The sequence below is a fragment of the Vibrio sp. KUL80 genome (assembly GCF_059725495.1).
In genome coordinates this window covers 576,716-634,386 of the sequence record NZ_AP045842.1, presented here as the reverse complement: position 1 = coordinate 634,386, position 57,671 = coordinate 576,716, and the positions used below count along the sequence as shown (strand labels likewise).

The 57,671-nt window shown below is 46.5% G+C and carries 52 protein-coding genes (2 of these 52 running past the window's edge); 25 read left to right on the top strand and 27 right to left on the bottom strand.

Annotated elements, in window-relative coordinates; translation table 11 throughout:
- Nucleotides 1-57: the 5' end (the start) of a cyclopropane fatty acyl phospholipid synthase gene (gene cfa, locus AC6I8U_RS19490; RefSeq protein WP_498019370.1), read on the bottom strand. 1,086 nt of this gene lie to the left of the window's left edge; 57 of the gene's 1,143 nt are visible here — the first part of the coding sequence; the start codon lies at nucleotides 55-57; the stop codon falls past the left edge of the window.
- Nucleotides 58-199: 142 nt separating this feature from the next.
- Here cfa and AC6I8U_RS19485 point away from each other — a divergent pair, with 142 nt between their 5' ends.
- Nucleotides 200-790 carry an alpha-ketoglutarate-dependent dioxygenase AlkB family protein gene (locus AC6I8U_RS19485; protein WP_498019369.1) on the top strand — a complete coding sequence of 197 codons (591 nt, stop codon included), beginning with the start codon at nucleotides 200-202 and terminating at the stop codon, nucleotides 788-790.
- A gap of 52 nt (nucleotides 791-842) precedes the next feature.
- Here AC6I8U_RS19485 and AC6I8U_RS19480 read toward each other — a convergent pair whose 3' ends face one another.
- Nucleotides 843-2,432 (bottom strand): diaminopimelate decarboxylase family protein, encoded by a 1,590-nt coding sequence (locus tag AC6I8U_RS19480; RefSeq protein ID WP_394149325.1) that lies wholly within the window; start codon nucleotides 2,430-2,432, stop codon nucleotides 843-845.
- A gap of 543 nt (nucleotides 2,433-2,975) precedes the next feature.
- Here AC6I8U_RS19480 and AC6I8U_RS19475 point away from each other — a divergent pair.
- The 6 genes from AC6I8U_RS19475 to AC6I8U_RS19450 all read left to right on the top strand — a co-directional run bounded on the left by AC6I8U_RS19475 (nucleotide 2,976) and on the right by AC6I8U_RS19450 (nucleotide 10,061).
- Nucleotides 2,976-4,352, top strand: coding sequence for an aldehyde dehydrogenase EutE (locus tag AC6I8U_RS19475; RefSeq protein WP_498019368.1), 1,377 nt, complete (start codon nucleotides 2,976-2,978; stop codon nucleotides 4,350-4,352).
- 164 nt (nucleotides 4,353-4,516) lie between these two features.
- Nucleotides 4,517-5,263, top strand: coding sequence for a sugar nucleotide-binding protein (locus tag AC6I8U_RS19470; RefSeq protein ID WP_498019367.1), 747 nt, complete (start codon nucleotides 4,517-4,519; stop codon nucleotides 5,261-5,263).
- 126 nt (nucleotides 5,264-5,389) lie between these two features.
- Entirely contained in the window at nucleotides 5,390-5,965 is a 576-nt protein-coding gene (locus tag AC6I8U_RS19465) for an HD domain-containing protein (protein ID WP_498019366.1), read from the top strand.
- A gap of 86 nt (nucleotides 5,966-6,051) precedes the next feature.
- Nucleotides 6,052-6,273 (top strand): hypothetical protein, encoded by a 222-nt coding sequence (locus tag AC6I8U_RS19460; RefSeq protein ID WP_498019365.1) that lies wholly within the window; start codon nucleotides 6,052-6,054, stop codon nucleotides 6,271-6,273.
- A 452-nt stretch (nucleotides 6,274-6,725) separates the two neighbouring features.
- Nucleotides 6,726-8,102, top strand: coding sequence for an aldehyde dehydrogenase EutE (locus AC6I8U_RS19455; protein ID WP_252015511.1), 1,377 nt, complete (start codon nucleotides 6,726-6,728; stop codon nucleotides 8,100-8,102).
- Nucleotides 8,103-8,492: 390 nt separating this feature from the next.
- On the top strand, nucleotides 8,493-10,061 hold the full coding sequence (locus tag AC6I8U_RS19450; RefSeq protein WP_234496279.1) for a polysaccharide lyase family 7 protein: 1,569 nt from the start codon (nucleotides 8,493-8,495) through the stop codon (nucleotides 10,059-10,061).
- An 85-nt stretch (nucleotides 10,062-10,146) separates the two neighbouring features.
- On the opposite strand, the gene ggt is transcribed toward AC6I8U_RS19450, so the two are convergent.
- Nucleotides 10,147-11,883 carry a gamma-glutamyltransferase gene (gene ggt, locus AC6I8U_RS19445; RefSeq protein ID WP_498019364.1) on the bottom strand — a complete coding sequence of 579 codons (1,737 nt, stop codon included), beginning with the start codon at nucleotides 11,881-11,883 and terminating at the stop codon, nucleotides 10,147-10,149.
- Nucleotides 11,884-12,031: 148 nt separating this feature from the next.
- Nucleotides 12,032-12,808: a sulfite exporter TauE/SafE family protein gene (locus AC6I8U_RS19440; protein ID WP_498019363.1), complete on the bottom strand. Its 777-nt coding sequence runs from the start codon at nucleotides 12,806-12,808 to the stop codon at nucleotides 12,032-12,034.
- Between the two features lie 238 nt (nucleotides 12,809-13,046).
- On the opposite strand from AC6I8U_RS19440, the gene AC6I8U_RS19435 reads away from it, so the two are divergent.
- Nucleotides 13,047-13,565: a DUF2058 domain-containing protein gene (locus AC6I8U_RS19435; protein WP_498019362.1), complete on the top strand. Its 519-nt coding sequence runs from the start codon at nucleotides 13,047-13,049 to the stop codon at nucleotides 13,563-13,565.
- Nucleotides 13,566-13,631: 66 nt separating this feature from the next.
- On the opposite strand, the gene AC6I8U_RS19430 is transcribed toward AC6I8U_RS19435, so the two are convergent.
- The 3 genes from AC6I8U_RS19430 to speA all read right to left on the bottom strand — a co-directional run bounded on the left by AC6I8U_RS19430 (nucleotide 13,632) and on the right by speA (nucleotide 16,836).
- A complete protein-coding gene (locus AC6I8U_RS19430) occupies nucleotides 13,632-13,865 on the bottom strand; it encodes a hypothetical protein (RefSeq protein WP_128650442.1) in 234 nt (77 codons plus the stop codon).
- A gap of 133 nt (nucleotides 13,866-13,998) precedes the next feature.
- On the bottom strand, nucleotides 13,999-14,925 hold the full coding sequence (gene speB / locus AC6I8U_RS19425) for an agmatinase (RefSeq protein ID WP_498019361.1): 927 nt from the start codon (nucleotides 14,923-14,925) through the stop codon (nucleotides 13,999-14,001).
- Nucleotides 14,926-16,836, bottom strand: a complete 1,911-nt coding sequence (gene speA / locus AC6I8U_RS19420) for an arginine decarboxylase (RefSeq protein ID WP_498019360.1) — start codon at nucleotides 16,834-16,836, stop codon at nucleotides 14,926-14,928. It abuts the gene before it with no gap.
- 568 nt (nucleotides 16,837-17,404) lie between these two features.
- On the opposite strand from speA, the gene AC6I8U_RS19415 reads away from it, so the two are divergent.
- A complete protein-coding gene (locus tag AC6I8U_RS19415) occupies nucleotides 17,405-18,115 on the top strand; it encodes a hypothetical protein (RefSeq protein ID WP_498019359.1) in 711 nt (236 codons plus the stop codon).
- Nucleotides 18,116-18,218: 103 nt separating this feature from the next.
- Here the strand turns inward: AC6I8U_RS19415 and AC6I8U_RS19410 are convergent, their stop codons facing one another.
- From AC6I8U_RS19410 to codB, 3 genes are all read right to left on the bottom strand, one after another.
- Entirely contained in the window at nucleotides 18,219-18,428 is a 210-nt protein-coding gene (locus tag AC6I8U_RS19410; RefSeq protein ID WP_006069145.1) for a cold-shock protein, read from the bottom strand.
- A 303-nt stretch (nucleotides 18,429-18,731) separates the two neighbouring features.
- Nucleotides 18,732-20,009, bottom strand: coding sequence for a cytosine deaminase (locus AC6I8U_RS19405; RefSeq protein ID WP_498019358.1), 1,278 nt, complete (start codon nucleotides 20,007-20,009; stop codon nucleotides 18,732-18,734).
- 19 nt (nucleotides 20,010-20,028) lie between these two features.
- Complete coding sequence (codB, locus tag AC6I8U_RS19400; RefSeq protein WP_394149310.1) at nucleotides 20,029-21,273, bottom strand: cytosine permease; 1,245 nt, start codon at nucleotides 21,271-21,273, stop codon at nucleotides 20,029-20,031.
- 425 nt (nucleotides 21,274-21,698) lie between these two features.
- On the opposite strand from codB, the gene AC6I8U_RS19395 reads away from it, so the two are divergent.
- A complete protein-coding gene (locus AC6I8U_RS19395) occupies nucleotides 21,699-22,433 on the top strand; it encodes an RNA methyltransferase (protein WP_498019357.1) in 735 nt (244 codons plus the stop codon).
- 60 nt (nucleotides 22,434-22,493) lie between these two features.
- On the opposite strand, the gene fdxA is transcribed toward AC6I8U_RS19395, so the two are convergent.
- The gene (gene fdxA / locus AC6I8U_RS19390) at nucleotides 22,494-22,817 is read right to left on the bottom strand and encodes a ferredoxin FdxA (protein WP_042469860.1); all 324 of its coding nucleotides are present in this window, start codon (nucleotides 22,815-22,817) and stop codon (nucleotides 22,494-22,496) included.
- 211 nt (nucleotides 22,818-23,028) lie between these two features.
- Between fdxA and AC6I8U_RS19385 the strand changes: the two genes are divergently transcribed.
- Nucleotides 23,029-24,645 carry an NAD(P)/FAD-dependent oxidoreductase gene (locus tag AC6I8U_RS19385; RefSeq protein ID WP_498019356.1) on the top strand — a complete coding sequence of 539 codons (1,617 nt, stop codon included), beginning with the start codon at nucleotides 23,029-23,031 and terminating at the stop codon, nucleotides 24,643-24,645.
- A 52-nt stretch (nucleotides 24,646-24,697) separates the two neighbouring features.
- Here the strand turns inward: AC6I8U_RS19385 and AC6I8U_RS19380 are convergent, their stop codons facing one another.
- The 7 genes from AC6I8U_RS19380 to hutC all read right to left on the bottom strand — a co-directional run bounded on the left by AC6I8U_RS19380 (nucleotide 24,698) and on the right by hutC (nucleotide 34,012).
- The gene (locus AC6I8U_RS19380) at nucleotides 24,698-25,528 is read right to left on the bottom strand and encodes a putative outer membrane beta-barrel protein (protein WP_498019355.1); all 831 of its coding nucleotides are present in this window, start codon (nucleotides 25,526-25,528) and stop codon (nucleotides 24,698-24,700) included.
- Nucleotides 25,529-25,685: 157 nt separating this feature from the next.
- Nucleotides 25,686-27,137, bottom strand: coding sequence for an N-acetylglucosamine-binding protein GbpA (gene gbpA, locus AC6I8U_RS19375; protein ID WP_498019354.1), 1,452 nt, complete (start codon nucleotides 27,135-27,137; stop codon nucleotides 25,686-25,688).
- Between the two features lie 389 nt (nucleotides 27,138-27,526).
- Nucleotides 27,527-29,059: a histidine ammonia-lyase gene (gene hutH, locus AC6I8U_RS19370; RefSeq protein WP_498019353.1), complete on the bottom strand. Its 1,533-nt coding sequence runs from the start codon at nucleotides 29,057-29,059 to the stop codon at nucleotides 27,527-27,529.
- Between the two features lie 10 nt (nucleotides 29,060-29,069).
- Nucleotides 29,070-30,761, bottom strand: a complete 1,692-nt coding sequence (gene hutU / locus AC6I8U_RS19365; RefSeq protein WP_498019352.1) for a urocanate hydratase — start codon at nucleotides 30,759-30,761, stop codon at nucleotides 29,070-29,072.
- A gap of 99 nt (nucleotides 30,762-30,860) precedes the next feature.
- Nucleotides 30,861-31,898 (bottom strand): formimidoylglutamase, encoded by a 1,038-nt coding sequence (gene hutG, locus AC6I8U_RS19360; protein WP_498019351.1) that lies wholly within the window; start codon nucleotides 31,896-31,898, stop codon nucleotides 30,861-30,863.
- On the bottom strand, nucleotides 31,882-33,114 hold the full coding sequence (hutI, locus tag AC6I8U_RS19355) for an imidazolonepropionase (RefSeq protein ID WP_498019350.1): 1,233 nt from the start codon (nucleotides 33,112-33,114) through the stop codon (nucleotides 31,882-31,884). The genes hutG and hutI overlap by 17 nt, the downstream gene beginning before the upstream one ends.
- A gap of 187 nt (nucleotides 33,115-33,301) precedes the next feature.
- Nucleotides 33,302-34,012 (bottom strand): histidine utilization transcriptional repressor HutC, encoded by a 711-nt coding sequence (gene hutC, locus AC6I8U_RS19350; RefSeq protein WP_446566891.1) that lies wholly within the window; start codon nucleotides 34,010-34,012, stop codon nucleotides 33,302-33,304.
- A gap of 249 nt (nucleotides 34,013-34,261) precedes the next feature.
- On the opposite strand from hutC, the gene AC6I8U_RS19345 reads away from it, so the two are divergent.
- Nucleotides 34,262-34,876, top strand: a complete 615-nt coding sequence (locus AC6I8U_RS19345) for a fumarylacetoacetate hydrolase family protein (protein WP_498019349.1) — start codon at nucleotides 34,262-34,264, stop codon at nucleotides 34,874-34,876.
- Nucleotides 34,877-34,945: 69 nt separating this feature from the next.
- Here the strand turns inward: AC6I8U_RS19345 and AC6I8U_RS19340 are convergent, their stop codons facing one another.
- Nucleotides 34,946-37,024, bottom strand: coding sequence for a DUF4962 domain-containing protein (locus AC6I8U_RS19340; protein ID WP_498019348.1), 2,079 nt, complete (start codon nucleotides 37,022-37,024; stop codon nucleotides 34,946-34,948).
- Between the two features lie 568 nt (nucleotides 37,025-37,592).
- Here AC6I8U_RS19340 and coxB point away from each other — a divergent pair.
- The 4 genes from coxB to AC6I8U_RS19320 are packed head-to-tail and all read left to right on the top strand — an operon-like array spanning nucleotide 37,593 to nucleotide 41,926.
- Nucleotides 37,593-38,762, top strand: a complete 1,170-nt coding sequence (gene coxB, locus AC6I8U_RS19335; protein ID WP_498019347.1) for a cytochrome c oxidase subunit II — start codon at nucleotides 37,593-37,595, stop codon at nucleotides 38,760-38,762.
- On the top strand, nucleotides 38,762-40,405 hold the full coding sequence (gene ctaD, locus AC6I8U_RS19330) for a cytochrome c oxidase subunit I (RefSeq protein WP_498019603.1): 1,644 nt from the start codon (nucleotides 38,762-38,764) through the stop codon (nucleotides 40,403-40,405). The genes coxB and ctaD overlap by 1 nt, the downstream gene beginning before the upstream one ends.
- A 14-nt stretch (nucleotides 40,406-40,419) precedes the next feature.
- Nucleotides 40,420-41,052: a cytochrome c oxidase assembly protein gene (locus tag AC6I8U_RS19325; RefSeq protein ID WP_498019346.1), complete on the top strand. Its 633-nt coding sequence runs from the start codon at nucleotides 40,420-40,422 to the stop codon at nucleotides 41,050-41,052.
- Entirely contained in the window at nucleotides 41,045-41,926 is an 882-nt protein-coding gene (locus AC6I8U_RS19320; RefSeq protein WP_234496300.1) for a cytochrome c oxidase subunit 3, read from the top strand. The genes AC6I8U_RS19325 and AC6I8U_RS19320 overlap by 8 nt, the downstream gene beginning before the upstream one ends.
- Before the next feature lie 63 nt (nucleotides 41,927-41,989).
- Here AC6I8U_RS19320 and AC6I8U_RS19315 read toward each other — a convergent pair whose 3' ends face one another.
- Nucleotides 41,990-42,214 (bottom strand): DUF2909 family protein, encoded by a 225-nt coding sequence (locus AC6I8U_RS19315; RefSeq protein WP_042469869.1) that lies wholly within the window; start codon nucleotides 42,212-42,214, stop codon nucleotides 41,990-41,992.
- Between AC6I8U_RS19315 and AC6I8U_RS19310 the strand changes: the two genes are divergently transcribed.
- The 4 genes from AC6I8U_RS19310 to cyoE are packed head-to-tail and all read left to right on the top strand — an operon-like array spanning nucleotide 42,159 to nucleotide 45,761.
- Nucleotides 42,159-43,049: an SURF1 family protein gene (locus tag AC6I8U_RS19310; protein WP_498019345.1), complete on the top strand. Its 891-nt coding sequence runs from the start codon at nucleotides 42,159-42,161 to the stop codon at nucleotides 43,047-43,049. The genes AC6I8U_RS19315 and AC6I8U_RS19310 overlap by 56 nt on opposite strands.
- Nucleotides 43,050-43,052: 3 nt before the next feature.
- Entirely contained in the window at nucleotides 43,053-43,637 is a 585-nt protein-coding gene (locus AC6I8U_RS19305; protein WP_498019344.1) for a redox-active disulfide-containing membrane protein, read from the top strand.
- A gap of 43 nt (nucleotides 43,638-43,680) precedes the next feature.
- Entirely contained in the window at nucleotides 43,681-44,847 is a 1,167-nt protein-coding gene (locus AC6I8U_RS19300) for a COX15/CtaA family protein (RefSeq protein ID WP_498019343.1), read from the top strand.
- The gene (gene cyoE / locus AC6I8U_RS19295) at nucleotides 44,844-45,761 is read left to right on the top strand and encodes a heme o synthase (RefSeq protein ID WP_234496304.1); all 918 of its coding nucleotides are present in this window, start codon (nucleotides 44,844-44,846) and stop codon (nucleotides 45,759-45,761) included. Before AC6I8U_RS19300 ends, cyoE begins: the two co-directional genes overlap by 4 nt.
- Before the next feature lie 35 nt (nucleotides 45,762-45,796).
- Here cyoE and AC6I8U_RS19290 read toward each other — a convergent pair whose 3' ends face one another.
- The 4 genes from AC6I8U_RS19290 to AC6I8U_RS19275 all read right to left on the bottom strand — a co-directional run bounded on the left by AC6I8U_RS19290 (nucleotide 45,797) and on the right by AC6I8U_RS19275 (nucleotide 49,132).
- Nucleotides 45,797-46,690 (bottom strand): amino acid ABC transporter permease, encoded by an 894-nt coding sequence (locus AC6I8U_RS19290; protein ID WP_498019602.1) that lies wholly within the window; start codon nucleotides 46,688-46,690, stop codon nucleotides 45,797-45,799.
- Nucleotides 46,691-46,719: 29 nt separating this feature from the next.
- The gene (locus tag AC6I8U_RS19285; protein WP_498019342.1) at nucleotides 46,720-47,544 is read right to left on the bottom strand and encodes a transporter substrate-binding domain-containing protein; all 825 of its coding nucleotides are present in this window, start codon (nucleotides 47,542-47,544) and stop codon (nucleotides 46,720-46,722) included.
- A 71-nt stretch (nucleotides 47,545-47,615) separates the two neighbouring features.
- The gene (locus AC6I8U_RS19280) at nucleotides 47,616-48,410 is read right to left on the bottom strand and encodes an amino acid ABC transporter permease (RefSeq protein ID WP_498019341.1); all 795 of its coding nucleotides are present in this window, start codon (nucleotides 48,408-48,410) and stop codon (nucleotides 47,616-47,618) included.
- Nucleotides 48,410-49,132, bottom strand: coding sequence for an amino acid ABC transporter ATP-binding protein (locus AC6I8U_RS19275; RefSeq protein ID WP_498019340.1), 723 nt, complete (start codon nucleotides 49,130-49,132; stop codon nucleotides 48,410-48,412). The genes AC6I8U_RS19280 and AC6I8U_RS19275 overlap by 1 nt, the downstream gene beginning before the upstream one ends.
- A gap of 314 nt (nucleotides 49,133-49,446) precedes the next feature.
- Between AC6I8U_RS19275 and hcp the strand changes: the two genes are divergently transcribed.
- Entirely contained in the window at nucleotides 49,447-51,108 is a 1,662-nt protein-coding gene (hcp, locus tag AC6I8U_RS19270) for a hydroxylamine reductase (RefSeq protein ID WP_498019339.1), read from the top strand.
- 56 nt (nucleotides 51,109-51,164) lie between these two features.
- Entirely contained in the window at nucleotides 51,165-52,184 is a 1,020-nt protein-coding gene (locus tag AC6I8U_RS19265; protein ID WP_498019338.1) for an FAD-binding oxidoreductase, read from the top strand.
- Between the two features lie 76 nt (nucleotides 52,185-52,260).
- On the opposite strand, the gene AC6I8U_RS19260 is transcribed toward AC6I8U_RS19265, so the two are convergent.
- Nucleotides 52,261-53,583: a ferredoxin reductase family protein gene (locus AC6I8U_RS19260; protein ID WP_498019337.1), complete on the bottom strand. Its 1,323-nt coding sequence runs from the start codon at nucleotides 53,581-53,583 to the stop codon at nucleotides 52,261-52,263.
- 168 nt (nucleotides 53,584-53,751) lie between these two features.
- Between AC6I8U_RS19260 and AC6I8U_RS19255 the strand changes: the two genes are divergently transcribed.
- On the top strand, nucleotides 53,752-54,597 hold the full coding sequence (locus AC6I8U_RS19255; protein WP_498019336.1) for a hypothetical protein: 846 nt from the start codon (nucleotides 53,752-53,754) through the stop codon (nucleotides 54,595-54,597).
- Nucleotides 54,598-55,082: 485 nt separating this feature from the next.
- Here the strand turns inward: AC6I8U_RS19255 and AC6I8U_RS19250 are convergent, their stop codons facing one another.
- Complete coding sequence (locus AC6I8U_RS19250; protein WP_042469888.1) at nucleotides 55,083-55,664, bottom strand: FMN-dependent NADH-azoreductase; 582 nt, start codon at nucleotides 55,662-55,664, stop codon at nucleotides 55,083-55,085.
- A gap of 205 nt (nucleotides 55,665-55,869) precedes the next feature.
- Here AC6I8U_RS19250 and AC6I8U_RS19245 point away from each other — a divergent pair, with 205 nt between their 5' ends.
- Nucleotides 55,870-56,106, top strand: coding sequence for a hypothetical protein (locus AC6I8U_RS19245; protein ID WP_128649424.1), 237 nt, complete (start codon nucleotides 55,870-55,872; stop codon nucleotides 56,104-56,106).
- Between the two features lie 54 nt (nucleotides 56,107-56,160).
- On the opposite strand, the gene AC6I8U_RS19240 is transcribed toward AC6I8U_RS19245, so the two are convergent.
- On the bottom strand, nucleotides 56,161-57,057 hold the full coding sequence (locus AC6I8U_RS19240; protein WP_498019335.1) for a LysR family transcriptional regulator: 897 nt from the start codon (nucleotides 57,055-57,057) through the stop codon (nucleotides 56,161-56,163).
- An 88-nt stretch (nucleotides 57,058-57,145) separates the two neighbouring features.
- On the opposite strand from AC6I8U_RS19240, the gene AC6I8U_RS19235 reads away from it, so the two are divergent.
- Nucleotides 57,146-57,671, top strand: partial view of a multidrug effflux MFS transporter gene (locus tag AC6I8U_RS19235; RefSeq protein ID WP_498019334.1) — the 5' portion only. 713 nt of this gene lie beyond the right edge of the window; only the first 526 of its 1,239 coding nucleotides appear in the window; the start codon lies at nucleotides 57,146-57,148; the stop codon falls past the right edge of the window.

Sequence of the window (57,671 nt, the reverse complement as noted above, 5' to 3'; positions counted from 1 at the left end):
GTTGATCTCGATACCAGAGCCGTATAAGAGATCGTTGAAGAGATTTGCCTGCTCCATTCTGTACCTTTGCTTACTCAGACATGATAGGTTTGTTTGAGTCGATACTAGAGAAATCTTATAGAGAGAGAAGGAAATTGAGATATTCAAGTTTGAATATCAAAGCGGGCCTGACAATGCCGAGCCATTTGGAGAACACGTATTGAAGCTTTTAGAAAATCGATGGAACAAGGTACCGGGCGGACGCCTATTATGGCTACCTAACTATTTCACATCGGATCAAGCTAGCGATTACCACCAACAGCTGCAAGAGCAACTGGCGTGGCGGCAAGACACTATAGTGATGTTTGGAAAAAAGGTTGCGATACCGCGTCTGCAGGCTTGGTACGGTGATGCAAGTTACACCTATTCGAACCTAAAACTGGAGCCTTTACCTTGGAATCCGTTACTTAACAGTTTGAAAGCCCATTGTGAGAAGGTTGCAGGCAGTCAGTTCAATTCCGTGCTCGCGAATTTGTATCGTGATGGACAAGACTCCAATGGTTGGCATAGTGATGATGAGAAGGAACTTGGCACTAATCCAGTCATTGCCTCGATGAGCTTTGGGGCCGAGCGGCGGTTTTTACTCAGACACAAAATGACCGGTGAGAAAGTGGAGTTTAATCTCACATCTGGTTCTCTGCTGATAATGGCTGGAGAAACTCAACATCATTGGCAACATACCATTCCCAAAACTAAGCGATTTGTCGAACCTAGAATTAACTTAACTTTTCGAAAAGTTTTGGTTCCCTAAAACTACAAAAGCTCCCGACAGGGAGCTTTTGACCAGCTAAATCAGAGTTTGATTATGCTTTTGCAGATGCTGCTTTTTTTGTGTTCTTAGCGTAGCTAGGCGTTCTTGCTACAGCACGCTTAGATGCTGGCTTCTTCGCTGCTGGCTTTTTCTTCTTTTGCTGAAGACGCTCAGGAAGAATCTGAGTTGCGAATACATCTTCTACAGTTTCAGCGCGCTTGATTAGTTCAGCTTCACCGTCTTTAACTAGTACAGTTGCAGGACGTGGTAGAGAGTTGAACTGGCTTGCTTGAGACTCTGCGTAGTGACCCACATCCATGATAGCTAGGATATCGTTAGGTACTAGCTCAGGCATGCGTGCACCGCTTTCCCAGATTGATGGGATACAGATTGGGCCTGCGATCTCTGTTGTCTTCTGCTGAAGAGGTTGTGTCATCTTAGTTGCTGGTAGAACTGGGTTCTTAGACTCTTGAGACTCAACCAGTACGGCTAGGTATGTTGACGCGTCAACCATTGTGTAGCTGTAGTCCATCTCTTGGTCTTCTTTCACTACGTACACAGAAGTCAGTAGCGTACCGATGTTACCTGCGATGTAACGACCCGGCTCTAGCCATAGTTGAGGGATCTCGAAGCCTTCTTTGTTGAACTCTTCAAGCATGCCGGCACAAACCACTTTTGCGTAGTCTTCAATCGTGTTCGGGTTCATTAGGTTTTCAACACTACGACCTTCTGGCTCACGCTCACGTGGCCAACCGCCGCCAAGGTCGATTTGGAATGGTTGAACGCCACACTCACGAGAGATTTCAATCACGTTGCGAGCGTATTCACGGTAAAGCGCATCCCAACCAGCTGGATCTTTAGAGAAACGGCCTAGGTGAGTGTGGAAACCGTAGAATTCGAATACGTCGATTTCTTTTACGCGGTTGATGATTTTCTTCGCTTCTTCTTTTAGAAGACCGAATTTGATCCACTTCATCGCGCCCTTGAAGTCAGGGAATGGGTATGCGTCTGGTGTAAAGTTATCAAAGAACTCTTCTGGGATAACTTTTAGACGTACTGCGATGCGTACTTTTTCTTTTGGTTTCACTTCGCGAGCGATGCGCTCAACGATTTCGATCTCTTCGTATGAATCTAGGTGGATTGCGTAGCCGTACTCAATCGCTTTGCGGATAGCTAGCTCAGGCTTAACTGTACCGTTAAGTGCGATCGTTTTCGGATCTGCGCCGCCGATGTGAGTCGCTTCAACTTCACCTGGACCGAAACAGTCACCACCCACGCCTTCTTCGTTACAAATAGCACGAACAGCAAAGTTAGTGTTTGATTTGATAGCGAACATAACGTTCACAGGTTTTGGCCAGTTTGAACCAAATGCTGCTTTAACGCGGCGTAGGTTGCCACGCAGTGTGTCTTCGCTAAGAACGAATAGCGGGCTACCGTATTGCTCAACTAGGTCAGAAGCTTTGCAGCCGCCGATATAAAGGTCGTCGCCTTTTGTGGTTAGCTCGTCAGTTGGCGTTAGGATGTTTTGTAGACGCTCAGCGTAGTTTTGGTTTGCTTTGTGCTCGGCAAGAAGTTGCTTTTGCTCTTCTAGTACAGAACTTAGTTGCTTTACTGAGTCTTCTAAACGCGCTTGATATTTCATATTCGTTCCTCACGAAATCGTTGAAAAGGTATGAACTGATTTGTTGCTAAGCAGTGTAATCGGTGGTTGAAAAAACAACACGTCACCCAGAGTCAAAAAAACTTACACCTAATGAATATGGCTGGAACTCAATTGATAGGTTTGGCGAATGCGTTATTAACATTCATTCGTTGCCATAGGTATGTTACTTCGGCGTAACTGGTATACCAAAGTATCAATTAAATCAAATGGTGGGGCGGAGTTACGTTCGATTTCGTTGCTTTTCGAGAGGGTTGTTGTTTTTTTGTTAAGGAAAATCTAGTTTCACCAAAGCGTCAAGTAACACCCCCTTATTAAGATCACATTTTTTGGCGTTTTGGTCAATAAAGTTGACTCTCAGTGACGTTACAAGTTGATGCTTAGTGATTAATTTGTAATCACTAACTCGAGGCAAGGCTAAGAGCGCCCGTTCTGTTATTAGCCAAATGTGAGGCCGAAGAGAGAGTAAACACAACAATAGATCTGTACCAACACAGTCATTTCAATCTTCATGAGGTAATTACTATGTCTTTTGATATCTACAAAGCTAAAGGTGTATTCGCGACAGTGGACGCTGCGATTGAGGCTACTCATAAAGCTCAAGTTGAGTTCTACGCTAACTCTACCAAAGAAGGCCGCGAAGCTATCCTTACTGCCATTCGAGAGGCAGTGCTTGCACGTGCAGAAGACTTTGCAAAGATGGTTCGTGAAGAGACGAAATTAGGCCGTGTTGAAGAAAAGATCGCTAAGCACCAATTAGCAGCGCTAAAAACCCCAGGTACCGAAGTGCTAGAGACAAAAGTATGGTCGGGTGACCACGGTATTTCTCTCGAAGAGCGGGCTCCATACGGTGTTATCGGTGCGGTAACGCCAGTGACCAACCCAACCGAAACCATTGTAAACAACGCTATTTCTATGTTGGCTTCGGGTAATGCGGTGACCTTTAACGTGCACCCATCATCTAAAGTAGTGTCTGCGGTTATGATTGACATGCTCAACAAAGCTATCGTTGAAGCGGGTGGTCCAGAAAACCTCATCACTATGGTTAAAGAGCCAACTCTTGAGACACTAAGTGAAATCGCTAAATCTCCATTGGTGAACATGCTTGTGGGCACGGGCGGTCCAGGTCTGGTAAAAGCCATTCTGCAATCAGGTAAGAAAGGTGTTGGAGCCGGCGCAGGTAACCCACCTGTTATTGTCGACGCAACGGCAAACCTCGATCTTGCTGCGGCAGGCGTTTATGGTGGCGCATCTTTCGATAACAACCTTCTGTGTATCGGTGAAAAAGAAGTGTTTGTTGAAGATTCTGTAGCGGATGAATTCCTAAAAAAACTTGAAAGTGCGGGCGCATACGTACTGACTGCGGAAGAAGCTGAAAAACTCACTGCTGAAATTCTCACAATGGATAACATTGACGGCGCGAAGCCGTGCACTGCACAAGAGATTGCTCGTGTATGGCACCCAGTGAAAGAGCACGTAGGTCAAGACGCAAGTGACATTCTAAAGTCTATCGGAGTTGAATCGGAGTCTCGCCTTGCAGTGATGGTGGTGGATAATGACCATCCGCTGGTACATGTAGAGCAGATGATGCCTGTTCTTCCGGTTGTTCGCTGCGCAAACATTGATGAAGCGATTGAGCGCGCTGTGGCCGCCGAGCGTGGTAATAAGCATTCTGCATGTATCTACTCTGGCAACATTGAGAATGTGACTAAGTTTGGTCGAGCTATCAATACCACTATCTTTGCTCACAATGGCCCAACTTTGTCTGGAGTAGGCTACAACGCTGAAGGTACCTCAACGTTCACCATCGCTGGTCCAACGGGTGAAGGTATTACAAACGCGTACTCATTCACTCGTGCACGTCGCTTTGCGATAGCTCAAGGTGGTTTGCGTATCGTCTAATGAGTTGAAACGAAAGTTTTATAAGGAAGGCTGAAGCGTATGCTTCAGCCTTTTTTTCTCTATACAAACTGTGCTCCTTATTAAACTTCCTTTCATATCTTATTGAGCCTTTTTTTGTATATGATTAACTGACTTTCATTGAAAACCAACCTCAGAGTCATTCAATGAAAACCGTTCTAATGACAGGTCTAACCGGCACACTCGGCCCTAAAGTTGCTGCTCAATTTTCCCTCCGTGGATGGAGAGTTCTAGAGTGGAACCACCACGTCGTGTCACCACAAGATGAGCAGCAAAGCACACAGTTTTGGCACAAACACTCGATCGATGCTGTCTGTCATATGGCTATGGGAGACGAAAACTGGGCTGCTTGGCTCGCTACGCGTTGTAAAGAGCAGGGGATACCTTTTCTTTTTGTAAGCACTGCTATGGTATTTGATTCTGAAATTGATGGACCTTACGGTATCTTTCAAGAACGCAATGCGAGAGAGGCGTACGGGCAGTACAAAATCCAGTGTGAAGATGCGATTTGGAATGTCAATCCAGATGCGATGATCGCTAGGATCGGATGGCAGATCCACGACGAAACCACGGGTAACAACATGTTGGCGCATTTAGAGCAGCAACATCTAGAACAAGGGGTTATCAACGCCAGCGAGGCTTGGTTTCCGGCCACATCACATATGGATGATACGGCCATTGCGTTTTTGCAGCTGATTGAAAGAAATGAACCGGGCTTGTACCACCTAGACAGTAACGCGACGGAGCGATGGAGTTTTTATCAACTGGTTTGTGCTTTGAAAGAGCATTACAACAAAGGTTGGAAAATTGTCCCTAACACTGATTATGAACACGATCAACGTTTGGTGGACGAACGTATTGCGCTTCCGGCGCTTAGTCATCGATTTGGCTAGCCAAGCCTAGTTTAATAGCTGGCCGTTGAAATACCGAGAAAGCTGAACCGCCAAAGATATTTGATTCTAGCGCGACTAACTGCTGAACTAAGCTCATTGTTCGCGCTAGTTTGAAAGATTAAAACAATGAATAACGATACTTCCGCAATCCTTACGTTCCTCAAAAATGCAGAGCAACTTAAAAATACCCTGCGTACTGCTCATACTTCTAACGGCAGGCAAGAAAGCACTGCAGAGCACACATGGCGTTTGTGCTTGATGGTGATGATGTTTGCCGAGCAGTATGACCAGATAGATACCTTAAAACTCCTAAAAATGTGCATTATTCATGACCTTGGAGAGGCGATTAGCGGTGATATAGCCGCAACAGATCAAGTAGAGGGCACCAATAAAGGGGAGCAAGAACGAAGGGATTTACTGACTCTACTAAACCCGCTCCCCGAACAACTGAGAGAAGAGATCGTAATGCTTTGGGATGACTATGAAAATGCTAGCTCTGAAGAGGCAAAGTTGGCTAAGGCATTTGATAAGATAGAAACGTTGCTACAGCACACTCAAGGGGAGAACCCTAAAGACTTTAACTACGGTTTCAATCTTACCTACGGTAAAAAATACACAGACAAAGATAGTCTTACCGCATCGATTCGCTCTGAAATTGATATAGACACGCTAGCGTTAGCCAAGCGAAACAACACGCTTTAGTTGCGCGATTTATGATCAAGAATAAGGATTATATCGATCAGGGTGGATTATATTCTTTCCAAGAAATTGCGTGAGATTAGATTCTTTTGAAAACCAATAATGCGTTGTACCAGCCTCACATTCAACAACACTTGAAGGATACGACCAAGTACATCAACGGATTTTTGAAATCTAATGGTGGTGGGTCGACAGCAACACTTGTCAGTGGTCATGAAATTAAAATCACAAATGAAGCGGGTGTGGTGGTGAAGACTTACAAAGGTGAGCAGATCGCTCATAAAAAACCAGGGGTCGACACTTACGTCTAGCTTACCCTTTTGCTTTCAGCTTACATTGATAAGCGTGATTTAACATTAAAATATGTGCCCTAAGTGCATGTTATAAGTCCATATCAAACAAAGATTTAATTCATAATTTTGCTCAATACATTGTGAGTTACCGTTACTTCATTGCTTAGTAAAAGTAACACGCCTTACCCCGCACGGCCGCCCGATTATCTGCCATGATGCTGCTAACTTACTGATCTTTCGTGCAGCTTCTTTCCTCCGATTTTTTCGCCCCAAACAGTCAAGTAACATACTTGTCAGAAATAGGTATCTTGGTCAATTAAATTGACGCTGAGTGACATAGTTTCGATGAATGCTTGGGGTAAATTGTCACCATCTTGAGGCTAGCGATAAAGCTCAGCCAACAAGCTCAAAAGAGCAAATAGAGGGCAAAGCCCAGCTCTTATAGCACCAAATCTCACGAGGTAATCATTATGTCTTTTGATATCAACAACGCTAAAGGTGTATTCGCGACAGTGGACGCTGCGATTGAAGCAACTCACAAAGCTCAAATCGAGTACTACGTTAACTGTACTAAAGAAGGTCGCGAAGCCATCATCACTGCAATTCGCGGTGCAGTATTAGCGCGTGCAGAAGACTTCGCAAAAATGGTTCGTGAAGAGACCAAACTGGGTCGTGTAGAAGACAAGGTTGCTAAGCACCAGCTAACTGCTGCTAAGACGCCTGGTACAGAGATCTTAGAAACTCAGGTTTGGTCTGGTGACAACGGTATTTCTCTCGGTGAGCGTGCACCTTACGGTGTTATTGGCGCAGTAACGCCAGTGACCAACCCAACTGAAACGATCGTTAACAATGCTATCTCTATGCTAGCAGGTGGTAATGCCGTAACGTTCAATGTTCACCCATCATCAAAAGTTGTGTCTGCCATGATGATCGACCTTCTGAACGACACTATCGTTGCTGCAGGTGGTCCAGAAAACCTAGTGACTATGGTGAAAGAGCCAACACTAGAAACCCTAAACGAGATTGCGAGCTCTCCACTCATCAACATGCTGGTAGGCACTGGCGGTCCTGGTCTGGTAAAAGCGATTCTTCAGTCTGGTAAGAAAGGTGTGGGCGCTGGCGCTGGTAACCCACCGGTTATCGTTGACGCATCAGCAAACCTAGACCTCGCAGCTGCTGGCGTATACGGCGGTGCCTCTTTCGATAACAACCTACTATGTATCGGTGAAAAAGAAGTCTTCGTTGAAGAGTCTGTAGCGGATGCATTCCTAGACAAACTAGAAGAAGTTGGTGCGTACGTGATGTCTGCGAAAGAAGCAGAGAAGCTGACTGACAAGATTCTAACTCTTGATGAGTTTGAAGGTGCGAAACCATGCACTGCACATGAAATTGCGCGTGTATGGCACCCTGTGAAGCAATATGTTGGTCAGGACGCAGGCGAAATCCTGAAGTCGATCGGCGTTAAGTCTGACACTCGTCTAGCGGTTATGTTGGTTGAGAACGATCACCCACTCGTGCACGTAGAGCAAATGATGCCGGTTTTACCAGTGGTTATCTGTAAAGACATCGATGAAGCGATTGAACGTGCGGTAGCCGCTGAGCGTGGCAATAAGCACTCTGCATGCATCTATTCAGGTAACATCGAGAACGTCACTAAGTTTGGTGGTCGCATTAACACGACTATCTTTGCTCACAATGGGCCAACACTTTCTGGTGTAGGTTACAACGCAGAAGGTACGTCAACGTTCACAATCGCTGGCCCAACGGGTGAAGGCATTACCAATGCACTATCGTTCACACGTGCACGTCGATTCGCCATCGCTCAAGGTGGTCTGCGCATCGTTTAATTGATAACGAAATCAAAATATCTCATCGACTCTTCCCAAGCGATGATATACCTAGCCGAGCGAAAGCTCGGCTTTTTTTATTCCGGTCAAGCTTTCTGACTTTGACTGCACTAAAAGGTTGTTTAAAGGGGGCTATCAAAGCGACCTTTTAAACGAGATAACCTGCCTGTCCACTAATTTATCAATAACAAATGTGACCGAGTTAAAGTATCAGAAACACAAAAAGTGTCGGCAGTCTCATTTATCAAATTAAAAATTTATTTGTATTATAAGATTATGTAAAGTTTTGTGTAACGGCCCACATTTGAAGGTTAAGTACCTAAAAATAGCTGTTTGCGAACTCATTTTCGCTTACATACGCTGTCTTTGTACGACAATAATGGATTTGATATGAAACAAACGATTCTAAAGAGCCTGGTTGCTTCTTCTGTATTACTAGCGGTTGGTTGCGCGAGCACAAGCACACCAACTTCTGATTTCCCGAACAACAAAGAAACTGGCGAGCCACTTTTGACGCCGGTTGCGATCACGGCAAGCAGTCACGATGGTAATGGACCTGATCGTCTATTTGACCAAGACCTTACTACGCGCTGGTCTTCTGCTGGTGACGGTGAGTGGGCGATGTTGGACTACGGTTCAGTGCAAGAGTTTGACGCTGTTCAAGCCGCGTTCAGTAAAGGTAACGAGCGTCAGTCTAAGTTTGATATCCAAGTTAGTGTCGATGGTGAAAACTGGACAACAGTGCTAGAAAACCAAATGAGCTCAGGTCAAGCGATTGGTCTAGAGCGCTTCCAGTTTGAACCTGCTGTTAAAGCACGCTACGTACGATACGTTGGCCATGGCAACACTAAGAACGGTTGGAACAGTGTCACTGAGCTTGCAGCTGTAAACTGTGGCATCAATGCTTGTCCAGCGAGCCACATCATTACTCCAGCAGTGGTTGCAGCAGAAGCAACAATGATTGCTGAGATGAAAGCGGCTGAAAAGGCACGCAAAGAAGCACGCAAAGATCTACGTAAAGGTAACTTTGGTGCACCTGCAGTATACCCATGTGAAACAACAGTAAAATGTGACACTCGCAGCGCGCTGCCGGTACCAACTAACCTACCAGAGAAGCCGCTTGCGGGTAACGCACCAAGCGAAAACTTTGATTTGACGCACTGGTACCTATCTCAACCATTCGACCATGACAAAAATGGCAAGCCGGATGACGTTTCTGAGTGGAACCTTGCGAACGGTTACCAACATCCAGAAATCTTCTACACAGCAGATGACGGCGGTCTAGTATTCAAGTCTTATGTGAAAGGTGTACGTACATCGAAGAATACTAAGTACGCGCGTACTGAGCTTCGTGAAATGATGCGCCGTGGTGACCAGTCGATTAGCACTAAAGGTGTTAACAAGAACAACTGGGTATTCTCAAGTGCTCCTCAAGCGGATCTAGAAGCGGCTGGCGGTATTGACGGTGTGATGGAAGCGACGTTGAAAATCGACCATGCAACCACAACAGGTAACGCGAACGAAGTTGGCCGCTTTATCATTGGTCAGATTCACGACCAAAACGACGAGCCAATTCGTTTGTACTACCGTAAACTGCCAAATCAAGCAACGGGCGCAGTATACTTTGCACACGAAAGCCAAGATGCAACAAAAGAAGACTTCTACCCTCTAGTGGGCGATATGACTGCTGAAGTCGGTGAAGACGGCATCGCACTTGGTGAAGTATTTAGCTACCGCATTGAAGTTAAAGGTAACACTATGACGGTTACACTAATGCGTGAAGGCAAAGACGACGTGGTACAAGTTGTTGACATGAGCGACAGTGGTTATGACGTTGGTGGCAAGTATATGTACTTCAAAGCTGGTGTATACAACCAAAACATTAGTGGTGATCTAGACGATTACTCTCAAGCGACGTTCTACCAGCTTGACGTGTCTCACGATCAATACCAAAAATAATGCCTTAATCTAAAAACAAAACCTCCGGCTTATTGAGCCGGAGGTTTTTTTGTTTCTAAGCGATACGGAATGCCTCAATCAGAGATTAATCGCCTAATGATGTAGAAGCCCTGCGGCGGTCAGTTGCTCCGTGCAGCTCGCCATCTTTAACTTCAATCGCATTCAGACCGCTGACTACCGGGATGACGTGCACCTTATAGCCCATTTCAGCGAAGCTTGGCACCATTGATTCTGCAAAGGTGCGCTTCTCTACGAGCAGCCCAGTTGGGTTGTACGGCTTAGTTCGGTCGATCTTAGTACCATATTGAATATTCGGAAGATCAATCGCATCCTGTGCTGATAGGTTCCAATCGACCACGCCCACGATGGTCTTCAGTACGTACCCAGGGATTTGTGAACTACCAGGGCTACCGACAACTAAACGAAGCTTGCCATCTTCATCGAACATCATCAAAGGAGTGATTGCTGAACGAGGGCGTTTACCTGCCTCAATAGCGTTTTGGACAGGCTTACCTTTGAGTGTTGGTATCGATGAGAAGTTTGCCATTTGCGCGTTGAGCAAGACGCCGTCGACCATGACGCCAGAGCCCATGCCGGTGCCAACAGTACTTGTCATCGCGATCGCGTTGCCCTCACTATCTACAATGGAGATATGGCCGGTATCTTGACTCTCAAAGCCTTCGTGTTGAGCCGGTGTTTTGATTCCAGGCAGACCTGGTTTGATGGTTTTGCTGTCTCCAGCACCTTGCTCTGGGATCATATCAAAACGGTCATCGAGGTAATCTTCGTCGAGCAGAGCCTCTACTGGCGTTTCAACATAACTCGGGTCACCTGCGTAAGCGATGCGATCGGCTTTGGCTAGACGCATGGCCTCCACCATTAAGCGCCACGGCTCTGCCGTCGTTTTTGGCATCGAGGCGATATCGTACTTCTCAAGCATATCGAGTGACTGAGAAACCAGAACGCCACCAGACGCCGGATAACCAAACGATACGATTTCGTTACCGCGATAGTCGGACTTAACGATGTCACGAGTTTTTACCCGATAGTTTGCAAAATCTTCAACCGATAGCTTAGGCTGTCCTTTGTCCAATTGTGCGTTTACGGTGTCGACAATACGTTTAGCCAGTGGACCCTGATACATATAGTTTGCACCTTGCTCCGCAATAGCTTTTAGTGTCGCTGCCATTTTCGGGTTGGTCATAAGGGTGCCAGTAGGGCGAATATCATCACCGTTCCAATAGAGTGATTTGATTTCAGGATCATGAACCAATCTTGATTGTTCACGGACAACGATATCGTAGGTGTAGCTATTCATTGAATAGCCATGCTCAGCGTAGTTGATGGCAGGCTGAACCAATTGTTTCCACGCTAAGTTACCGTGTTTTTGATGAGTGTGGTACAGAAGCTTCAATGTGCCAGGAATGGCAACCGAACGTGGGCCTAGAATGTCATTTCGGCTGATTGCTTTGCCGTTGTCATCCAAAAACATATCTGGCGTTGCACTAGACGGAGCTTCATCGCGCCCGTCATAGGCCGTAAACGAGTTAGCTTTGTTGTCGTAATAGAGCGCAAAGGTGCCGCCTCCGATGCCTGTCATGTCAGGTTCAACCACCGACATCACCATTTGCATCGCCACCATGGCATCCACCGCATTGCCACCTTGTTTCAAGATTGAATACCCTGTGCTGGTCACATAAGGGTTGGTGGCACTGACCATAAACGACTTTCCAGTGTCGTTTGGTTGTGTTGGAAAAGGATCAGGCTGTGCTGCCAATGACGTGGAAACCAGCGTCAGAAGCAACGCGATACGTGATGACATAGGGGACCTCTAAACGATTTGTCATAAGTACTCATAGATTAGGTGCTATCAGTAACATATCCAGCTGGCGGCAGTTTAACCGTTAGGTCATAGCTTTGTTATCAATAGGTCAGAGGGTGATAAAAAGAATAGAGGTTATATCCAAGGGTTATAAATAGGTGTCGTAGAAAAAGTAGCAAGTGATCGCAATCGAGCTAAAGGTAACGAAACGTCTAACCACAACCTGGGGTAGTTGTCGTGAAAGCCTTGCAGCCACGTAACCGCCAGTAAGAGTCCCAAGCATAACGGCAATGCCGGAATACCAGTCGATGAGTCCATTGAAAACAAATAGGACAATAGCAATGGCTGACGCACAGGTAGAAATAAGGAGTTTGAGGCCGTTCATTAAATTAATGTCTTTGTAGCCAGCAACCGCAAGGTAACTCAAACCGATGACGCCTAACCCGGCATTAAAAAAGCCGCCGAAAACGCCTACACAGAACAGAAACACGCCCAAACCAAAGGCGACAAGCCCACCTAAATGACGATTGCTACTGGCTTTCTGCAATCGCTTATTGATGCTATCACCAAAGATAAACAGCAAAGTTGCAAACAGCAGTAACCATGGAATCGCGGAAACAAACTGTTGCTCAGACACCAAAATCAATAGGTAACTGCCGCTGATGCCCCCGGCAATACTAAGAAGGACAATTTTAAGCAGGTTATTGCGATCTTTAAGTACTTCGAGCCTGAACGCGTAGGTACCACTCAGATAACCAGCACAAGCCGCAAAGGTATTGGTGGCATTGGCGACAATCGGGGGTATTCCGACGAAAAGCAGTGCAGGGAAGGTGATGAAGCTTCCTCCTCCTGCGACAGAGTTAAGTACACCACCAAACACGCCAGCGAGGAAGAGCAAAATTATCTGAGAGAGGTCAAGTAACATAGAGGTTATATGATGGTGAAAAGTCGTTAACAATCAACATATCCTAAACCGTACCGAGTCTCAAAAGGTTCAATCGGTTACGTGATCTATAGACAGAGATCTCGGCTGGCAAGTCTCCAAAAGACGCGCACGACGAATCGCGGGAGACGAGGTCATATTCCTTTGGATTGGACTTGCTCTTCAAGGGCTTTCTTGGGATCATGCATACAATTGTGAGAACAAACTAGGATTGCATTTCATGTCGAAACTAAGCCTTCAAGAGCAGATGCTAAAAGCAGGTCTGGTCAACGAGAAAAAATTGAAGAAAGCCAAGAAAGGCTCAAAGAAGTCACGTGTTCAAGCACGCGAAGCTAAAGCAGCTGTTGAAGAAAATAAAGCAGCGCAAAAAGAGCGTGATCAAGAGCTCAACAAGCAGCGTGATGAAGCTAAGCTAAGTAAAGAAATCAAAGCACAGGTGAAGCAACTTATCACCCTAAATACGATAGCGCTTGGTGATGGTGACATTAAATACAACTTTACCGACGGCACGCTAGTGAAATCCCTCTATGTCACACAAGAGATCCGCGATCAACTCAGCAAAGGCAACCTGTCTATTGTTCGTCTTGAAGAGAGCTATGCAGTGATTCCGACGGTTGTGGCGAAAAAGATTGCAGAGCGTGATCAAGAAACTGTCATTGAAAATGATGTTAAAGAAGAAGTGGTCGAAGAAGATGACCCATATGCACAATACGTGGTGCCTGATGATCTGATGTGGTAACTTCGGATACTTTAGAAAAGCCCAATATATTCAAGTATATTGGGCTTTTTTCTATCAATGACTGTGCTATTTCTTCTTACCATGCCCTTTACCAGGATTGTTTTTTCCGTGTGCACTACGGTTATCCTTGTTCTTATGATGTTTACCATCACATTCTTCCGACTCGATTCGTACTCGGTCTGACTCGTAGCTTACACAGTCTTCACTGAGCTCAAGATTATCAGTCTTGATAGAAATACTGGCATAGCTTGCTGATACCGGTAGCAATAGAGCTGCGACAATAAGAAGTAGGTTACGCATGGTTGTAGTGCCTCATAGGTGTTGGGATGAGGCATAGTTTAGAGAAATGGTAAAAGAGGATTTGTCATTTTACGCCACGACAAATCGTGATTATAAAAAAGCGAGGTATCAGTACCTCGCTTTATGTCGCTCGCTAGTTTTGGCTTTCTTTACTCGCCCAAACGTAAAGAAGTTCAAGGGCAATCGTCGCGCCTGCCAATGCAGTCAACTCACTTTGGTCATAGGGAGGCGATACCTCAACCACATCCATACCCACAACGTTGATACCAGCCAGACCGCGAATGATCTTCAATACTTTGTCTGAATTCAAACCACCACATACTGGTGTGCCAGTACCTGGTGCAAACGCTGGATCGAGACAGTCGATATCGAAAGTGATGTAAACTGGCTTATCACCAATAATATTGCGGATCTGCGCAACAATTTCTTCTGCACTCTGATCGTTAGCTTGCATGGCGTTAATCACATTAAAACCGTGGTCATCGTAATCATATTCAGTACGAATACCGATTTGCACGGAGTGCTTCGCTGAGATTAAGCCCTCTTTTGGCGCATGGTAGAACATGGTGCCATGGTCATAGTTGCTGCCGTTCGCATACGTGTCAGTGTGAGCATCAAAATGAATCAATGCCATTTCCCCATGATGCTTAGCATAAGCACGCAGGATTGGCAGGGTGATAAAGTGATCACCGCCCAACGCCAGCATGGTTTTACCGCTCTTTAAGATCTCACTGGTTGCCGCTTCTAAACGGTAGGTGAAATCTTCTGCATCACCGGTATCGAATACCAAATCACCTGAATCGATGACTTTGGTTTTATCAAATACGTTGAAGTCCCATGGGAACTTTTTGCCTTCCCAAGCTAGGTTCACCGAAGCGCGGCGAATGGCGTCTGGACCCATTCGAGCGCCAGGGCGACCCGAGGTCGCCATGTCTAGAGGTACACCAAAAACCACCACGTCTGCGTCGGCAGAAACTGGGTTTTTCACGTAAGGTCGACGCAAAAATGTCATTGCGTTCGAGTACAGTGAATAATCAGTTTTGGTAAACAAATCATTCATTTAAAAATCCTCTAAATAGGTGTAACCGGTTAGGCCGCACTCTAGTTCTTCTAAAATTAGCGCTTGTTCATCAACGTCGATGTGACGCTCTACAAGCTCTTTGTAGTTTTGCTTGATCGCTTCTACGTCAATATGAACGTAGCGCATCATGTCTTCGACGGTATCGCCTAGGTCGATCGCCGTAAATTCAAACTCGCCTTCATCGGTAACGTTCACAACCGCGCTGTGGGTGTCACCAAACAAGTTGTGCATATCGCCAAGAATTTCTTGATAAGCACCGACAAGGAAGAAGCCCATCAAATAGGGTTCATCTTTGTTCCATGCTGGTACCGGCAAGGTAGATTCAATACCTTGACCATCAACATATTGCTTCACAGTACCGTCCGAGTCGCACGTAATATCCAGCATGATAGCGCGCGTTTGTTCTTCACTGCCAAGACCCGATAGCGGTAAAACAGGGAAGACTTGTTCAATACCCCAAGCATCTGGCATCGACTGGAATAGTGAGAAGTTCACAAAGAACTTGTCTGCTAATCGTTCGTTAAGTTCATCAAGAATCGGTCTGTGGAAGCGATTCTTGTTGTCCATTTGACGATGCAATTCACCGTAAATACTTAGGCTGAGCTGTTCTACCCAAGCGCGCTGATGCAAATCAACCACACCGGATGCAAACAAGGTATGTGCTTCTGCTAGGTCGCTTTGTGTATCGTTGTAAATCTCGATAACAGCGCGGGCGTCAGTGCCACCTTTTAGGCTCTGCCAGTTCTGCCACATATTCTGAAGCAGAGGATGAGCCTCTTCTGCTGGCGCATCAACAGACTGAACATTATAGCTTTCTGTACCAATCACATTAGTGATCAATACCGCGTGGTGCGCAGTTAGCGAGCGACCAGACTCAGAAATAATAACTGGTGCGGTTTCTTCATACAGCGCACATACATCGCCAACCGTACTCACGATGTTACGAGCGTACTCAGCAAGTCCGTAGTTCATAGAACTGCTCGACTGACTGCGTGTTCCGTCATAATCGACCGCTAGACCACCGCCCACATCAAAATAGGCGATAGGTACAGACATCTTGCGAAGTTCGCAGTAGAAGCGAGCTGCCTCGTTAACCCCGTTTCGTACATCACGAATGTTGGCCATCTGCGATCCCAAATGGAAGTGAACAAGCTGTAGCATGTCCAACTGGTCTTGCGCTTTTAGACGCTCGACAACTTGCAGTACTTGTGAGGCAGACAAACCGAACTTAGATTTATCGCCACCACTTGATTGCCATTTACCCGCGCCTTGAGAGGCTATGCGAATACGCAGACCCACACGAGGTTTGACGTTAAGTGCTGCCGCCTCTTTGAGCACGATATCCAACTCAGACAGCTTTTCTAGAACGATAAAGACCTTGTGGCCAAGCTTTTCACCAATGAGAGCTAAGCGAACATACTCGCGGTCTTTGTAGCCGTTGCATACAATCACGGAGCTAGCACGCTGTGCCATTGCTAGAACTGCCATCAGTTCTGGCTTACTGCCTGCTTCTAGACCGAGCTGTTTGGTTTCGGCTTCCGCTTGGCTTTCGAGAATTTGTTCTACAACGTCTTTTTGCTGGTTTACTTTGATCGGGTAAACAAGCAGGTACTCGTTTTGATATCCGTAGTCTTGGATGGCTTGGTTAAATGCATCACAGATACCGTGCACGCGCTGGTGGATAATTTGCGGAAAACGCACCAGAGCAGGCAATGTAAGTCCTTTGTCTTCAAGTGCCTTCGCAATCTTGTTGAGAGGTACCTGGTGTTGACCATTTTTATGAGGGGAAACAATGACGTCGCCATCGTCATTGATTCCGAAGAAGTTTTGGCTCCAGTATTGGACGTTGTAATCCGCACGAACGCGGTCTAGCTTTGAAGTCGTTGTCACAGCGTGTCTCACTTATTGTGTGTTCAGGCTGTCGCTCATCTTTATGTTATTCGAATTGCTGCTCGATTTGATGATTGAGAAGAAGCATTTACCTGAAAAATCAAACCCCGTGATGATCTTCCATGATGCTCACGAAACGCGTCTTAAGTACTCAAATGTTGTGGAGCGTGTACTTAAGATTCGTGCGCATTAACGGATAAATCACCCCCTATGTCTAACAAAAATAATTAATCCTTTCGATTGCGATTGGTTGTAAGCAAGCTTTTTGAGCTTTCTGTCGTAGGTACTACCTCTTATACCGAGTCATCGAGCGGTTTGGCTCACATCGCCTTTGATTTTATTAAAGGTGTCGATCAGCATTTGTTCCAATTTAGAACGGAAATTTTTTCTATCATGATAGCGGTTGGTATAGAAATCGACTCTGCTTGGTATTTACAGGGTGAATATCAGCTATATCTTTGGCTCAGTTTTTTAAACATCAGTAATCCAGCATCATAGTGATACTTCTGGTGAGCACCTTTAAGCGCAAACTTCACGTTGTTCCTTACCCATACAGAGAATTTATTGCATGAGAAACATTAGTTTTCCATGGAAGCTTTCACGCAACGGACTGATCACTGTTTTTTCTTTGGATCTTCCACTTTCAGTTGCCGCTGAGGAGCAATCACTCGCTGATATTATTGATTTCAACGTCCAAGCCACTCAGTACCAAGATGAAACCATCGGGGTCTTTGGTGTCGATATTGCGGCCACTGACAGTCTCACAGTGAGTGCGGAAGTGGATACCGATCGCTATTTGCAGTTTGGGCTTAGCTACGATTGGTTGATAGAGCGAAACTACTTCAATGTGTACGGGCAGTATGGTTTTGATGAGTCGATTGATATTTATGATATTGGCTTTATGTACGGGTATTCGGTGTCGCCGAGCCTGTTTGTCTACTGGGATACTTACTACCAGTGGCGTGACACGACCAAAGCCTATGAACTGCCAGACCCAATCGATTATGCTAATCACAGACAAGAGTGGAAAAACACGGTAGGCGTTAGCTATAGCATTCACCCAATGGTTGATCTTGGCGCAAATTACAATGTCGATGTTCTGACTTCACAACATGGCTTTGAAAACGGTACCAGAAATAGTTTTGATCTATCCGCAACACTGAACACGCCCTATGTCCAACCCTACGTGAAATATACCAAGGGTCAGTACCGAGTTCGTCCAGGGAGGCCAATTGAAGATAGCAGCAATGTCGAGTTTGGCTTCTATCTCGACTTCTAACTTAAGTTATGGGGAAAAGGAAGCAGGTTTGGGAATGGAAATGCGATAGATACAAAAAAGGCTTCGAGTAATCGAAGCCTTTTGAATTTGCTAGCTAACGTTATTACTGAGGGATAACGTTTACAGCTTGAGGACCTTTTTGGCCTTGCTCAACACCAAAAGAAACCGCTTGGCCTTCTTTTAGAGTTTTGAAACCTTCGCCAGAGATAGCGCGGAAGTGAACGAATACGTCTGGACCGTTCTCTTGTGCGATGAAGCCGTAGCCTTTCTCTTCGTTAAACCATTTTACAGTGCCAGTATTTGTGTTAGACATGTTATGTCCCTTACTTTTCAGATTAAAATTTTTGCCTTGCGGCGATCTCGCTTTGTGGTTCTGTTTATTTAATCAAGCTGTAAATGGGAAAAACGAATGACAAATACCCGCTAGGGAAACATCTGACAATACTTCTCGTACTCTTTTTACTCTTACTTTAAATAACTCTCTGAACACCAGAGCATGCGCAGTGTACCACACCTATGGACGGTTTAAATGAATTTCTTGTTAAATCATGAAAAAAGAGCAAGCGATTTCGTCGCTTGCTCTTGAATTTGAGTGAGATATTCGCTTAAGGCACTACTAGCGTTTGAACGTAACCGCTTCTTCTGCACCTAAGTTAATAGATGTCTCGGCCGGTTTTGTGCGAGCGATCACATTACCTTGACGAATGGAGTAACCCACTGGGACTTGGCGACGTACCGCGTCAAAGCCGTTCTCAGCAGGTAGCAGTAGCAAGCTACCTGGCTTTCCTACCTCTAAACCATAAGTTTCTTGAATGTTTAGTGCGCGCGCTGAATTGTGGCTGATCATATCTAAAGATTGGTTGATTTGATCGTAACCCATTACCTGGCAAACGTGCAGTCCCATATGCAGAACTTGTAGCATGTTGGCGGTACCTAGCGGGTACCAAGGATCAAATACGTCATCGTGACCAAAGCAAACGTTGATGTTCGCTGCGAGCATTTCTTTCACGCGAGTGACGCCGCGGCGTTTTGGATAGTCATCGAAGCGGCCCTGCAAGTGGATGTTGACTAGCGGGTTGGCAACGAAGCTAATGCCAGACATTTTAAGTAGCCTAAATAGACGTGATGCGTAAGCACCGTTATAAGAGCCCATTGCGGTCGTGTGACTTGCCGTGACGCGATGTCCCATTTCAAACTTGTGCGCCAGTGCTGCAAGCGTTTCAACAAAACGAGATTGCTCGTCATCGATTTCGTCACAGTGAACGTCGATCAAGCAGTCGTATTTTTGTGCTAGCTCGAACACATAATGCAGCGACTCTACACCGTATTCGCGTGTGAACTCAAAGTGTGGGATAGCACCGATAACGTCAGCACCGAGCTGTACGGCTTGTTCTAATAGCTCTTTACCATTTGGGTATGAAAGGATGCCTTCTTGCGGGAACGCCACAATCTGAATATCCACCCATTGTTTCATCTCTTCACGAACTTCAACCATCGCTTTTAGCGCCGTCAAGGTTGGATCAGAGACATCAACGTGGGTGCGAACGTGTTGAATACCGTTCGCTATTTGCCATTTGAGTGTTTGTTTTGCGCGGCGCTTAACATCGTCGATTGAGAGCATCGCTTTACGCTCAGCCCAACGCTCAATGCCCTCAAATAGAGTGCCAGAGATGTTCCAACTTGGCTCGCCAGCAGTTTGAGTGGTGTCTAAGTGAATGTGAGGTTCACAAAATGGCGCTGTCGCCATTTGACCTGTAGCATCGATTACATCGTCAGCGCTGAACGACGAGGTTCCCGCTGGTTCGATCGCCTTGAATAAACCTTCTTCAATAAGGAGGTCAAACTGACCTGTTCGACCGTTTATGGTTGCATTCTGAATAAGCAAAGATGACATGGCATCAAATTCCTAATAATTACGCGTCAGCGTTTTCTAACTGAGCTGTTTTAGCGTTAAGAAGACGGTTAAGTACAAGATAGCTCAGAGCGCCACCAAGTACTGCATTTACAGGGACAACGCCTGGTAGGAAGTTACCTGCTGCTACACCAATAGCAACAGCAATGATACCTGCCCAGTTTACCGTTTGGAATTTTGCCGTATCAAAATTTGCGTAGCGTTTACGGTTGATAAGGAAGTCCGCAATGATTACGCCGCCGATTGGTGGGATAGCAAGTGATAAGAAAGTCAGCCAGCCAACAAAGTTGTTGTAAAGCCAAAGAGCACACAAGGTACCGACCACACCGTTAGCCATAGATAGGTATTTGCTTGGTAGACCCGTCACGTTAGAGAAACCAAGACCCGAAGCGTAAAGGGCGTTGTCGTTGGTCGTCCAGATGTTTAGACCCAGAACGATAATTGCAGGAAGTAGTAGACCCTGAGCAATCATCACCTCGGAAATGTCTGACTGACCTGTTACCGATGCACCCGCAGCGCCAAAGATAAACATCAAGGAGTTACCAATAAAGAACGCAACCATAGTAATGAACACCGCGCCCATCGGTTTTTTACCAAATCGAACGAAGTCGGCAGTCAGTGTACCTGCGCTGACAAATGAACCTACCACCATCGCAAGTGCTACTGAGAAGTCGAGAGGCTCTGCTGGTTGAATCTTTTGAAGCTCCGCAACGCCGCCAGCACTATCGACAGCGGTGAGTACTGAGTAACCACCCAGAATGGCAATCGCAGGAACTGCGATAGCAGAAAGAACCATCAGCGCTGAAATACCGAAATAAACCGTTGCAGTCATCAATAGACCACTTACTAAGATAAGGATGTTGGTGTCAATGCCAGTCGCTTTTTGAACTGGGATGGCAAACATTGCCACACCTACACCAAACCAACCTACTTGCGTACCGCCTAGCAATACAGAAGGGAGCCAAGAGCCTTTAGAACCAAAAGAGAATCGAGCAAGAAGGTGAGTAGAGAGACCAGTAGAAGCGCCAATGTAACCGAGGAAAGAAGTGTAGATACCGAGGATGAGGTTACCAATGAGAACAGCGAGGAAGAAATCATTAAATGAGAGACCAGTACCAAGGGAACCACCAGTCCACATACTTGCGGAGAAGAAAGTCAAACCAAGCATCACCATGGTTAATGAAGCGACTCCCTTTCTCGCCGATTTTGGAACCGGCCCTAAACTGTAGTTGTTATCCGCAGACATATGATACCTCACCATTCATTAAACCTATTTGTCGTACGTTTACCCGTATTTCAGGCAAACGGCGCGTATTATGGTGATGTAAATCACAGTGTCAAGCCGTCAATTTGGTAAAAAATCATGCTTTTTTAGTTCGTATGGTCATTTAGTCCTATTAATCATATGGTTATTAAAGGGTCATTAATATGAAATAAATATAATTAATTTATATCTGACCATAGCAACCGTTTGCTCGATAGGGCTAAGTGAACTTTTTAATTGCTTTAGCTAAAAAATAGTTTCATAGCCTTAAAATGGAAAGTTTACTTGTTCCTTCATTAAGCTGTTGGCTTTAGCGAGAAGAGGATCATGCGCCAAGAGTCGGAGGAGACTCGCATCAAGTAAGTAATTAAGTATATAATGCGCCCGCTTTCATCTGAGGTAAGACAATGATTTCAAAAAACCAACTAAAACTGCTAAGAGCCCTTGGGCAAAAGAAACAGCGCAAAGCGCACGGCCTATTTTTGGTTGAGGGCGAGAAGAACGTTCTTGAGCTTGTCGACACTTCCTTGGTTGTAAAGCAGGTCTTTGCTACCGATGATTTTCTGCAAAAACACGCCAGCGAGCTTAGTCAATATGATTGTATCGAGGCATCTTTAGAAGAGCTTACTAAAGCGAGCTCTCTAGTCAGTAACAACGCAGCCGTGGCGATTGTAGAGATCCCTAAAGTCAAAGCGCCTTCCGCGGAAGGTATGATGATCGCGCTTGATGGTGTTTCTGATCCGGGGAACTTGGGAACGATAATTCGTATTGCCGACTGGTATGGCATCAAACACATTGTAGCCAGCAGCGATTGCGCGGATCCGTATAACCCTAAAACCATTCGAGCGACCATGGGCAGCTTTGGTCGCGTTCAGGTTACTTTGCTGGATCTACCTCGTTATCTCAACGAGGCGAGTATTCCGGTGTACGGTGCGTTTCTTGAAGGTGAAAGTGTTCACTCAACCGATTTTTCGGAACAAGGTATATTGCTGATGGGCAGTGAGTCACACGGTGTTCGCCCAGAAGCGGAGCAATATGTCACTGACAAGATCACCATTCCGTCGTTCGGTGGTGCTGAGTCGCTTAATGTAGCGATGGCGACGGGGATTATTATGGATAACTATCGACGTCAGCATAGTTAAAGACTGACGCGCGTTTTGAGTAGACCCCTGCCTGCGCAGGGGTGACGACACTTTCTGAAACTACTTCTCTAGCATCCCAAGTTTGTTTGGTACGCCATTCCACTTTTCAGCGTCTTCCATTGCCGGTTTTACTTCGGTCTGCACTGGCCATAGTTCAGACAATTCTGCGTTGAGTTCGATGTAAACCACTTGGTCCTCTGGCAGTTCATCTTCTTGGAAGATAGCTTGCGCATCACACTCAGGAACACAAAGCCCACAGTCGATACATTCAATCGGGTTAATCACCATAAAGTTTGGGCCTTCGTGGAAGGCGTCAGCAGGGCATACCGCTACACAGTCGGTATATTTACATTGAATACAGTTATCGGTAACGACAAATGCCATGGTGGTTAACTCTTATTAGCCTAATTTGTGGAGGGGCGATAATACTGATCCCGACGCAAAATTCAACATCTTGCGATGACTTGGGCAGTCTCTCACCTGCAAAATTCAATTAAGTATGACAGACAATTCAAGTTAACGTAAAATGCGCGCCATTGTGAGCGAGTAAGCCCAGTGTTTACGAGCTAAGACACCAACGACGCGAGACCATTCCATGATACGTTTAACCGAAATCAAACTGCCTCTTGATCACGAGGAAGGTGAAATTTCCCAAGCTATTTTGAAAAAGCTTGGCATCTCTGAAGACCAATTGATCTCTTTCAACATGTTTAAGCGCGGTTACGATGCCCGTAAAAAGACACGCATCTTGCTTATCTACACGTTAGACGTGGTTGTAGAGAACGAAGCGGAACTACTCGAGAAGTTTACTGACGACCCACATGTAAAAGTGACTCCAGATATGGAGTACAAATTTGTGGCAAAAGCGCCAGCTAACCAAACTGAGCGCCCAGTAGTTATCGGTTTTGGCCCTTGTGGTTTGTTCGCGGGTTTGGTTCTTGCGCAGATGGGCTTTAAGCCAATTATTGTGGAGCGTGGTAAAGAAGTTCGCGAACGCACCAAAGATACTTTTGGTTTCTGGCGCAAGCGCACGCTAAACCCTGAATCTAACGTTCAATTTGGTGAAGGTGGTGCTGGTACATTCTCAGACGGTAAGCTGTATAGCCAAGTCAAAGATCCGAAGCACTACGGCCGCAAGGTAATTGAAGAGTTTGTTGCTGCTGGGGCTCCAGAGGAGATTATGTATGTGTCTAAGCCTCACATTGGTACCTTCAAGCTGGTTACCATGATTGAGAAGATGCGTGCCAAAATCCTAGAGCTTGGTGGTGAAATCCGCTTTAGCACTCGCGTTGACGATATTCATATGGATAACGACCAAATTACAGGTCTAACGTTGTCTAACGGCGAAGAAATCAAAACGCGCTATGTCGTTCTCGCGGTTGGTCACAGTGCTCGCGATACCTTTGAGATGCTCCATGAGCGCGGTGTTTACATGGAAGCAAAACCTTTCTCGGTAGGTTTCCGTGTTGAGCACAAGCAATCTGTTATCGATGAAGCGCGCTTTGGCCCAAATGCCGGTAATCCAATTCTAGGTGCTGCTGACTACAAACTGGTTCACCACTGTAAGAACGGTCGCACGGTTTACAGCTTCTGTATGTGTCCAGGTGGTACTGTCGTAGCCGCAACCTCTGAGGAAGGTCGAGTTGTAACCAACGGCATGAGTCAATATTCGCGTGCCGAGCGTAACGCGAACAGCGCTATCGTTGTTGGCATTTCACCTGAGCATGACTACCCAGGAGATCCACTTGCGGGCATCCGTTTCCAACGTGAGCTAGAGAGTAATGCTTATGTACTAGGCGGTGAGAACTATGACGCGCCAGCTCAAAAAATTGGTGATTTCCTAAAAGGTAACGATCCAAGTGCACTGGGTGATGTTGAGCCGTCATTCACACCGGGTATCAAGCTGACCGATCTTTCTAAAGCACTACCTGATTTTGCTATTGAAGCGATCCGTGAGGCAATTCCTGCTTTTGATAAGAAGATCAAAGGCTTTGCGGGTGCAGACGGCCTATTGACGGGCGTAGAGACACGTACATCTTCTCCAGTTTGTATTAAACGTGGTAAAGACTACCAGAGTGTGAACCTGAAAGGCTTCTTCCCTGCGGGTGAAGGTGCGGGTTATGCGGGCGGTATTTTGTCAGCGGGTATTGATGGTATCAAAGTTGCTGAGGCGCTTGCGCTTGCAATGGTTGAAGACTTGGCTGAGGCCTAATCTCGTAAATAACCGAAAAGCCCACTTAGGTGGGCTTTTTAGTAGCTGGTAGTTAGAACACGTAAGTTAGCGTAGCCATTGGTCCATAGAACTTAAATTTTGCATCCAAGTCCGCAAAATCACGACCGTAATCCACATTAATCTCGTAGTAGCTGTATGTTGCTGCTAGACCAAAGTCGTCAGTAAACTTGTATTCGACGCCAGCTCCTAGATCGAGCAGTAATCCGGAGATGTTTTCGATACTCAGAGCAAAAACTTGCGCGTGGCCAAGTAGGTGCCAGTTATCGTTAATGCGATAGTCGGTGATAAGGCCAATGTTAGGAAGCGGGGCAGTTAAATCAGTGAACTCTTCATCTTTCACTGGAATTAACTCTGTTTGGTCATCCATACGAATGCCTAGCTCTCCACCAAAGCCGACCTTAAAGTTCATCACGTGCAAGCCTATCGAAGCTTTCCAATCCCAATCTTCACCATCATAGAACTTATAATTGTAGCCGAAGCGCAAGATATCGATATTGAGTGTAGAATCGATGCGTGCACCCGCCTGGACCTCCTTGTTGCCGTCTCCTGGCAACTCAAATGGTTTTGTTACCGCTTGATTGCTCGCTTTACGGTGAAGGCTGCGCCAATCTAAAAAAATGCCGTGACGTTCGTTGAAGTCGTAGCCGACAAGCAAGTATGGCAGTGTCGAACGTTCCTTGAGGCTGAGATCTGATTCAAAATCTAAGTCAAACTCATTGCCGGTATTAGGGTTCGTCACGCCAATAGAAGTGTCAGCCTGGGAAAAAAATGCACCGCCAGCGATGTGAAACTCACCGGAAACCGCAGGAAACGTGGTGGCTCCTAACAGAGAGCCCGTAATGACAAGATGACGAAGTTCCATTTCTATCACCAAACAAATTTTATTGAGTAGAGTTAGAAATATATCAGAAGGTTATGGTTATGTTTAGTATGTTATTGACGGGTAATGATTTTGTAGTGTGATTTGGAGCAAAAAAGGAGCAGGCATAGGGGAGTTGCCTGCTCTTGGGGTTTGAACGTTAGTTCAGCTTATTCCATGCTGATGTCCAATGACTGCCTGTACCTGGTTCAAATTGAGTCGCGGTTGGTGACCATTGCACACAGTATCCAGAGTAAGGGAAAGGTTTACATTGATAGATGTGTCCATCTGTCGCTAATACTTTAGTGCCTTCTGTGTATTGAGATAGACCATCCGGGAATACGAAGTCGTAGTCTCCAGGCACAGACTCATCAACCAACATAAAGTCTTGAGTTGTTTGATCAACTAGGTTGCCATTCTCATCGCGGACTCGAGTAACGAGCATATGATGCCCCGGCTCTGACTTAGACAAAACTAAATCAACATTCTGACTGTCACCATCCTCAAGGTTTAGCTCACTGTTTGCCAGTGACTCTTGTGCGTGATTATAGACGTTCAAAGTGACCGCTACTTTCCCGGTTGCAGCAACGTTAAGCGCTAGCGTGACAGGTGTATTGCCAATCGTGTGTTCAGTATCAAGACCGGTAACTTCTGCACCTGCACTTGGTGGAGGCGTCACGATGTCGTAGCCAATTTCCACACGCTCTAGAGCACTATTCTCTGCCACATAGACAGTGTTGCTGCCGTAGACTGGAGCGATGTTACCGTTGTTGTCTGGCTGACCCGCTTTGATGTTGCTATGTTCACTATTGATCTGTGTTGCCAGTGCATGAGACCACTGGTTGGCTTGACCTTGTTGTTCCGATTCAATGGTAACGCTGGTCGAAAGATTTGGTAGCTCTCCGTTGGCGTCAAACACTCGGGTATAGACTGAATCACCTGGTTTGAGGTCCATTGTTGGGTTAATCGTGCCTGCTTGTGTCCAACCTGGAATGCCAGGATTGTCGCCACTAAACTGCACGTCAATCACGTTATAGAAAGCGGCTGCGGTATCACCTACGTCCCAAACCGCTAAGATCACTTGGTAACCATCGCGAGCTGGTACGTTACACTGGTGCGTTGTCAGTTTTGGTGGTTTTTGCATGTTACCATCGACAACACAGAATGGATTCAGGTCAAATGAATCACGAGTCAGTGCCTGATTCGGGTTCCAGTTTGGTTTCGTGATGTAGTACTTCCAATCTCGGGTTACGTGGTTTGCAGTAAACGTCCATTCAAAATTTTGCATACCAGACTGAATTGGACGCTTGACCCAACGATCGGCTGTTTGTTCGTTGAGCGGTGAGAACTGTGACAAACCTGCGCTGGCAATTTGACCATCTGGTGGCCCAGCTTCTGGAAAGCCTTCAGGTCCTTCAACACTTTGTGGCTCCCATTGAACAGAGCCACAGTTTACGTTCTGCTCTCCGGTGTCTGCCGGATACTTACACAGCGTTGCACGAGCTTCGGCGACGCCGTTTTCAACCGCTGAAACATAGCCGTGACTGTGAACAAGTGGGCTGGCGACTAACCCAATAGCTGCCATTGAAATCAAGACTTTAGTGTGTCTCATACCAATACCTTCTCTTAATCAGTTTCTTCAGCACAGAGTGTGCAATTAACAGTTTTTTTCTTCTTGTCACTTTTTTCTTACAAGTGCTGCGAGTAATTTAGAGTGGAAAAATAAGTCTGGCGAATGGATTAAATCAGATATGGAATGGGACTCTATAAAATAGATTTTCTGGCATTTAAGTGACAAAAAAATAGAGGAATATCCTGTCTTTTTATACTAAAGCTATTGTTAATGTTGTTATTATCATTGAGTGAGAAAACTCAAATAAAGCTTCGATGCTAGTGGCAGTACCGCTTAGATAACATTTGGTTCTCAAACGGAAAAAAGTAGAATAGCAAAGGGATCAGCTAATCGCTGACCCCTTTATCTATAGGATGGCTTTCTGGGTCTTATAAGCTTGGAAGAATGTGCTCTGGCATTAACCCATTGTGAAGCGCAAGTTTTATGATGTCGTTTGCCTTGGCAATATCCGGAGCAAAGTACCGATCTTTATCGTAGAAGGGGACTGATTCTCGCAAGATTTGCTTACCTAGCTCGATTCTCGGTGAGGACTTTAGAGGGGCACGGAAGTCCAAACCTTGAGCCGCGGCGAGATATTCGACCGCCAAGATCCCTCTAGTGTTCTCCGACATGTCTTTAAGTCTTCTTGCCGCAAAAGTTGCCATGGACACATGGTCTTCTTGGTTTGCTGACGTTGGCAAGCTATCTACTGACGCGGGGTGGGCGAGAGTCTTATTTTCACTGGCTAAGGCTGCTGAGGTAACCTGAGCAATCATGAAGCCGGAGTTTACACCGCCATTATCCACCAAAAACGGTGGCAGCTTGCTGAGCGCACTGTCGATCAAGAGTGCCATTCGCCTTTCCGACAAGCTACCAATCTCGGCAATTGCTAGTGCTAGACCATCTGCCGCCATTGCCACTGGTTCAGCGTGGAAGTTCCCTCCAGAGATAATATCGCCGTCATCAGCAAACACGAGCGGGTTGTCTGACACTGAGTTCGCTTCGACTTGCAGTGATTCTGCGGCATTGCGTATTTGCTGTAAGCAAGCTCCCATCACTTGCGGCTGACAACGCAATGAGTAAGGATCTTGTACCTTTTCACAACCTTGGTGCGAGTCGCCAATTTCACTGCTGTTTTCAAGTAGGTGGCGATAAGCCTGCGCGGCGTCCATTTGAGCGCGATGACCGCGAACGCGATGAATACGAGGATCGAACGGTCGTCGGCTACCAAGCGCAGCTTCTACTGACATTGCGCCACAAAGCGTGGCAGAGGCAAACAGATCTTCAGCTAAGAACAGACCTTCCAATGCAAACGCCGTCGACGCCTGTGTCCCGTTAAGAAGTGCGAGTCCTTCTTTTGGCGCTAGGGTAATAGGTTCCAAACCTGCGATCTGCAGGGCTTCTAATCCGCTGATGATCTTACCGTTATGACGAGCTTCTCCCTCACCGAGTAAGATGGTGCTCATATGAGCCAATGGAGCAAGGTCGCCAGAGGCGCCAACGGAGCCTTTTTGTGGCACGCAAGGGTAGACCTGAGAGTTGACTAGTTCAATTAAGGCATTGATGACTTTAAGACGGATACCTGAAAAGCCACGAGCCAAGCTATTGATTTTTAAAACCATCATCAATCTGACAGTCTCATCACTCATTAGCTCACCAATGCCTGCTGCATGAGAGAGAACGATGCTTTTTTGTAGGATCTCAAGATCGTTTGGCTCGATGCGGGTGTTGGCGAGTAAGCCAAACCCGGTGTTGATGCCATATACAGTGCGATCTTCGGCGATAACCTGCTCGACGATTCGCGTGCTGGCTTCAATATCTTCGACTGCCGCAGGGTCGAGAGATAAGCTGACTGGAGAGCGGCTTAATTGGCGAAGCTGAGCAAGGGTCAACTGACCGGGTTTTAGAACTAACTTCAACATGATGGACTCCTTACCCATGGCTCTTGTCTTGTGTATCCAACATAGGAAGGTCAAGTCCTTGCTCATTCGCGCATTGTTTGGCGATATCGTAGCCAGCGTCCGCATGGCGCATGACGCCTGTTGCTGGGTCATTGTGCAGTACTCGTGCGATGCGGCGTGCAGCGTCGTCACTGCCATCACAGCAAATCACCATACCACTGTGCTGAGAGAAGCCCATGCCAACACCGCCACCGTGATGTAGAGACACCCAGGTTGCGCCTCCTGAGGTGTTGAGCAGAGCATTCAGCAGTGGCCAATCAGAAACAGCATCTGAGCCATCCATCATGCCTTCCGTCTCACGGTTTGGGCTGGCGACCGAACCTGAATCTAGATGGTCACGACCAATCACAATTGGTGCTTTAAGCTCACCACTTTTCACCATCTTATTGAAGGCTTGGCCAAGGCGTTCGCGGTCTTTAAGACCGACCCAGCAAATGCGCGCGGGTAGGCCTTGGAATTGAATGCGTTCGCGCGCCATATCCAGCCAGTTGTGTAGATGTGGGTTGTCTGGAATGAGCTCTTTTACTTTTTGGTCGGTTTTGTAGATGTCTTCTGGATCGCCCGATAGAGCCGCCCAACGGAACGGTCCTACGCCCTCGCAGAACAAATCTCGAATGTAAGCAGGCACGAAACCAGGGAAATCGAAGGCATTTTGTACGCCTTCTTCAAGCGCCATTTGACGAATGTTGTTGCCATAATCGGTGGCCACCGCACCTCTATCTTGCATATCTAATATGGCTTGAACTTGCACGGCCATCGCGGCTTTTGCCGCTTTTACAACGCCTTCAGGATCACTCTCGCGCTGCTGTTTGGCAAATTCCATGCTCCAGCCTTGCGGTAGATAGCCATTGAGAGGGTCGTGTGCTGAGGTTTGATCGGTTACCACGTCTGGCGTAATGTTTCTCTCAACCAGTTCGGCATAGACGTCCGCTGCATTTCCCAGTAAACCGACTGAAATTGGCTTGTCACTGTTTTTAATGATTGAGAGAGCTTCGTCGAGTGAATGCGCTTTAGTATCGACATAGCGAGTATTTAGGCGATAGTCGATTCGTGATTCGTCACACTCAACGGCGATCATTGAGAAGCCTGCCATAGTGGCTGCGAGAGGCTGTGCACCGCCCATGCCACCTAAGCCACCCGTTAGAATCCATTTGTTGGTTGCGTCACCATTGAAGTGTTTTTTAGCGATAGCAACGAAGGTCTCGTAAGTGCCTTGAACGATACCTTGTGACCCGATGTAGATCCATGAACCTGCGGTCATTTGACCATACATCATGAGCCCTTGCTTATCGAGTTCATTGAAGTGTTCCCAGTTTGCCCAATGAGGAACAAGGTTAGAGTTAGCAATCAACACTCGTGGTGCGTCTTTGTGCGTAGGGAAGACACCAACAGGTTTACCTGACTGAACTAACAGTGTTTGGTCGTCCTCAAGACGCTTAAGTACTTCGACGATCTTGTCGTAGCACTGCCAGTCGCGCGCTGCTCGTCCTATGCCGCCATAGACAACAAGCGATTGAGGGTGTTCAGCTACCTCATCATCCAAATTGTTCATTAGCATGCGAAGGGGAGCTTCAGTTAGCCAAGATTTCGCGTTGAGCTCAGTGCCGCGAGGCGCTTTGATTGAGCGAGACGTATCAAGGCGTGAATGGTGTTTATTTGTCATTGTCATTTCCTTTTGAACTCTGCCTTACGTGGCGCTTTTATAGTGGTAGCGCCTTTGTTATGAGCGTGGGCAGAGAGTGTTTACGTTATTAGTTAGCGATTATTGCCGTTGTGTGTGCATACTTGTTTGAACATTCTGGTTAGACATAGCTACCAGTATTTGCCAACACACTCTTGCTGCGAGCTTGGCCGTTTGGTTATCAATGTCGTAATTCGGGTTATATTCAGCGATGTCAGCAAGCATGAGCTTGTTACTTGCAAGAACAGTGTTGAGCAGCGGAATAAACTGCTCGAGCGTCATTCCAAATGCGGCGGGTGCGCTGACTCCAGGTGCTATGCTGGCATTAAAGACATCAAGATCAATCGTTAGATAAACGATATCGACATTGGCGATAAAGCGTTGTAATTTGGCGATATTGTCGTGCAGTGGTGTATCAAAGAGCTCGGTGTCTCTGATGTATTGAACTCGCAAGTCATCGGCTTTGTCGAACAGGGCTCTTGTATTGCCAGTTTCACTCACTCCTAAGCAGAGATAATGAAAAGGGTGCCCCTTGGCTTGGCAATAGTCGGCGATTTGAGAGAAGGGCGTACCAGAACTTGGCTTAGGTTCGATGTCTTTTACCGCTCCATCTTTTGATTGGTATTCTCTGAGATCAAAATGGGCGTCGAAATTGATAATGCCAATACTCGGTTTTTCATCTGATTCGCTGTTCGCCCCCGATAAATAATCGGACAGTCCTTTAAAAGAAGACCACGCAATTTCATGACCACCGCCCAGTACAACAATAGGGCCATTGGAAAGGTGTTGAGTGATTTTTTCAGAAGCTGCTGCTTGATGCCGTTCCAATTGGCTATCAGAACAGCTTACATTGCCTATATCGACAATCGCTTTGTCTTGATGCCATGCCAAATTTGCCAAGGCAGCACGAATAACATCTGGACCTTGCTGAGCACCAACTCGTCCTTTGTTGCGTTTTACTCCCTCATCAGTACAAAAGCCCATTAATTGTAGGCGTGGTCTTTGAGCGTCTTGAGTGGTTTGGATTTTATGATGAACTCGATAGCGCTTATCGCCATCTTCGAGATCGTCGCGACCAGTCCAGACAAATGGGGTGTGGTGTTTAGAGGACATCTTCAACACTCCCTGCAATGATTCGTTTGCTAAGTCCGCTCATGCCAAATTGGTAGCTAAGTTCACTTGGATGGTCGATGTTCCATACTGCCAAATCGGCGCGAGAGCCTAGCTTGATTTGCCCAATGTGCTGGTCTTGCCCGATGGCTTTTGCGGCGTGGCACGTGACTCCACGAAGGCTCTCTTCTGGTGTTAAGCGGAACAGAGTACAAGCCATATTCATCATTAATTGAAGGTTGGCAAAAGGGGAAGTACCCGGATTCAAATCGCTACCAATTGCCATTGGAACGCTTTGGGATCTTAGGTTTTGTATTGGTGGCTGCTGGGTTTCTCGCAAGAAGTAAAACGCTCCCGGCAACAAAGTTGCGACGGTCCCATTGCTTGCCAGTGCTCTTACGCCAACATCGTCTAGATATTCAATATGATCGACGGATAGCGCTTTGAACTCAGCGGCTAGGGCGCTTCCACCGAGGTTACTCAGTTGCTCGGTGTGTCCTTTGATGGCCAGCCCGTGCTCCTTGGCTGCTAGGAAAACTCGCTTGGTTTGCTCGAGCGTAAAGCCAACCGATTCACAAAAAACATCAACAGCGTCAGCAAGTTGGTGTTTTGCCACGTGGGGAATAATAGTGCCAGTGACATAGTCGATGTAGTCATCAGCACGACCATGAAACTCGGGCGGCACGGTGTGTGCGGCGAGTAGGGTGGTAGTGATATTAATTCTGCGATGGTTCTCAAGTGCTTTGGCGGCTAGCAACATCTTCACTTCATCGTCGAGCGTCAGACCATAACCAGATTTAACTTCGATTGTGGTACACCCACTGCGGATTAGGCTATCGAGTCTTGGTAATGCGAGCTCAACAAGCTGCTCGATAGAGGCTTCTCGGGTGGCTTTAACCGTACTGTTAATACCACCTCCACTTTTGGCAATTGCTTCATATGACATGCCGTTCAAGCGGTTCTCAAACTCCTGCGCTCGACTACCAGCAAAGATCAAGTGGGTGTGAGGGTCGATCAGTCCTGGGGTGATGATTTTGTCTTTGCAATCGAATACGGGAACATCGTCAGTGATGTCCCTGTGTAAGGCTTCAAGCTCGTTTTCGTTTTGGAGGATCGCGTTAATGTATCCGCCACGGATAACCAGCGTGCAAGGTATTGATGGGAGGTAACCATCAATACCCGGCTCCATTGTAACAATGCGCGCGTTGGTAAGGATCAGATTCATAGTGTGCGTAGAGTAGTTATTGTATATACAAATTAATAGATGAATATATACAATTGATCAAGTGAGGTTGAATGAAATGTGATCAAGTTTGAAATTAATTGGGATGGGTGACGCCCAAGGATCATCGCTAACGCTTTGTTTAAAAAGGCTAGAGAAGTGATTCTAATGATAGAGGTTGTTGGTGATTTTAGAGTTCGACTTTAGAGCTTAGCTGGTAGCGGCTGCCTGGATGATAAAGCAGTGCTGAACTAATCAATTTATCTTCACTCCAAGTGCGTCGATGAAGAAGCAAGCAAGGCTCCGAAGGATTCATTTCCAGCAGTGAGCTCAGTTGATCGCTACAGGTAATCGCCTCAACAGTATGCTCAACTGCCGTCATAGGGCAGTTAGCAGTAAGGTATTCATTTGGCGTCGTTTTTGTGAAGTCTTGCTGATGATAATGTGGAGCGTATTTAGCGTTCACCCAGCGGCATTCAAGCTGTATGGGTAGCTCGTTTTCTTTGTGAAGGATTTCACTGTAATACACTGAGCTCCCCAACATCACGCCGAGTTTTGTGGCAATGTGTTGATCTGCTTGTGTTGCCTCGTGACGGAGTACTTCACTGGAATACTGCTTGCCACGTGACGCGACTTCGTTAGCGATGTTTCTTGTATCAAGCAGCGGTGATTGAGCCTTCTCAACTGGACGTGTCACAAAGGTCCCAAGACGTGGGCGCCGTTCAAGTTTGCCTTCACCCACCAAATCGCGAATCGCTTTGTTAACCGTCATACGGCTGACATCGAACTGCTCAGTGAGCTCCATTTCTGTCGAAATGCGTTCTCCAATCCCCCAATGACCTTGGTCGATCTTGTCTTCAATATACTGTTTTATCTGGATATAGAGTGGTTCTGCAGGCATCAATCGCTCAAGCTTTACAATTTGAATATACAAATGGTTATGGAAATTGTTGGAAAATGCAAGGTGTTCGATCGATTGATGTGCGATTGACGCCTTAAATCCCCGTCAGATGGATGGCTTCAGGTCAGGGTAAGCAAAAGCAGATCTTTGCCTCAAGTTTGAACTTTTTTCTTCTAAATCATAAGTCTGTCACTTATCTTCCGTTAAAATAAACGGTTCAGGTTAAGTGGTGGTATTCAGGGAAAAGAAATGAAAGCGGTCGTCGTCGGAGAAACAAAGTTTTATCCATCCAAGATTCTATGTGTGGGACGTAATTATGTCGAACACATCCATGAGCTGGGTAATGAAGTGCCGGAAAACATGGTGGTCTTCAATAAGCCTAACTCAAGCATAGCGACCGAGTTGCACTCTTTTCTCGATGAATCTCTCCATTACGAGGCAGAAATCTGCTTTATTATCAAAGACAAGCAATTGCACGCCGTCGGCTTTGGTTTAGATCTTACCAAGCGTGCTCTGCAATCTAAGCTCAAAGGCAAAGGACTGCCTTGGGAGCGTGCGAAAGCGTTCGACCACTCTGCCAAGTTCAGTCGATTTATCCCTCTTGAAGGCTTAGATGTGAGTAAATTAGAGGTGGAGCTTTTTATCAACAGTATGCGCATGCAGCTCGGCGGCACGTCTCAGATGCTCTACAAGCCACAAGTCATCTTGCAAGAGCTTAACTCATACACGAGCCTAGAGGACGGAGACGTGGTTATGACTGGTACACCACAGGGGGTGGGAGAGATTGTTGCGGGGGACCGATTCCTTGGCCGCATCAAGCACGACGGCAAGGCAATTATTGAGGTTGAATGGGTTGCGGTTTAATTAACGATTTGGGCAACGCTAGAAACAAAAACACCCCGCTAATTGCGGGGTGTTTGCGTATGAATGCGATTACAGCTCGATAGTCACTGTTTCGCCGTCTACAGTCAGAAGAAGTGTGTTGCCTTCAACTTTATGTGACACTTCAACTTGCTCGCCGTTGTTCTTGTTTGGAACCAATAGCGTTAGAATGTTGTGCTGCTTAGCTGCAGAGAATTCCACTTCTACGTGACGGTGGATTTCTAGGTCTTGGTACTCGTAAGGGTCTACGTCACCAAAGCCTTCAACATTTTTCACAGAGGTGATGCTGTCAGCGCTGTCGTTGATGAAGCTCACGTCTAGGTGTGCATTCTCACCACGGATAGCAAATGACTTATCAGCTGTCTCTGTGTTGAACGTTGTGTGCATTAGCCAAGTCAGGTCTTTCTCTTCACCGAAGCTTGCTTTGTCCTGCATTACGAACACTTTGCCTTTCACAAACCAGATCTTACGCTTATAAGACTCGATGTCTGGCGTGAAGAACTTGTATGAGGCTGTTGCATCACCTTCAACGAACTTAACATCAGAATCTGTATCGTAATCAGTGATTTGACCACCAGCTTCGATACAGAAGCGATCTTGGTGACCTTCGAAGTTCGTGTTCTTGTTCTCGCCGTACTGGCCTTTACCATTAAATAGTGGAAGGTTCTTAGAGAACGTGTGACGACGCCACTTAGTGTGCATGTCTACGCCGAAGCCACCGTAGTAACCAGTGATAGATGCCAGAGTTTCACCAAATGCATGCAGTGTGAATGCGTTTTGGTCACCGTGCGAGTGGCTGATTGAGCCAAACGGGCTGCACTTGAATACCATGTGGATGTGCTCATCGCGCTCAGTCATACGGTTGTGGAACGCAGCCCAACCTGTAATTGGGAACACTTTTAGCAGTGGATCGTTAGACGGCGCTTGTTCTTCTGGTGCATCCCATAGGATGTTGAAGCGAAGATCGTCGTAGCCGAAGTCCCACCAACCGAAGTTGTAGAATTTAGTGTGCGCTTCAGTATCACGACCTTTAAGTTGGTTGTAGTACCAAACGTACTCTGGCTTCTGGTTAACACCTGCGTAATGCTTGATGTTGTATGCCAGTTTAAGACCAGGGAAGTCACCGATAGATGACTGGTCACAGAAACTTGCGCGCTTCGAGTGAACAGGCATGCAGTATAGCGGGAAGTCACCTGTGTTCTCGTAGAAGGTTTTGTTGAACATATTCACGCCAGTGTACGCTTTCAATAGGTCGAAAGCTTCACCTAAGAATGCGGTTTGCGTGTTCCAGTAGTCAGGACCTTCAGCCCAACCGCCGTCTTCGCCGCCCCATGGTGGGTAGTGAACTGCGTAGTATTCTAGAGCGTAAGCGATGTATTCGCCTGCTTTAGGGTGGTCGTGATAAAGCGCAATACACGTCGGAATGATAGCAGACGAGATTGAACGAACACCGTGGCTGTTCAGTGGGTTAGCCAGTAGGTCAACCGTCACTTTTAGGTGATGCATGATTTCGTCTAGGCGAGTCACTAGTGCTTCACGTACGATTTCGCGCTCTTCTTCTGTGAAGTGAGCGTGTAGCCAGTCGTAACCCCAAGCCATTGCTGCGATAACGCGGAACGCCGCTTCATCGTTGTAGCCGCGAGATGTCACGCCGTCTGGATTGTAAGTAGCGAGTTGAAGTGTCCACGCTTTTGCTTTTGCGATTAGCGCTTCGTCTTCTTTCACGATACCTGCGATAGACAAGTTACGAGTTGCGTTAAGTGCCATTTGGCAATCAACGTACATTTGACGCCAGTAAGGACGCCACAGAGAGGCTTTACCTACTGTTTCTTCCGGGTATGGCTGTGGCTCTGCGTATGGTGCAGTGTCTAGGAACTTCTTCGTTGAGTTATTGAAGAAGTCGTCGAACATACAGTAAGACTCATCTTCTTTAACCTTAGCTTTGAACTCAGCCAACTCTTCAGATTGGATAAGTAGGCGAGGACGAGCCTCAGAAAGGTTGTCTAGGAAAGAAAGGTCAAAGTCTCTCTTTTGAACTTCAATAGGAAGTAGGTCAACCAAGTTACCCGCTGAAGTATCGTTCTCCAGCTTCATCTTCTTGATTGCGTCGAATGATTTCTCGTTACTCATACGAACTCTCTTGTAGATACAAATGTGTCGAAAAGGAATTGCAGGTAATATGACATATTGTCATACAATAATAAAATACTTCTACGCATTCTCTTACGTTTTTGTGAAGTGTAACCAATGACGAAATTTGGTCGCGTTATCGACTTGTAACAAGAAACCTAACTTAGCATTTTGTCAAAATCTTTAGAGTGTTCGATAAGCCGTGTTCACAAAAAGTCTCCGATTATTTTTATGCTTGCAGATCTGGAAATCTCTAACTAGCCTTTAGTTAACAAAAATATAACAATTTGTTTCTGGTTGTATTTTATTGATACCGGACTCAATAAGTAAGTGGTTAAGTTTTCGTCTTGACCGTTTACTTGTGCAGTTTGGCATTACTTTTTGAGACCCAATGAAGGGTCGAAAAAACCTAGTTGGTCTTCGTTTACCGTCGTCGAATCACAGCTTGTTGGGTTTTGATTACGGGCTTGTCCCATCCTAGATTGTTTGATCACTCTCTGGACGTGCTTGGTACAAGTCATAGGGGAACCACGTCAAAAACGGCGTGGCTAGGCAAAGGAGAAATCTTTTGAAGAGATTGCTGACCATTCACGTTGGGATTGGTTTGGCGACTGCGCTTGTCAGCCAACCTCTCCTCGCCGAGTCGAGTAACTACAACTTGACTCGGGGTGTTACTGATATCAGTAACCAAGTCTATGACCTGCATATGCTCATCTTTTACATTTGCTGTGCAATCGCCTTTGTGGTGTTTGGGGTGATGTTTTACTCCATTTTCAAACACAGAAAGTCCAAAGGTGCTGTGCCTGCGAATTTCCACGAGAGTACCAAAGTCGAAGTTGTTTGGACCGTGATACCTATCATTATCTTGGTGTTGATGGCGATTCCTGCAACGAAAACCTTAGTGGCGATGGAAGATACCTCTCAATCAGAGATCACGATCAAAATTACCGGTTCGCAGTGGAAGTGGCATTACGCGTACTTTGGCGAAGACGTTGAATTCTTTTCGTTGATGTCGACCTCGCAAAAACAGATCGATGGGATAGAAGAGAAGGGGGCGCACTATCTGCTTGAAGTGGATAACCCGCTGGTAGTACCCATCGATAAAAAGATCCGTTTCTTAATGACTTCCGATGACGTTATCCATTCATGGTGGGTTCCTGACTTTGCGGTTAAGAAGGACACCATCCCGGGCTTTATCAATGAAGCTTGGACCAAAATTGACGAGCCTGGTGTCTATCGGGGTCAATGTGCCGAACTTTGCGGCAAAGCGCACGGCTTTATGCCAATTGTAGTTCAAGCCATGACACAAGCGGATTACGACGTATGGTTGGCTGGCAAGCGAGAAGAGATGGCATTAGCCAAAGCCGAAGCGGCCAAAGCATTGGATGCGACGCTTTCTATTGAAGAGCTATTGACTACGGGCGAGAGCATATATGCAAGTCGCTGCTCTGTCTGCCACCAAGCGAATGGACAAGGTCTTCCCGGTGCGTTCCCTGCGATTGCAGGGGCCGAAGTAGCGACGACGGGCCCTATTGATACCCACATCAGCAAAATTGTTGACGGAGTGCCTGGTACAGCCATGCAGTCGTTCGCCAATCAGCTAACCGATAAAGAGATCGCAGCTGTTATTACCTATCAGCGTAATGCTTGGGGTAATAACACAGGAGATGTAATTCAAGCCTCAGACATCAATGCGTACAAAACTCAGGAAGCGGAGCCTAGCTCCAAGGAGTTATGATGAAAACGGATCCAATGGAAAAAGTGAAAGCATCCGCAGTGACCGATGCTGACATGAGCCGCGCAAACAGCACGGCAGTCTTAGAAGACGATCATCATGATCACGCGCCCTCAGGTTGGCAGCGCTGGGTATACTCCACAAGTCACAAGGATATAGGAACCCTCTACCTCTGGTTCAGCTTTATTATGTTCTTGACCGGCGGAGCCATGGCGATGGTCATTCGCGCCGAATTGTTCCAGCCTGGTTTGCAGCTTGTAGAGCCAAACTTCTTTAATCAGATGACGACGGTACATGGCTTGATTATGGTGTTCGGCGCAGTGATGCCCGCGTTTACGGGCTTAGCAAACTGGATGGTGCCGCTAATGATTGGTGCGCCGGATATGGCGCTGCCGCGCATGAACAACCTAAGTTTCTGGATCTTGCCTTTTGCGTTTCTCATTCTGATTGCTTCACTGTTTATGCCGGGTGGTGGTCCTAACTTTGGCTGGACCTTCTACGCACCGCTATCAACCACCTACGCGCCAGATAGTACGGCACTGTTTGTATTCTCGGTTCATATCATGGGTATCAGTTCGATCATGGGGGCGATCAACGTGATCGTGACCATTTTCAACATGCGAGCGCCAGGCATGACACTGATGAAAATGCCTCTGTTTGTGTGGACATGGTTAATTACGGCATTCCTACTGATTGCGGTAATGCCGGTACTTGCTGGGGCGGTGACCATGGTGCTGACCGACAAGTACTTTGGTACCAGCTTCTTCGACGCCGCTGGTGGTGGTGACCCAGTCATGTTCCAGCATATCTTCTGGTTCTTCGGACACCCTGAGGTGTACATCATGATTTTGCCATCCTTTGGCATCATCTCTGCGATAGTGCCAGCATTTAGTGGCAAGAAGCTGTTCGGGTATCACTCAATGGTGTACGCAACATGCAGTATCGCCTTGCTCTCATTCTTGGTGTGGGCACACCATATGTTCACGACTGGGATGCCGGTGTTTGCTGAGCTCTTCTTCATGTATTGCACAATGCTCATAGCCGTACCAACGGGCGTGAAGGTGTTTAACTGGGTGGCAACCATGTGGCGCGGGGCATTAACGTTTGAAACGCCGATGTTGTTTGCCATCGCCTTTATTGTATTGTTCACCATCGGTGGATTCTCGGGCTTGATGTTGGCGATAGTGCCAGCTGACTTCCAGTACCATGACACTTACTTTGTTGTGGCGCACTTCCATTATGTGTTGGTATCTGGCGCTGTGTTCTCCATCATGGCTGCTGCCTACTATTGGCTGCCTAAGTGGACGGGGAACATGTATGACCACAAGCTCAGTTTGTGGCATTTCTGGTGCTCAGTTATCTCGGTGAATGTGCTGTTCTTCCCTATGCACTTCTTGGGCTTAGCTGGCATGCCACGCCGGATTCCAGACTACGCAATTCAGTTCGCGGATGTGAACCAGATCGTCTCTGTTGGCGGGTTTGCATTTGGTTTGTCGCAGCTTATCTTCCTTTGGTTGGTCATCAAGTGCATTAAAGGTGGTCAGAAGGCTGAAGCCAAGCCTTGGGAACGTGCTGAAGGCTTAGAGTGGACAGTACCGAGCCCTGCACCTCATCATACATTCACAACACCACCAAAGATTGATTAACAAGGTGGATTGCCATGGATAGCGAAACTAAAAAATCGAACAGAAAACTGGTGGGCTGGCTGGGTGTCGCCGTAGTTGCGATGTTTGGCTTTGGTTTCGCTTTGGTGCCTCTTTACGACATTATGTGTGAGGCGCTTGGCATTAACGGTAAAACCAATACCGAATCCGCTGTTCAGCCTGTGGGCATGCGAGCCGACATCTCACGCACTATTCGTGTTGAATTTATGGCACATGTTAATCCAGATATGCCTTGGGCGTTCAAGCCAGAGAAGCTCTCTTTGGACGTACATCCCGGTGAAGTCATTCAAACAGCCTATCTGGCTAAGAACCAATCTAATCAATCACTAATAGGGCAGGCGGTGCCATCTGTATCACCGGGTACCGGAGCGACATACTTCAATAAAATAGAGTGCTTTTGCTTCAATCATCAACCGCTAGAGGGCAAAGGCGAAGCCGAAATGCCACTCATCTTTTATATCGAGCCAGACATTCCAGAGTCAATTCATACTCTGACCCTCTCTTACACCCTTTATAACATTACGAGCAGTGCTGCGACTCAAGGTGCCACTCTCGATATTTCTCGTGCAAAGGTCGGCAGCAGTAGCGACGCACTGAATCTATTAACATCGGAGATAAGCTATGAGTAAGACTCAAACTTATTATGTTCCGGCGCAGAGCAGTTGGCCCATTGTTGGAGCCGTAGCGCTGTTTTTTGTTGCAGTTGGGGCGGGGCTAACCGTTCAACATCTTGATACTGGTGGTGCAGGTAGCGTCATTGGGGGGATCGTATTAGCGCTTGGTGTGGCGGTACTTATCTACATGTTTTCTGGGTGGATGAGTAATGTTATCTCTGAATCCATGTCTGGGCTTTATTCTGCTCAGCTATCGCGCTCATTTAAGCAAGGCATGAGCTGGTTTATCTTCTCTGAAGTGATGTTTTTTGGTGCGTTCTTTGGTGCTCTGTTCTACGCAAGAATGATATCAGTCCCTTGGTTAGGCGGCGCAGACAATAATGCCATGACTCATGAGGTGTTGTGGCCGGCATTTGAGGCGATTTGGCCGCTCACTACCACTCCAGGCGGCACCACCACAGAAGCGATGCCATGGACGGGGTTACCACTACAGAACACCGTCATCCTGCTGTTATCGTCGATAACCCTGCATATGGCCCATGTCAGCCTTGAGAAAAACAAGCGTACCGCGCTCATTGTATGGCTAGAGATCACCATCGTCTTGGCTGCGTTTTTCTTATATTACCAAGCGGTCGAATACGCTCATGCTTATCAGGATATGGGATTAACCCTCCAATCGGGTATCTACGGCAATACCTTCTTCATGCTCACTGGCTTCCATGGTCTTCATGTATTTATTGGGACTGTGTTCTTAATCGTCCTTTTATTCCGAATAGCGAAAGACCACTTCACCCCTAAAGACCACTTTGGGTTCCAAGCGGGCAGTTGGTATTGGCACTTTGTCGATGTGGTGTGGTTGTGTCTATTTGTTTTTGTGTACGTCTTGTAGATATGGGAGCCCTGCGGAAGGTATTTCGCGGGGCAGAGAGTTTTAGTTAGTTCAACATGTTAGCTAGTAAGGTCGGGGGTTAGGCGTTAACAAACCACTTTGAAGCGCGATGATGAGAAGAATAATGACAATCGCGGAGAACAGAACACGACGACCCAAATAATAACTCATGGGTTTATCCGAATCAGGGTCGTCGCGCACCATTCGAATTAGGGCAAGCGCTAAGTTAAAGATGATGAAGAGTAACAGCAGTACTAAAGCAATCTTAAACAACAGTGTGGGCGACATTGGTACTCCTGGCGTTATCTGGTTCAAAACCGTGAAGTTTTGGATTGGTTTAGCTTTAACTTTGGTTGTGTTTTCAGCATTGGTCAAATTAGGAATGTGGCAACATCAACGCGGTGATGAAAAAGTTGCGTTGGAGGAAACGTTAGCGCAGCGTGCTTTGTTACCTGCCGCAGAGATTACTTCACTCTCTCTACCTCTAGCGAAGCAGAGTGAGCATAACTATCTGAAATGGATAGGTTTGCCAGTAAGTGCTTACTTGGTGCCTAGCTCTTCTCTATATTATCTCGACAATCAAACTCTAGATGGCGTGGTGGGTTATCTCGTTTATCAATTGATGATTGCTCCGTCACGACAAAATCAACGGTTTTTGGTAGAGCTGGGCTTCATTGCTGGAGGATTAGACAGACGTCACTTACCTGAGGTGACGCCAATATCAAAGCCAGTCGATGTTCAAGGGCGACTCTATAAGAAGATGGATAGCCCGCTTGGCAGTGAGTTGCACAGTGAGCGGTTTGCTGACGAACACTATTCGTTTTATCGGATTCAAAACCTTAATTTGGCACTGCTGAGTGAAGCGTTGCGTAGCGAACAGTCATTGAGAGGGGCTGATGTAGAAGCAATCGGAGGCGAGTTGTCAGCTTGGGTTATCCAACCAACCGACGATCTGACCGATTACCCGCATCCTTGGAAGCCAATCTCCATGAACTCAGCAAAGCATTATGGCTATTCGTTTCAATGGTTCACGATGGCAGCAGTATTCGCGCTGGTTGTTGTGGCCGCTTTTGTTAGATGGCGCAGCACTTCCGGTCGTGTAAAAAATGGAAATAGAGGGTGAAATATGAGTAGTAACCTAGGTATGGAGACCAGTAAGCCCGTCGTTGACCCCAAAACAGTGCGACGTGGCCGCTTAACCTTGATAGCTCTGGTGGTGTTTTTTGCATTACCTTTCATTATTGCCAAAGCCATTTTGAGCAACAACTGGTATGAGTCGGGCGTGACCAATCACGGTCAGCTCATTGAGCCTCGAATGACGTTTGAAACTCTGGGTATTAATAATCCACTGCAGAGCCAAAGTTGGCAGCTAGGTTTTATGCTACCCGCCGAGTGTGATGAAGCTTGTATGAACCGACTTTACATTATGGGGCAGACCTACCTCGCTTTAGGCAAGTATAAAGAGCGCGTGACACCCGTTGTATATGTTCTACCCGGGCAAGCACTGCCAGAACTTCCAGAGACCCTCACTGTGGTGACCGTTAACGATGCGTTCGCGGGCGTGGTGCCATCACAGGGCTATCTTATTGCAGACACGCTGGGTCAGTTGGTGATGTTTTTCCCTCCCGCTACCAAAGAAGAGCAGGTATCGCACAGTAAAGGACTACTCTCCGATCTCAGAAAGCTGTTGAAGCTTTCAAGAGTTGGGTGATCAGTAAACAAAGCAGAATCGGTAGGCAGAGCAAGGAGTCGCTATGGGATTGATGAACTTAGTTAAAGCAGCACTCGTTTTGACCGTTGTGGTCATTGCCATGGGAGCGTACACACGTTTGGCTGATGCTGGGCTTGGTTGCCCAGATTGGCCAGGATGTTACGGCAAGCTGACCGTCCCGAGCTCTAAAGTGGACGTAGAAGTTGCCAACACTCTATATCCAGAGCGAGCCGTAGAACCTTATAAAGCTTGGCTTGAAATGATTCATCGCTATCTTGCAGGCGGCCTAGGGTTAATGGTGTTTGCTATTACGGGCATCGCTTTAACTAAGTGTCGTGACAAGTTAGGAGCGCTGCTACCCGTCGCGCTCTCTCTGGTGATTATCTTTCAAGCAGCGCTCGGTATGTGGACAGTGACTCTTAAACTGATGCCAATTGTTGTTATGGGACACCTCATTGGCGGCTTTACCATGTTTTCGCTGCTGTTTTTCACTTATCTGAAGCTAAGACCTAAATTGGAAATAAGACGACAGAATACACCAGAAGAGAATTTGGAAAATACCAGTAAGTCGTTTGAGCCTAAGGTGGTCGATAGACCAACCTCACCAACCGCTCTAAATCTCGTCAGCTCTCGATTGAAGGCATTTGCACTCTTGGCATTGGTTGTCACGGTTGGTCAAATCATTCTAGGCGGTTGGACATCTTCTAATTACGCGGCTGTTGTCTGTACTGCGCTGCCTATTTGTGAAGGTAACTGGACTCAGTATCTGGACTTCAAAACCGCGTTTACACCCGTTCACTTTGGCTTTGATAACTACGAATTCGGGGTATTGGAATATCCTGCAAGAATGACGATTCATGTGACTCACCGCATTGGTGCCATCGTTGTGGCGTTGATTGTCGGCATGCTGGCATTTAGGCTACTTCGTTACCCCTACCAAGCGATTCGCAAGTTGGGCATGGTTGTCGCGGTTATTCTGGGTATCCAGTTAGCACTGGGCGTCAGTAATGTGGTTTTCCACTTACCACTTCCGGTCGCTGTGCTGCATAACCTAGGTGCAGCGCTATTGCTGCTCAGTCTTATTCATACTAATTATGCACTGCGCAGTGCGCGTTATATTCGAGCTGAAAAACCTAATCTAACCATTGTCGAAGCGACGACATCGATAAAAACGCTTAAGGCATCTGGAGACAAGGAGAGTTCTCTATGAGTAAAACCAATATCTTGGCATCGACGGCTAATACCACTGTTGTTAAGTCCTCCGTAAACTGGCGCGTTTATCTTACCTTGACCAAGCCAAAAGTGGTTGCGCTGATGATATTAACGGCATTGGTAGGGATGTGTCTGGCGGTACCGGGAGCTTTGCCCGTTCAAGCTAGTGTGCTTGGCCTATCTGGTATTGCATTGATGGCGGGTTCGGCTGCTGCATTCAATCACCTTATTGATAGACGCATTGACGCCATAATGGCTCGAACGCACAAACGACCGCTGCCTTCTGGCGATCTCAGCGCCGGAAAGGTCTTTGCTTTTGCGACGTCTATCGGTGTGCTTGGGTTTGTGGTGTTAGCGCTAGGGGTAAATTGGCTGACAGCTTGGCTCACATTCGCGAGCTTGCTGGGTTATGCCGTTGTATACACGCTTTATTTAAAGCGCGCGACGCCACAGAACATTGTGATCGCTGGCATAGCAGGGGCAATGCCACCGCTTTTAGGTTGGACCGCAGTCACGGGTGAGCTGCATGCGAATGCGTGGCTATTGGTGATGATCATCTTTATTTGGACCCCTCCACACTTTTGGGCACTGGCCATCCACCGTAAAGATGACTACGCCAAAGCGGATATTCCAATGCTGCCAGTCACACACGGTGTTGAATACACCAAAACCTCAATCTTGCTTTACACCATATTGTTGGCACTTGTGTGCCTTATGCCTGCACTTGTTGGCATGACTGGGCTTGTCTATTTGGCGGGATCCACCTTCTTAAGCGCTGGCTTTATTTATTATGCTTGGAAGTTAAAAGTGGCTGCGACAGAGAAAACGGCAATGGAGACGTTTAAGTTCTCTATTATTCATTTGATGGTGCTATTTGTTCTATTGCTTGTTGATCACTACGTGGCGATTTAGTTAGGTAAAGAGCAGTTCCAACGCCTTGTTTTACCTTATCTTTGCTGAGTCTCAAACCTTCTAAAAAGCAAAGATAGGGTAAGGCACAATAGGAAGTAACAAGCGCCAACAATAAGCCAGATTTCAAAAATAAGTCCTGAAGAGTTGGCCATTTCAGTACCGACAAACGTCATTTCTTGAATCGATATCAGCGAAACGATAGAGGTATCTTTTACTAAAGAAATAGCTTGTCCCGCGAGCGCCGGTGCCACGGCTGTTAGAACCTGTGGAGCGACGACATCTTTATACTGGTACCAAGTAGATAGCCCTAATGATTTTCCTGCCTCCCATTGCCCCTTAGGAATGGCGGATAGCCCCGCTCTTACAATTTCTGCAACGTAAGCAGATGAAAGCAGACCGATACAGATAACGCCAGAAAGAAGGTTTTCCCACAATGAGCTAGGTCCAAACAGAAAGGCTTGCCACGCAGAAATCTCACCCGTATACCCTCTCAAGATATCACTCAGTCCTAGTAATGGAATTAACTGATTCGAGATAAAGAAATAGAAAATGAAGATAAATACCAGTGGCGGGATATTTCTGACCAATTGAATAAATATATTGGCAGGTACACTGAAAACAGAGATAGCTGAGTGTTTTGCTAAACCCAACGCGGTCCCGAGAGTCACCGCTAGCACCATTCCCCATGCGCTTAGGCGTATCGTGGCGATGATGCCCTGAGCGAAATAAGGTAAGCCGCCATTGGCGGTAGGAGTGAACACCAACTCAAATGCTTGGCTCCAGCGCCAATGGTAGTTAATACCGATCGATGAACGATAGGCTAGCCATACGGCAACGCATATTAAAGCGATGATCAGGACGCCGTCGAGAAGTGTGGGTCTCCAACGTTTGCTGATCTGTTTTGGCGAAGGCACTGCGCTATTGTTCATCTTCATTGAGTTGGTGTCGCTCATAAGTACTATTGTCCGCCAGCGATCTGGTCTTGCCAATCTAGGGTTGAGAACCAGTACTCATAGCGCTCTTTTAACCAACCATCTTCGGTACGTGCTTGGATCCACTTATCAAAGAAAGCTTTCTTATCTTCTTCACCAAGTCTTACTGCGAAGGCTTCGTTACCTTTAGATAGACGGTCGCTGAATGGAATAAACAGCGCATCTGAGTGTTTAATCGCTTCATGCTCAGGCTTCGGGCTCGATGCAATAACTGCGTGCGCGTTGCCGTTTAATACCTCTTGGAAGGCTTGAGCATCATCATCAAACTGAAGTACTTTCGCTTTAGGGAATGTTTCGCGTGCTACCTGAACCGTAAAGGCTCCTCGGCGAGCAGCAATCTTCACACGGCGAGAGTCGAAGTCTTCAATCTTTGAAAAGTCGCCGGCGAGGGCTTTGCTCGCTGCAACCTGTACACCTGAGTGAGAGTATGCTTCGGTAAACAACACACTTTTTGAGCGCTCTGGAGTGATCGACATACCGCCAATGATGACATCGAATTTTTGTGATAAGAGGGCAGGGATGATACCGTCCCACGCAGTTGGTACGAACTCTACCTTCCAGCCAGAATCTTCAGCTAGACGCTTAGCAACATCGATTTCGAAGCCTACAAGTTCGCCTTGCTTATCTCTCATAGCCCAAGGTACGAATGTGGACATGCCGACTCTAAGTGTGCCTCGTTCATTAATCTTATCTAGGTTTGGTGTGTCACTAGCGGCGACACCGAATGATACTGCGAGGCCAATCGCAGCAGTTGTGGCGGCCTTGACTAAGTGCTTGAGTTTCCCTTTCATAGTTAGACTCCTTGGTGATAGATACAGTTACGTTAAATAACAGCGGTTTAGAATGCGATGGTCGATTAGTGTTAGGCTCGTTTCTCCTGACTTAGGCGATACTCAAGCCACGCGGAGAAACCAGAAAGTGTCAAAGTTAGCATCAGATAAATAGCCGCGACCGTGAACCAAATTTCAAATGGCATTGCCGTCTCGGCGACGATGTTTCTTCCCTCTGTTGTGAGGTCGAATATGGCCATCACGCTCACGATGGACGAGTTTTTGATGAGTGACACCACTTCGTTGGTCAAAGGTGGCAAGGTTCGACGAACCACTTGAGGAAGAATGACATCAAAATAAGTATAGAAACGGGATAAACCAATTGAGCGACAAGCCTCAAACTGACCTTTAGGAACGCTATTTAAACCCGCTCTAAGTATTTCTGCGGTATAAGCTCCCTGAAATAACGCGAGAGCGAACACCGCCGTTGAGAATCGGTCGAGCCCAATGATAGGACCGAATACAAAATACAACAGGTAGATTTGCACTAGCAGTGGCGTATTTCTTATTCCCTCGACATACGCGTGCGCAATCCCACGACCAACGACAGAGTTAGACGTTTTGAGAAGCGCGGTGATAAGCCCAAACAGTAGAGTAAAGACCAGAGCCAAGGCACTGATCTTTATCGTAACTAACAAACCTTCGAGAAGCTCCGCTGGCCACCATTCACCATCTTCATAAAAGGCGAGGTAATCGGGCACACGCTCCCATTGCCAACGATATCCCATTGCCTGGGCTCCGCTGTCCAATAGCCACGCTAGCGCTAACGCCACCAGTGCGATTTGCAGTAATGCCGATAATGCTGGCTTGAGTATTCTAAATAGCATCAGTGATTGAGGATCTTTTCCAAAAAGGCTTTAGTGCGAGGGTGCTGCGGTGCGTCAAAAATCTGACTAGGGGGGGCGGATTCCAATATCTGTCCCTCATCCATAAATACCACACTATCAGCAACGCGCTTTGCAAAGCCCATTTCATGGGTCACACACAGCATGGTCATTCCTTCTTCTGCGAGTTCAACCATTACGTTAAGAACCTCACTGATCATCTCAGGATCCAGCGCCGATGTTGGTTCATCAAACAGTAAGATATCCGGTTTCATGCAAAGTGAACGTGCAATGGCAACACGCTGCTGTTGGCCACCAGAGAGTTGAGAAGGGTACTTATTAGCTTGCTCAGCAATTTTCACTCGTTCTAGCATTTCCATTGCACGTGACTCTGCGTCTTGTTTTGAGAGTTTGAGCGTGCGGATTGGAGAGAGTGTGAGGTTTTCGAGCACAGTAAGGTGAGGAAATAAGTTGAAGTGCTGAAACACCATGCCCACTTGACCGGGCTTTATCTGCTTGGAGCCAACCTCGTGTCCCAATACTTGAATGTCACCAGAGTTATAGGCTTCCAATCCGTTGATACAACGGATGAGTGTCGATTTTCCAGAGCCCGAAGGGCCGCAAATGACGACGATTTCGCCCTGCTTGACTTCAAGTTCGATAGAATCTAAGGCTTGGAAGTCTCCAAACCACTTATTGACGTTGCTAAATTGTACTGCGTTCACGTGGAACCCATTGTTTTTGTTATCTCTCCATACATTAGCAACATAGATAAACCATCACAACACCCAGATGTATTTTGTGGATACTCCGTGCACCATAGCAAAAGCACTCAGTTAGTAGTCATTATGACTCATTTGTGTTTTTATTTATCGATTTTGAATAAGGTCTATTAGACACACTTTTAATGTTGTTACTATGTTAATTTTAATAAAAACAATAAGATAAAAATTGGCATGCGAAATGCTATATGGGCTTCAGGAAATAATCAGCTTTGGCTAAGTACCAAAGCACGACTTAAAATACTGGAGTCCTTATTATGTTCTGTATTCAATGCGAGCAAACTATTCAAACCCCTGTCTCTAAGGGGTGTTCATACACACAAGGTATGTGTGGCAAAACGTCAGAAGTCTCCGACCTACAAGACGTATTAGTGTATACCCTGCAGGGTGTTTCATTCTGGGCTGACCAAGGTCGTAAATTTGGTATTGTTGACCAAGAAATAGACCAGTGGGCGCCGAGAGCCTTCTTCTCTACACTAACTAACGTTAACTTTGACCCAGAGCGTATCATCGAGCTCTCTAATCTAGCGGCGGAATATAAAACTCGCCTTCAGCAGCAAGTACAAGCCGCATCTCTGGTCAAAGGTATTGCCATCGATGCGCTATCTCCTGCGGCGAAATTTGAGCTACCAACTACAAAAGAGGCACTACTAGAGTTTGCCCCTACCGCAGCAGTCAACCGTGGTCATGACAGCCTGCACGAGGATGTGATTGGTCTGCGTTTACTTTGCCTATATGGTCTAAAAGGCGCGGCTGCTTACCTTGAGCATGCGCGCGTATTGTCTCAGACCGACGAAGCTGTGTATGGTGAATATCATCAAATCATGGCTTGGCTAGGCACTGACCCCGTTGACCTTGAGCCACTGCTTAATACCTCAATGCAGATTGGTTTGATGAACTACAAAATCATGGAGATGCTCGATAAAGGTGAAACTGACACCTTCGGTCATCCTGAGCCAACGCAAGTGAATGTAAAGACCGTTAAAGGTAAGTGTATCCTTGTGTCTGGTCATGACCTGCACGATTTAGAGAAGATCCTTCAGCAAACCGAAGGCTTGGGTATTAATGTCTACACCAATGGTGAGATGCTTCCTGCTCACGCTTATCCTGAGCTGAAAAAATACCCACACCTTGTTGGCAACTATGGTAGCGCTTGGCAAAACCAGCAGAAAGAGTTCGCGAACTTCCCTGGTGCGATTGTGATGACCTCCAACTGCCTGCTCAATCCGAATGTCGGCCAATACGCCGACCGCTTGTTCACGCGTAGTATCGTAGGTTGGCCAGGTGTTGCTCACATTGAAGGTGATGATTTCAAACAAGTGATCGACTGTGCGCTAGCTCAAGATGGCTTCCAGCATGACGAAATCGAGCACATGATCACGGTTGGTTTTGGTCGTAATGCGTTGATGCAAGCAGCTCCAGCAGTAGTAGAGCAAGTGAAAGCGGGCGCGATTAAGCACTTCTTCCTTGTCGGCGGTTGTGATGGTGACAAATCTGAGCGTAGCTACTACACAGACTTTACTGCTCAGGCGCCAGAAGACAGCGTTATTTTGACTTTGGCTTGTGGTAAATTCCGCTTCAATAAAAATCAGTTTGGCGACATCAACGGTATCCCGCGTCTGTTGGATGTCGGTCAATGTAATGATGCTTATTCAGCAATCCAACTCGCGCTTGCTCTGGCAAATGAGTTCGATTGCGATATCAACGAACTGCCTCTGACACTGGTGCTTTCTTGGTTCGAGCAAAAGGCGATCGTGATTCTACTGACCTTGTTAGCACTGGGTGTGAAAGGTATTTATACCGGTCCAACAGCGCCTGCATTTCTAACCGACAACCTAATGGGCATTCTGCAAGATAAGTTCGACATGCGCGGTATTACAACCGTGGAAGAAGACTTAAAAACGATTCTGGCAGCGTAAACGTAGGTGACGGAAATGACGCCTTTGGGCGTCATTTCTTTATTAGGAGAAGCAAAATGGCATGGTCCGATTCAGAGACAATTCAACTAACCTGCACCAAGAAATGGTTTGAGACGCCAGATTCGGTGTCATTCGAGCTATCGAGTGACTCTGAGCAAGATTCGTTCGACTTCAAGGCAGGACAGTTTTCTTCACTTGGGTTTGATATCGATGGGAACAAGACGTTTCGCGCCTATTCGATCAGCTCAGTACCAGGTGAACAACGTCTTAAGTTTACTGTTAAGCGTGTCCCTAACGGTTTGGTCTCTAACCATATTGTTGACAGCCTTTCGGTAGGAAGTAAGGTAGATGCGCAAGCGCCGGTTGGGCAGTTTAATAGTGTTGATTGCGTTCCAAAACAGAAAGTGCTGATGCTGAGTGCTGGCTGTGGTGTGACACCGATTATGTCGATGGTTGACCAGTGGCTGGTGCAAGATACAAATATTGATATTGAGTTTTTTCACCTCGCTAAGAGTAAGCAAGACGCCATCTATTTTGACAGGCTTGTTGAGCTAAACCGAACGGTGGATCAGTTTCATCTCAACATGCTGCTTGAAGACAATGCTGGGACGACCTTTCCACAAGGCATGATAAGCCTCGAATGGATTAACAAGTTAGTGGCGGATTTTCGAGATCGTACCGTCTATTTGTGTGGCCCTACAGGCTTTATGGAAGCGGTCAAATCAGCCCTCGAACAAGCACAATTTGATATGTCCCAGTTCCATCAAGAAAGTTTTACTCCTACCCAGTTGAATGCTGAGGTTGGAGAAAGCGTGGTAAAAGTTGCAGTGCCAGATTTTGGTATGGAACTGGAAGCGGATGAAGGTAGCTTACTGATCGATGCGCTCGAGAAAGGTGGAGTGCCTGTCATCGCTGCGTGCCGAAGTGGCATCTGTGGTTCGTGCAAGTGCAAAGTGAAGGTTGGTCAGGTTGAGTCTACAAGCTTTGAAACCTTGTCAGATGAAGATAGAGCGAATGGCTATGTGTTGGCATGTTCGAGTACTATCAAGTCTGATTTAGAGGTAAGCCTTAACTAATAGCTGGCTAAGATTGACAAAAAAGGCGCGAGTTAAGCGCCTTTTTTGTCCCTGCGTTTAAACGAGAAGCATAGGGCTATCGGAAGTTAAACAACTCTGAGTGGAACATGGAAGCGTCAAGCTTTAATGTTTTGAGCTGTGTTAGCAGGGCATTTTTAAACCCTACAGGACCACAAAACCAGATGCTGCGCTCCGCCAAATCAGGGTGTTTTTGGTGTATCTGCTCGATAGACAAAAACGGTTTAAGTCGATTATCTATGACATGAAACTCGACGTTTGCTTTGGCAGCCGCGATCTCCATTTCCCGAATCAAGGATTTTGATGGTGCTTGGGTACAATAGTAGAACACGACGTTGTCATTAGACTTCGATGTCGCGAGCTCCTCTAGACGCGCTTTAAACGCTGCGCAGCCTATGCCTCCTGCAATCCAAATTTGTTTTCTGTTGTCGTTGAAATTAAATCGACCATACGGTCCTTCCACTTCGACTTGTTGACCTACGGACACTTGGTTCTGAATGTCGGAGGTAAAGTCTCCTAATGCTTTGACCAAAAAGCCCACTTGCTGATTTCCCTTATCGAACGACGCGATGGTGAAAGGATGAGGCTCTTCATCACCAAGTTTTATAAACGCAAATTGACCGGATTGATGCCCTTTCCAAGATGGAAGTTGTGCCACCACCTCAGTCGTCGAGTTCTCTTCGTTGAAGTGGACGTCGACAATCGAGCCTATGTGCTTGCGGCTGTTCCCAATCTTTCCTAATAAGCTCCACAACGCGGCGATAACGCCCGCTAAAACGATAACAACAGTAATTGGTGTGATCGCATTATCCCAATACGCGTGTTTCAACAATACAAGTGAGTGGTAGCCAATGACGACGAACGCAATGGTCATCAACTTGTGCGTCCATTTAAACACCTTGTATTTTACTGGAGTAAACAGCGCTAATAACGTAAGAGCAATAAACAGATACAGCATCCATTCTCCCATGGCTTCAGCGCTGCCGCGAAGTGGTTGAATCACAGCATAAAGTGAGTCTGGGTCGATCGAGGCCGGTGAACCGCGTTGCGGACGCTCCATATATCCAGCGCTAACGAGCTGTTTCGGCACAATAGCTAAAAGCCAGTGCATTGCGCCTATGATGACGCCATATATCGCTGTCCACTTGTGTAGACGATATGATTTATCTAACCCTCGAGTAAGATTTTCAAGGACGGGAAGTCGCAGTGCCAGCAACATGGTAAGGGTCAGAAACAATACTGAAACGATTCCAGTGAGTTGTAGTAATGCGCTTCGCCACGGCATAAAGCTCTCATAGTCTAGCAATGAGGGCTCGGCTTGAAACCAGATAAAGGTGACCACCAACACGAGGGCGAGCACCATAGAATAGAGTTTTTTCATAATAACGCTCCTGTTGGGTTTTAACTCTACTCCATGCTATGTAAGGCAACGTCATGCTAGGTAAATCAATGTAAATGCTTGAGCTAGGTTGGCTTTAGCGAGGTTTAATCACTATTCATCTCATCTCTAGGTTAGGATTAAACAATATCAGCTAAAGTGCATATTAAGATGAAAAAACTGCTGTCTATTCAAAGCCTAATAATTATGTTCTGTTTGTCATTAACTCTGATTCCGGTGTTCTACAAAGTTGATAAACCAGGTATGAGGTTGCCAGAGTGTTCGATGGGAGAGCTTGTCGAAACGCCGATTTTTTTCTTTGTGTCGAAAACCATGATTGAGAACTATGGTCTAGAAGAGGTCACGAGTGAGATTGAGCGCTCCGTGAGAAAAAGTAATGTCATCATGAAAAACTCTTGCATACCGATGAAGCGGAGCGTAGCCGAGGTTTCAGTGGTGGATTTTAGTGGTAGAGCTCTGTTTGATATCGACAAGATTAGGGAAGATTTAGCTGAACTGATTGGAGAAGAAAAACATCGATACATTGAATCTTCCCCGAATCATTTTTATGGCGTCATCCTAGCGGACGACGATGGTTATTTTGAGGAATACACCATTGGTACGACCAACCCTGATGTAAATAGCCAGTTCTTTTTGTTGTCTGAACACGCTGACGAGTACACGCTAGAGCATGAATTAGGGCATTTATCTTGGGCTTGGCACGATGACCGTTCTTGGTTCAAAGTACTGGATGAATCTTTAGAAAAGCATACCTCAGACATTAATAAAGACAGGTTGAAGCCCTATGCGCGAGGGTATCAGTGTGGCGGTGCGGGAACCATAATGAGTTATGAGTCCGAGCTGCTCTCAATTTACTCCAGCCCTGAGATTACCAACAATGGCAGAGCTTGTGGTGACCCTTTACACGCAGATAACGCCCGCCAACTTAGAGAGTTTGCAGAAGCGCTGCGAGTTAAACTGCAAGCTATTCAGGTATCAACGGAAAGCTCATCCTAGTCAGTACAACAAGCGTTATGACGATGCAGTAGAGGGCAATCAAAGACAGTGCTGCGTTTGTAGGGTGAAGTTTGACGTACCAAAGCCTGATGTAAAAAAGAGCGACCGAAGCGCCCAGTAAAAAGACGAGCTCAACAAGATTGCCCAAGCTTTGTGCGCCAATTCCTGACGTCGCAAGCAGTGACCATGTAGCGAATACGCTAAGCGGTAGAAATGCGTCCCCTAAGCTCAATTGACCTCTCTGGTAGGCGCGAACCCCGCCAGGAAAAGCGATTAAGTAATATAGGCTTAGAAAGAAAGTGAAGAAAACGACCAACGCGACTCCCCCAAAAAGTGGACTCGTCAATTATTGCACGGGCGTGCAGTTATATCCGTGGAGAACTGTCGTAGGTTTGTATGGAATTTGAACTGTGGGGTTGGGAAATGTACAGAAGAAGTGATGAATGTCTGTAAACGTCACTCATCACTCTATTTTGTCTACGCGATTACACGAGTGGAGCAAGTGCTTCCAATGCTGACGCGCGATTCTCTGCTGCTGGCTCATCACCCATGTTGAGTGCTTCAGCGTATACGAACTCGACATCCGTCATACCAAGGAAGCCAAGAATCGTTGCAAGGTAATCATGCATACTGTCGCGAGGCGTGTCTTTGTGAATACCGCCACGAGTGGTGACTACCACAACCTTTTTGTCTTTAATCAGACCAACAGGACCTGTCTCCGTGTACTTGAATGTCACGCCAGCACGAGCAATGAGATCGAAATAGTTTTTTAGCTGCGTAGGGATCATAAAGTTGTACATCGGTGCTGCGATGACCACTTTTTCAGCGTTCTGAAGCTCTGCGATTAGCTCGTCAGACAGTTTAACAATTGCCTTAAGCTCATCGCTTAGGTCGTCGCCAGTGCTTCGCAATGCGGTTGCTACTGCCATATCCAAAACAGGAACAGGCTCTGCTGCGAGATCGCGAATAGTAACGTTGGATTTACCTTCAATCGCTTGCTCAATAATCTGGTTAGATTGTGAGTAGTCGCCAAGAATGCTCGATTTCAAAACAAGTGTATTAGACATGGGGTTATCCTCTTTAATGAAAGCATTGCTCGCTTTCCTATCAATGTGCCCAGTTTAGATGTGAGATAGAGAACTGATAAGCCGCTTTGTTTGAGTATCTAGTTCGAAAAAATCGAACAAGAAAATAACCACATAAAAAGTGGCATTATTAATGCAGCAACTTACAAAGAATCTTTGAACTTACCATATCTATCAGGAGTATCTTATGGCGAAATGGTTTCCAATTCTTACGGTGATGTCTTTGTTGGTGGCGCTAATTGTTGGTGTTGCAGTGTATTTTACTGGCATGCAAGTGATTGTAAATACAGCACTTGAATGGAAGAATAGCTGGTTTGTTATTGCTGTTCAGTCGGCATGGTTCTTCTCTTGTCTCTTTGCTGCTATCTATGGTTTAGAGCTTCTTTTTGCTAAGGCGAAGTTGCACTTTACTAGTGCTGCATGACCCAATATTGAGCATGAGTTTAGAGGGATTACTCACTCATTGGATCGGGAGCCATTACGCTCCCCTCTCATCGTTCGACTGAGATAGTCGCATTTTGATGTAATCGAGAAACAGTTTGGTTCGAGTGTGTTCGTAATCTAGCTTTGGATAGTAGGCATAGACAGTCGAGTCCATTGCTTGAATTTCGGGCAGAACGTGTATCAATGCGCCGGTTTTGACGTCTTCTTTGATCATTACATCGTTGCTGATCAACACACCCATACCATTTTTGGCTGCGTAGAAGAGGGCTTCTGGGTTAGTCGTCGCGAAGTTTCCTGAGAGCATGATTCGTTGGCTTTTTGATATCTTGTATTCGCGTTGTGGGCGTTCTCCCCAAATAAGAATGTTGTGCTGTTTAAGCTCTTCGACGGTTTTTGGTGCGCCAAACTCTTCTATGTAAGAGGGGGCAGCGTAAAAGCCAATTCTTTGTTCAAAAAGTGCCGTTTGCCTCATGCTCAATGAGTTGAGTGTCTCCAACTCACGACTTATAAATACGTCGAGATTACTGGTTGGCAGTTCACCAGGCGCGGTGGTTGTCAACTGGATTCGTATGTCCGGGTATTGAGCGAGAAAGTCGTTCAGGTATTGAACCAAGAACTTAGAGCCGACCGCTATGGTTGCGCCAATCTTAAGCAGACCTGCTGGCGTTTCGTTGACCGAGCGAGTTTCGTCAATAATCGACTGAAAGCGATCCAAAGAGTCTTTAGCGCGCTGATAAAATAGGGCGCCCGCTTCGGTTTGCGTTACGGATCTGGTTGTTCGTTTGAGAAGCTGTACGCCGATGCGGTCTTCAATCCAATGTATGCGTTTGCTGATTGCTGAGCTGGTGGTATTGAGTCGGCGAGCCGCACCATTGAAACTGCCTTCTTCTACGACACGAATGTAGGTGTTAATACACGATATCCAATCCATGAAGACCTCTTATTGTTTCCTGATAGGACGTATTCTGTTTCCTTTATAGTGTATTATCAATGATTCATACGCAATATAGAATGAGTGTATGAATAAAAAACACAATAAATCCTTCAACAAAACCCCTATGTTGCTCGCAATGATGATCATTGCAACGGGCCAAGTCGGCGTGAGTATTTACTTGCCTTCGCTGCCTCTTATCAGCGAGTCTTTATCCATCGGCCATGCTGATGTGCAGATGCTTGTTACACTATTTTTGGTTGGTTTTGGCTTATCACAACTCTTTTATGGCCCGCTCTCTGACGCGATTGGCCGGCGCCCTGTTTTTATCTTAGGGCAAGGTGTGTATCTGCTGGGGACTGTGCTGTGTATTGTCCTTAACGAACATTTTACCGCGCTGGAGATCGGACGCTTGTTGCAAGGCTTGGGAGCGGGGAGCGCATCAGTACTTGGACGAAGTGTGCTCAGAGACAGCTATGATGGCAAGCAACTTACTAAGGCACTTTCTTACATCTCAGTCACTGCTTCAGTCATGCCAATTATCGCGCCTGTTTTCGGTGGATGGATTGCGTTTCACCTTAGTTGGGAGGCGGTGTTTGTTTTTGTATTGATTT

Bases quoted from the DNA above. Each gene is read 5' to 3' on its own strand.
- AC6I8U_RS19430 (WP_128650442.1), bottom strand. From the start codon at position 13,865: ATGCGTAACCTACTTCTTATTGTCGCAGCTCTATTGCTACCGGTATCA.
- AC6I8U_RS19435 (WP_498019362.1), top strand. From the start codon at position 13,047: ATGTCGAAACTAAGCCTTCAAGAGCAGATGCTAAAAGCAGGTCTGGTC.
- AC6I8U_RS19240 (WP_498019335.1), bottom strand. From the start codon at position 57,057: ATGGATTGGATATCGTGTATTAACACCTACATTCGTGTCGTAGAAGAA.
- AC6I8U_RS19340 (WP_498019348.1), bottom strand. From the start codon at position 37,024: ATGAGTAACGAGAAATCATTCGACGCAATCAAGAAGATGAAGCTGGAG.
- ctaD (WP_498019603.1), top strand. From the start codon at position 38,762: ATGAAAACGGATCCAATGGAAAAAGTGAAAGCATCCGCAGTGACCGAT.
- AC6I8U_RS19475 (WP_498019368.1), top strand. From the start codon at position 2,976: ATGTCTTTTGATATCTACAAAGCTAAAGGTGTATTCGCGACAGTGGAC.
- AC6I8U_RS19385 (WP_498019356.1), top strand. From the start codon at position 23,029: ATGATACGTTTAACCGAAATCAAACTGCCTCTTGATCACGAGGAAGGT.
- AC6I8U_RS19380 (WP_498019355.1), bottom strand. From the start codon at position 25,528: ATGGAACTTCGTCATCTTGTCATTACGGGCTCTCTGTTAGGAGCCACC.
- AC6I8U_RS19250 (WP_042469888.1), bottom strand. From the start codon at position 55,664: ATGTCTAATACACTTGTTTTGAAATCGAGCATTCTTGGCGACTACTCA.
- AC6I8U_RS19255 (WP_498019336.1), top strand. From the start codon at position 53,752: ATGAAAAAACTGCTGTCTATTCAAAGCCTAATAATTATGTTCTGTTTG.
- hutH (WP_498019353.1), bottom strand. From the start codon at position 29,059: ATGTTGAAGTTAGTTCTAAAACCCGGTCAGTTGACCCTTGCTCAGCTT.
- speB (WP_498019361.1), bottom strand. From the start codon at position 14,925: ATGAATGATTTGTTTACCAAAACTGATTATTCACTGTACTCGAACGCA.
- AC6I8U_RS19260 (WP_498019337.1), bottom strand. From the start codon at position 53,583: ATGAAAAAACTCTATTCTATGGTGCTCGCCCTCGTGTTGGTGGTCACC.
- ggt (WP_498019364.1), bottom strand. From the start codon at position 11,883: ATGTCATCACGTATCGCGTTGCTTCTGACGCTGGTTTCCACGTCATTG.
- AC6I8U_RS19310 (WP_498019345.1), top strand. From the start codon at position 42,159: ATGATGAAGAGTAACAGCAGTACTAAAGCAATCTTAAACAACAGTGTG.
- codB (WP_394149310.1), bottom strand. From the start codon at position 21,273: ATGTCTGCGGATAACAACTACAGTTTAGGGCCGGTTCCAAAATCGGCG.
- AC6I8U_RS19480 (WP_394149325.1), bottom strand. From the start codon at position 2,432: ATGAAATATCAAGCGCGTTTAGAAGACTCAGTAAAGCAACTAAGTTCT.
- AC6I8U_RS19245 (WP_128649424.1), top strand. From the start codon at position 55,870: ATGGCGAAATGGTTTCCAATTCTTACGGTGATGTCTTTGTTGGTGGCG.
- AC6I8U_RS19305 (WP_498019344.1), top strand. From the start codon at position 43,053: ATGAGTAGTAACCTAGGTATGGAGACCAGTAAGCCCGTCGTTGACCCC.
- AC6I8U_RS19280 (WP_498019341.1), bottom strand. From the start codon at position 48,410: ATGCTATTTAGAATACTCAAGCCAGCATTATCGGCATTACTGCAAATC.
- AC6I8U_RS19320 (WP_234496300.1), top strand. From the start codon at position 41,045: ATGAGTAAGACTCAAACTTATTATGTTCCGGCGCAGAGCAGTTGGCCC.
- AC6I8U_RS19265 (WP_498019338.1), top strand. From the start codon at position 51,165: ATGGCATGGTCCGATTCAGAGACAATTCAACTAACCTGCACCAAGAAA.
- AC6I8U_RS19395 (WP_498019357.1), top strand. From the start codon at position 21,699: ATGATTTCAAAAAACCAACTAAAACTGCTAAGAGCCCTTGGGCAAAAG.
- AC6I8U_RS19465 (WP_498019366.1), top strand. From the start codon at position 5,390: ATGAATAACGATACTTCCGCAATCCTTACGTTCCTCAAAAATGCAGAG.
- AC6I8U_RS19455 (WP_252015511.1), top strand. From the start codon at position 6,726: ATGTCTTTTGATATCAACAACGCTAAAGGTGTATTCGCGACAGTGGAC.
- AC6I8U_RS19450 (WP_234496279.1), top strand. From the start codon at position 8,493: ATGAAACAAACGATTCTAAAGAGCCTGGTTGCTTCTTCTGTATTACTA.
- AC6I8U_RS19290 (WP_498019602.1), bottom strand. From the start codon at position 46,690: ATGAACAATAGCGCAGTGCCTTCGCCAAAACAGATCAGCAAACGTTGG.
- AC6I8U_RS19325 (WP_498019346.1), top strand. From the start codon at position 40,420: ATGGATAGCGAAACTAAAAAATCGAACAGAAAACTGGTGGGCTGGCTG.
- AC6I8U_RS19315 (WP_042469869.1), bottom strand. From the start codon at position 42,214: ATGTCGCCCACACTGTTGTTTAAGATTGCTTTAGTACTGCTGTTACTC.
- AC6I8U_RS19440 (WP_498019363.1), bottom strand. From the start codon at position 12,808: ATGTTACTTGACCTCTCTCAGATAATTTTGCTCTTCCTCGCTGGCGTG.
- fdxA (WP_042469860.1), bottom strand. From the start codon at position 22,817: ATGGCATTTGTCGTTACCGATAACTGTATTCAATGTAAATATACCGAC.
- hutU (WP_498019352.1), bottom strand. From the start codon at position 30,761: ATGACAAATAAACACCATTCACGCCTTGATACGTCTCGCTCAATCAAA.
- AC6I8U_RS19405 (WP_498019358.1), bottom strand. From the start codon at position 20,009: ATGTCATCTTTGCTTATTCAGAATGCAACCATAAACGGTCGAACAGGT.
- AC6I8U_RS19410 (WP_006069145.1), bottom strand. From the start codon at position 18,428: ATGTCTAACACAAATACTGGCACTGTAAAATGGTTTAACGAAGAGAAA.
- cyoE (WP_234496304.1), top strand. From the start codon at position 44,844: ATGAGTAAAACCAATATCTTGGCATCGACGGCTAATACCACTGTTGTT.
- hutI (WP_498019350.1), bottom strand. From the start codon at position 33,114: ATGAATCTGATCCTTACCAACGCGCGCATTGTTACAATGGAGCCGGGT.
- hcp (WP_498019339.1), top strand. From the start codon at position 49,447: ATGTTCTGTATTCAATGCGAGCAAACTATTCAAACCCCTGTCTCTAAG.
- gbpA (WP_498019354.1), bottom strand. From the start codon at position 27,137: ATGAGACACACTAAAGTCTTGATTTCAATGGCAGCTATTGGGTTAGTC.
- AC6I8U_RS19415 (WP_498019359.1), top strand. From the start codon at position 17,405: ATGAGAAACATTAGTTTTCCATGGAAGCTTTCACGCAACGGACTGATC.
- AC6I8U_RS19300 (WP_498019343.1), top strand. From the start codon at position 43,681: ATGGGATTGATGAACTTAGTTAAAGCAGCACTCGTTTTGACCGTTGTG.
- AC6I8U_RS19345 (WP_498019349.1), top strand. From the start codon at position 34,262: ATGAAAGCGGTCGTCGTCGGAGAAACAAAGTTTTATCCATCCAAGATT.
- AC6I8U_RS19470 (WP_498019367.1), top strand. From the start codon at position 4,517: ATGAAAACCGTTCTAATGACAGGTCTAACCGGCACACTCGGCCCTAAA.
- hutC (WP_446566891.1), bottom strand. From the start codon at position 34,012: ATGCCTGCAGAACCACTCTATATCCAGATAAAACAGTATATTGAAGAC.
- AC6I8U_RS19285 (WP_498019342.1), bottom strand. From the start codon at position 47,544: ATGAAAGGGAAACTCAAGCACTTAGTCAAGGCCGCCACAACTGCTGCG.